Origin of the sequence: Fibrobacter sp., assembly GCA_012523595.1 — a bacterium.
Taxonomy (GTDB): domain Bacteria; phylum Fibrobacterota; class Chitinivibrionia; order Chitinivibrionales; family Chitinispirillaceae; genus JAAYIG01.
The window spans coordinates 1-43,899 of the sequence record JAAYIG010000087.1 but is presented as its reverse complement, the minus strand read 5'-3'; the positions used below and the strand labels follow the sequence as shown (position 1 = coordinate 43,899).

Genomic DNA, 43,899 nt, shown 5'->3' with positions numbered 1-43,899 from the left:
TAATCCAATCGTTTTAATAAAATGAATTAAACATTGGTGAATCTACTCTTACATAAGTGTATATTCAACGTATCATAGTTTAAGGTTAGGCTGCAGGAGTTTATGAAATCTCCACAACACTTCCTTGATCTGTAATGTTCATCTTTTCTCAAGTTTTACCAAAATGAATACTCCCAACAAACCAACTCTTTTCATATTCTCCGGGCTCCCCGCTTCAGGAAAATCTACCCTTGCGAAGTTTCTGGCAAGAAAACTTAAAGCCGCATATTTACGAATTGACACAATAGAGCAGGGGTTAAGAGATTTGTGTAAAATCGATGTTCAAGGAGAGGGCTACAGGCTGTCATACAGGATTGTTGAAGATAATTTAAAACTTAATATTAATGTTATTGCGGACTCATGTAATCCTGTCAATTTAACAAGGGATGAATGGGAAGATGTTGCAAGATCGAGCAACAGTGATTTTGTGAACATTGAGGTAATCTGTTCCGACAAAGACGAACATAAAAAGCGTGCTGAACTCAGGAAACCAGAGATAACAAACCTTAAACTTCCCGGTTGGGAGGACATTGAAAACAGAGAGTACCATATCTGGCGAAAGGACAGAATAATTATTGACACCGCGGGAAAATCTATTCAAGAGTGCGAAATTGAATTAAAACAAAAAATCTGTGAGTATACTCTTAAAAAATCCGGGAAATAGCCTCAACCATCGTACTTCATGAATCTCCCTGTACTCAAGAGAGTCTGAATCATCAAGAAAATCATCTGACATACGATTCTTTTCCATTGTGAAGCACATTAATCGCCTTTTAATCGTTAATTCAGCATCCTGAACACTCCTGTAGTGTCAGTTTTAAAGCCACCTTGCACCTTCAACATGAGTTTTCAGGACTTTACATTGAGTATTACCGAAGTGTCCACCGCGTTACCAATCCCCGGCTCCATTCTGACTTTGTAAATAATATGAAATCATTTCTCATATACACACTATTTCCTTTCAGTTTACTTCGAGAGTAACTATTTTTGTGCTTCTACTGGCAATTACTCAATTTTCATTGAATTGCCACAATGTCTTTAGAACATTGTTTTTTTAATCTAAAGCATTTTTTCGATGAGGTAAAGTATGCCCAAAAAAAACAGGAACAACGGTTATAAATGGAGATTTTTCAGGGCCGGCGGCTTTGATCAGGTCAAGCTGGAATCCGGACAGGATCTCAAGGAACTTGGAAATCTCGATCAAAAGCTCTGGGTCGCCCTGGCCTGCCCAATAGATAACATTCATTTTGATCCCAAAACTCTGGCTCTTATCGATGCAGACAAAGACCGCAGAATCAGAGCCTCAGAGCTCATAACAGCGGTAAACTGGGTCGTTTCAATGCTTAACAATCCCGACGATCTGATCGGGGAGAACCGCACCCTGACCATCGATCAGATAAATAGAAATACCGAAGAGGGATGCAAGCTTTACGACTCCGCTAAAAACGCTCTTGTCACACTCGGGAAAAAAGAATCTGACCCTGTTTCAGTTGCGGATATTGAATCTCTTGGACAGGAACTCTCTAAGAATGCTTTCAATGGTGATGGAATAATCACAGTTGACGCATCAGAAGAGGAAGCTGTAAAAAAAATCATAAACCTCATCATTGATAATACTGGAGCAGTCGATGATCGATCGGGAAAGCCTGGAGTAGATGCCGATAAAGTTGAAACGTTTTTCAATCTGACCGAAAAGTATCTTGCCTGGGCAAGTGAACCGGAAAATGATAAATCTATCCTTGTGCTGGGTGAAGAGACATCCGGAGCCGCTGGTGCAGTCGCGGCTGTTAAGGATAAAATCGAGGATTATTTTGCCAGGTGCGCAGTAGCTGTATTTGATGAACGCGCAAAGGCCGCTCTTAATGGAGGTGAAAAGCCATTTGAGCAGATCAGCAGCAGGGATTCCCTTTCTGTCCATTGCGAAGATATCTCAAAGCTCCCGATTGCTCTTATTGAACCTGAAAAACCTCTCTCCCTTGTGGACAATATCAATCCGGCCTGGGCTGATGCCCTCAAAACATTTAAGACTCAGGCGGTGGATAAACTGCTGGGTATAAAAGAGGAATTAACAGAAACCGAATGGTTGCGGATTTTAGAACAACTTGCACCGTTTTTTTCCTGGCAGAGCCGTAAACCGACAGATGTTTTTGATTCTGGAAAAACAGCAGAGACAAAAGAAATCCCTGACAGCAGTCTAAAAGAAAAACTTCTTGCCTTAATTGAAAAAGATAAAGCTCTGGGATCGGTATTTGATTCCATGTCGAACCTTGAAAAACTTGTCCGTTTTCATCGTGACATTTATTCCCTCTGCAATAATTTCGTCAATTTCAGGGAGCTTTACAGCAGGAAAGGCTCCGCTATCTTCATGGCTGGAACTCTTTTTCTCGATCAGCGTACCTGCAGATTGTGCATAAAAATCGATGACATGAACAAACACAGCACCATGGCTGCCATGGCAGGAACATACCTTGTGTACTGCGAATGCATCAGACATGGTGGAGCGGAAAAGATGAACATTGTGGCTGCTTTTACCAATGGTGATTCTGAAAACCTGATGCCTGGAAGAAACGGTGTTTTTTACGACCGGAACGGAAATGACTGGGACGCGACAGTAGTAAAGATAATCGAGAACCCGATCAGCCTTAAGCAGGCATTCTGGCTCCCCTACAAAGGGTTTGTCAAGATGATCGAAACACAGGTTGCGAAACGTGCCATGGCTGCTGAAACACAATCATCTGATAAGATGGCAAAAAGCGCCGAGCTAACGGCTATGGCCGACAAAACAAAGATACCATCTCAGCCACCCAAAAAACTGGACATCGGGATTGTTGCTGCGATCGGTGTTGCAGCAGGAGCAATCGGTACCTTTCTCGTCACTGTTATGGGGTATGTAGCCGGAATCATCAAGATGGGTCCACTGGCTGTAATCGGCGCTTTTATAGGACTTCTTTTGCTTATTTCAGGGCCTTCTCTTGTACTTGCTTATATAAAGCTACGTAAGCGAAACCTGGGACCGATCCTCGATGCAAGCGGATGGGCAGTAAATGCAAAAGCTCTGATCAATGTTCCGTTTGGAACAGCCCTGACATCTGTTGCTTCACTTCCGCCTGGATCGCACCGTGATCTTTCCGATCCTTTTGCCCAGAAAAAGTCCCCCTGGCCAAATCTTCTTGTACTGGTCCTTCTGCTCTATCTCGCCTATGCAGCCCTGAATCATCTGGGCTTTATAAACGAGTGGTCTGGCGGCAGGATTGGAACGAAAAAGGGGGTACCCACAATCACTGAAACAGCAAGCGAGAAGAACTGAATTGATGAAAATCAAAGCTTTTATTTTCTAATCCAAAGGAGGAATGATGTTTTTAAAGAGAGCTATTATAAGCTTATGGGCAGTTTTCACTCTTTTCTCAGTAACGGTCGCTGAGGAGTGGAAATTAAATATCAACACTAACCTGACCACTGCTTTCAATTCCTACAGTGATAGCTGGTCAGGAGGAGAGGCGGGTTCCTTTAACTGGGCTGCTCAGTTTCTCGGGATAGCCGAAAAGCCGTTTTCCGAACAGATTAACAGCAGAACAACCCTGAAGCTTCAGTTCGGTCAGACCAAGGTTCAGAACAAAACTACAAAAAGGTGGTCAGCACCCGAAAAATCAAGCGATCTGATCGATCTTGAAGAACTTCTTCGTTTCACTCTTGGAGGATGGGTTGATCCTTTTGTCAGTGTCCGCGGTATCAGTCAGTTCGTCGATGGTAGTGACAGTCTGCTGACCAGATATTTCAACCCTGCTGATATCACAGAATCAGCCGGTGTGAGCAGATCTCTGTTAAAGAACGAGGTTATCAACTGGTCAACACGTCTTGGTGCTGCTGCACGTCAATTCGTTGACCGCCACAAGCTCGATCCTGGTACCGGAAAAAGATCCCGCAACGTAACAAATGATGGCGGCGTGGAGTTCAATATGGATTTTACAGCGGCAAACAAGGGCAAATGGCTCAACTACATAGGCTCACTACGTATCTACGAGGCCTTAATAAGCTCCAAAGCCGATGAATTCGAAGGAACCGATCAGGAGAATGACTGGAGATACCCGCATGTTAAATTCGAAAACACTTTGTCATTGACCGTGGCAAAATATCTTCTGTTCAGTCTGTCCGCTTCTGCATTTTATGACCGTGACATTCACAAAAACTTCCGTCTAAAAGAGACTCTTTCAGCCGGTTTGACCTACGTTTATACCAACAGCAAATAAACCGGAATCAGTAAACCCGGCTGCTTCCCGCAGCCGCCATTCTTTAAAGTGAAATTTTCCCTCTTTTTTTTGCCAATTCCGCCTGTATTATTCGCCCTCGTTAATTTACTTGCCACATTTTTCCCATTATTGTACTATATTTCCATAAGCTCAAAAAACGCTTCGATTCTTCATCATCATTTCTCATATCACCAGGGGTCATGTCATGGAAAAAAAAGGTCCCTTCAAACACCTCACCTTTCTGTTGGTTTTCCTCTTTATCCCTTTTATGTTCTCTTTGCCGGAAGGTGCAGAAAGCCGCACTGTCCGGGTAGGGATATATAAAAACCCACCCAAAGTGGAAATGGGAAAAGACAACAAGCCACAAGGCATTTTCATCGACATAATAGAACACATTGCGAAAATTGAAGGATGGAAGCTCATCTATATCGAAGGCAACTGGGATGATGGATTGAGGAGATTGCTGAACGACAGCATCGATATTATGCCCGATATGGGATATTCAGACCCAAGAAGCTTGCTCTTTGATTTTAACAAAATCACAGTTCTTCCCTCATGGGTACAGGTTTACACAAAAAAAGGTCTTGAAATCGAGAGGGTATCGGATCTTGACGGTAAAACTGTTTCTGTTCTGGAAAACTCCATCCAGCAGGAATTGCTTTTACAAATCAGTAAACGATTCGACATATCAATAAACCAGATTCTCTCTTCTGATTACAAAATGTGCATCGAGAAAGTAAAATCCGGTGATGCGGATGCTGTGATTGTCGACAGGTTTTATGGTTATCTTAAGGAAAAAGAACACTCTATTGTGCCTTCTCCTGTTGTCCTGAACCCTAACTCTCTCCTTTTCGCCTCAACTAAAGGCCGGAACAATGATCTTCTGTGCACCATTGACAAACACCTCGCAGACCTTTTGAACGATCCTCACTCCATCTATTATCGCAGCCTGGCAAACTGGCTCAGTGAAAAACCCCAGACATTCATTCCCGCCTTTTTACTCTGGAGTTTCATAATCATCTCCGGTTTGCTTGTTGTCACCTTTACCATGAGCCTTCTGCTTAAATGGCAGGTCAGGAAACGAACTGAACTGCTCGATAATAAAAACAGAGAACTGTCAATTGCATTGCAGGAACTTCGAAAAGCCCGTGATTCCGCAATTAAAAGAGAGAGACTTCATGTACTTGGTCAATTAGCAAGCGGCATTGCTCATGATTTCAATAATGTACTGGTCCCGATTGTCGGCTATTCAGAAATCCTGCTCTCGAACACCAGGGATACTGAAGAGGATAATGACCTCAGGGAAAAACTAACCCTGATCAATAAAGCGGCTATGAGCGGTGCTGAAATAGTGAAAAGGATGCAGGAATTTTATCATACCGCAAGGAACTCGGATATAAAAACCCGTATCAATTTAAACGAGATCATCCATGATGTTGTAAAGCTTGCTGAACCGAAACTCAAAGGACCCGGTGTCAACACACAAATAAAAGTCTCTCTCTCTCTTGAAGATGACATCGAGACATTCGGAATCAAGTCCGATATTCATGAAATGATTCTCAATCTCGTGCTTAATGCCGCAGACGCAATGCCAAAAGGCGGACACCTTGAGATTATCGCCGGAAAAGATGGTGAAAAGGTTTTTCTCATTGTGAAAGACAATGGTACAGGAATGAACAAAGAGGTAAAAGAAAACTGTCTCCAGCCTTTTTTCACCACAAAGGGAGCCAAAGGAACAGGAATTGGACTGGCTATGGTCAGCAGTACAGTGGAAAATCACAACGGATCTATAGAAATAGAGAGTTCCCCCGGAACAGGAACCAGTTTCAGAATCACCTTTCCGTCTTCAAACGGAATAATAACGGAAGATACTAACCCAAAGGAAACCGATACGGTTAGTTCAGATTCGACCTGTTAATTACAGTCCTGAATATCTGATCTGGTTTGACAAAAGACAACCCGTCCCTCTCTGTTTGAAAGAGAGGGCGTGTCCCTTACCCCATCACCACTTCTACTTTGACCTCTTCACCCTCTTTAAACAGCGGGATGACATTACCCTCGATGGGTTCTCCGTTAACTTTGACGGATGCCACACCTTTTTTCACATGTTTCGGGTTATGAATGTGGATCCTGTAACGTGTTCCCCTGAACAGTCTCTCAATCGTAAACTCTTCCCAGGAGCCGGGGATACAGGGATCTATTTTCAGGCCGTTGTACTGAGGTTGAACTCCCATAATGTATTTGGTTGCCGCCTGATAAACCCACGATGCAGTGCCGGAGAGCCAACTGTTACGTCCCAGCCCGAACTGCGGATGCTCATCGCCAAGGATATTCTGCGGGTATACATAGGGCTCACATTCGTATTCGTCAATAATGTCGTTCTTCTTTGCAGGGTTGATCTGGTTGTAATACTCAAATGCCCTGTCGCCATCTCCCAGTATTGTCTCAGCTATCATCACCCAGGGATTAGTGTGCAGGAAAATCCCGCCGTTTTCTTTTGCTCCCGGAGGATAAGTAGTGATCCCTCCCTTACTGGGATCATATCCGTTAAAACCAGGGGTGCTTAGTTTCAAGCCGTTTTTGGTGTTAAGCATTTTACGGGCCGAATCCATCGCTATTCGCCCCTTCTCAGGTGCAGCAAACCCTGAAATTACTGGCCAGGACTGCCCGTTAAGATAAATTTTCCCGTGTTCGTTTTTGCTTGAACCCAGAGGTGTCCCATCATGATCAAAATACCTGACAAACCACTCTCCGTCCCACGCTGATTCATTAAACCTGGTTTTCATCATCTCATAATCGGTCTTGTACTCATTGACCAATTTCTCTTCTCCCAGAAAATCAGCCAGTTCAATCATTTCCTGAAGAGCTTTACCGTAAAGGCAGGCATTAAAGATCGACTCTGCCCCTTTGGGAAGATTTACGCAGTCGTTCCAGTCCGCAAATCCCAGAAGCGGCAGTCCATGCTTTCCTGTGTTGTTTTTAGTGAAACTGAGCGCACGACGCAGATGTTCCATAACTGTCGCGCTTTCAATGGCTTTTCCTTTTTCTTTATCATAAAAAGGTATCTGTTCAGAAAGAAAATCCCTGTTTCCGGTTTCTTTGATATAAGCTGTAACAGCAAGCACTATCCACAGGTGATCATCACCATAGTACTGTGGGCGGTCGGGCATCTCGGTAAGATCCCCCATCGAGCCCTCCATACTGAGCGGATTGAACTGGTGCATTGCCGAACCATCCCGTTTCTGAACCGAAAGGAGCTTCACGATAAGCTTCTTTCCCTCTTCGGGTATTCTATCGACCACCCCCATGACATCCTGCGAACTGTCCCGGAATCCCAATCCGCGCGTTCCAAGGCCCAGTTGGTAATAGGAAAGGTATCTTGACCAGTTGTAGGTAATGAAACACTGCCTTGGATTATGAACATTAAGCATGCTGTTTAAACAGGAATCCGGTGTCTTTACATGCATGAAAGAGAGATAGCGGCTCCAGAATTCCGACAGCTCTTTAAAAGCTTTGTCTACTTCCTCACTCTTTCTGAAACGCTCTATCTGCGGAGTAGCTTTCTGCAGGCTCTCCTCCTGTCCAAGCTGAGTTATTATCCTCTTTACTCCACCGGGAGCGATTACTCCAAGATGATGCAACAGAGCTGCAATGTTGTCACCCCTGTTTGCCTCATAATTGCCCAGTTCATCTTTGTCAAGTGCAAGAGGATGAGCCCAGGTTCCGTACTCGTTTTCACCCAGAAAGCGCTTCCTGTCGGATTCAAAGGAGGATACCGGATAATTGGAAGTGAAATAGTTGACTTTGAAATCCCTGCACATGAAAGGATACTGGATAAGAACCCTGGTATTCTGCTGATCTGTGTGGCATCTGGAAACCATGGTCTGTGGAACCCAGTCAGCATTGGTAAACTGCTTCACAGCATCGAAATGAGTATATTCAATAACCGGAATAACATCTATCTCCTGGGGTTCAGAAGAGATATTTGTAATTACTATATCCCTGATCTCGACCTGTTCATTGACAGGAACAAATATGGTGCACTCTGTTCTTACACCATAGAACACCGAGATAATCCTTGAGTATCCCATCCCCACATGGCATTCATACCTGTCGTATTTATCCAGTGTAGGAACAAAAAACGGAGAAAAAACCTTATATTTACCATTACGCTTGACTCGTACATACAGAGTTTCACCCTTGAATTCCGACGAGGGCATCTGCTGGATATATTTCACAATTCGGTTCAGTGACGGATCGCCTTTGCAGATCAAAGCGCCTCCGGTATGATCCACAAATCCACCGAAGCTCAATGTACCGATATAGTTAATCCATTTTACCGGAGTTTTGGGATTTGTGATTACATATTCCCTGGCAGAATCATCAAAGTAACCGTATTGCATAGCCATCCTTTCAAACTCAACAAATGGAATTCATTAGGGTTTAATTACTGTTTGCATTAACACCTGTCAGAAAACCTTACCCCATCACCGCTTCCACTTTATGTTCACCACCATCAGTGAAAGCTTTGACAAGATTTCCTTCCACAGCCGCACCATCAACAACAAGAGACTTTATTCCTTTATTCACATGTGATGGATTCTTGACGGTAATCCTGTAAGTTGCACCCCGGAACTTCCTTGTAACCGTAAATCCATTCCAGTCTGATGGGATACAGGGATCAATTATAAGCCCATCGTAATCCGGACGTATCCCAAGGATCCACTGGGAAACAGCCACGAAATTCCAGGCTGCTGTACCTGTAAGCCAGGAATTCTTTGCTTCCCCGTGCCTCCCGGCATCCTTTCCTGCTATCATCTGTGAATACACATAGGGCTCCATCCTGTGCACATCACTGATCTCTTCCCTGTACGCAGGAGCAATCTTCCGGTAGTGGTCAAAAGCATAATCACCCTCACCCATTATCGCTTCCGCAATTATTATCCAGGGATTGTTGTGACAGAATATTCCTGCATTTTCCTTGTACCCGGGAGGGTACGATGAAATCTCTCCGAGATTTAAATAATACCTTGAGAATGGAGGATTGACAAGCACCAGCCCGTGACGGGTATCGAGATATTTGCGTGAGGATTCCAGCGCTTTTTTAGCCTTACCGTCCTCAAGCCCGATACCGCCCATAATACAATACCCTTGAGGCTCGATGAAGATCTTTCCTTCAGGGTTATCTTTGCTTCCCACTTTATTTCCGGAATCATCGTATGCCCGCAAAAACCACTCACCATCCCATCCCTGCTCTTCCACAACACCTTTCATCTCGGCTATATATTTTTCAGCCTGTATAGCCTCTTCCTCTTTTCCCAGGTGCCTTAGAATCTTAGCATACTCTTTTCCGATCCCTGTAAACATTCCGGCTATAAATACCGACTCAGCCCTTTTACCATCCTTGTTTGTACAGGTCTGAAACGATTCATCCGGTGTGCTTGAAAAACAGTTCAGGTTGAGACAGTCGTTCCAGTCTGCTCTCCCGATCAGCGGCAGCCCGTGAGGTCCCCTGTTATTGACCACATGATAGAAAGACTTTGTGAGGTGGTCAAGAAGAGTACCTGTTTTTTCGGGATTGTTGTCATAAGGAACCTTCGTCTCGAGAATCTTCCAGTCCCCGGTCTCCTTCAAATAAGCTGCAGTCGCATAGATCAGCCACAGCGGATCATCATTGAAGTTACCGCCTATTTCGTTGTTTCCTTTTTTAGTAAGAGGCTGATACTGATGATATGCACCGCCATCCTCAAACTGAGTCGATGCAAGGTCGATTATTCTCTGACGGGCACCGTCGGGTAATTGATGCACGAAACCGGCGATATCCTGGTTGGAATCACGGAACCCCATTCCTCTTCCGATACCGGATTCAAAATACGATGCACTTCTTGACATATTAAAAGTGATTATGCACTGATACTGATTCCAGATATTGACCATTCTATTGAGCTTTTCATCCTTGCTCTCCAATGTGTATCTTGATAAGAGATTATCCCAGTAAACCCTGAGATCATCAAAGGCTTTATTTACTTCGGCACTGGTTGAAAATCTCTCCATCAAGCTCTTCGCATTTTTCTTGTTGATAATGCCCGGAGCTTCCCATTTCTCATCTTCCTTGTTCTCAACATATCCGAGCAGAAAAACCAGCTCAGCACTCTCTTGAGGATTGAGTGTTATGTTTATGCTGTGAGATGCTACAGGCGACCATCCGTCAGCCACAGAGTTTTTTGACTTTCCCTCAATAACCACATCCGGATTTTCCAGTCCATTGTACCTGCCCAGGAAAACCTCACGATCAGTATCGAAACCTGATATCTGTCTGTTTACAGTATAGAAAGCGAAATGGTTCCTGCGCTCCCGGTATTCCGTCTTATGATAGATTACTGAGCCATCGATTTCCACCTCGCCTGTGCTGAAATTCCGCTGGAAGTTTGTCATGTCATCGAGAGCATTCCAGAGGCAGAATTCCACAAAAGAAAACAGTGTAAACTTCTTTGCCTTTTTTGTGGTATTTGTAAGAGTTACCTTGTGAATCTCACAATTGGCATCCACCGGCACCATGTAAAGGACTTCTGCCGACAACCCGTTTCTCATGCCTTTTATTATGGTATAACCCATTCCGTGACGGCACTGATAATCTGTCAACCCCTTCTTTACGGGTTTCCATCCCGGAGACCAGAAATCATCGTTCTCCCGGATATAAAAATATCTCCCTCCATTGTCAATGGGGATATTGTTGTACCTGTAACGGAGTATTCTCCTCAGTCTTGCATCCTTATAGAAGCAATATCCTCCGGCGGTATTGGAAATAAGAGAGAAGAAATCTGAAACTCCCAGGTAATTGATCCAGGGGTAAGGTGTCTGGGGTGTAGTGATTACATACTCCCGCTTCTCGTCATCAAAAAATCCGAATTTCATTTATCCTCCAATAATCACCAGTTTTCGAACAATATTACAAAATAGGTTACGCCATATATATATATATATGAATTTGAAGTTACAGCTTCGATGAATTTGTACCCAATCCAGTACAGCTTTTTCCTCCTCCAGAGGTCAATTATTATACCCATACACCTGCAAAAGGTTAGAGTGTCCTTTCGCTTCTTTATCTGTCAAAAAGAAAAGCTCCCGATCTACAGGACCGGAAGCTTTTCTTTCGATACTTTTCAAGATTACTGGATTGTAATCGTCGTCACAGACCATGCAGGCAGGGTAATCTCACCACCCTCAGCGACATCGATGGTTTCTGAACTGTAACCATTTTTCATGTTATCTGAACGCAACTGCTTCAATGTGGCTTTTCCACTGAAACCGGGTATATTCAGATCGATCACAGCTTTCGTCTTAGGCATCTTATTGATAACCATCAGGGCTTTCTTTCCATTGTTTTCGGTCAGATAAGTCGACACATTATCATTTTCGGATTCTGTCTCCAGTAACTTTCCGCGAAGAGCTTCGCTTGCCATTTTAAAAGCAAAGTATGAAGGACGCGGCACATTGTCCCCATCCGGCGCACCGGTTCTGGATAGATATCCGTAGTCACCACCCTGCTCTGTAATGTCGTTATGGATATCCCAGTAAGATGCCTGCTCTATATTCTGAACAGCCAGTTCTCCAAGGTAATCCGCGACAAACATAGCGTTTACAATACCCAGTGTCTGAGGTCCTGGTTTGAAATCAACAGAGTTCCACTCTGTGAGCCAGATCTCATACTTCTTTCCCGGAACCCCATATTCCTCCGTCTGCTTCCGTACACCAGGAAGAATTGATTTGAGAGTCTGCGGGGCTGCCAGCAACGCAGCATCATTTTCTTCACCAGCATGCTGAGGATAATGGTGTACATTCACTCCGTCAGCCAGATCTTTGGTGTTCTCGAATACCACTTTATTCCATTCACCTTCAAGGACCCAGACCACAGTCACCAGAATCGAAGGATCCACTTCTTTCATCTTCTTTATGAATTCAGCAGCCCTCTTACCATACTCTTCAGCAGTACAGTGGTTAGCGTGCCAGTCTCCATAAAGCTCGTTACCTACCTCCCAGTATTTTACATTTGCCTTTTTGGTCACATTTACATGTTTTACCCATTCGGCAGCTTCTTCTGCAGTACCTGTACCGAAGTTAACGGTAATCATGGGAGTTGTATTTGTCTGCTTACAGAATTCCAGGAATTCATCGGTGTCAACCATCCAGTCTTTCTTTGCAAGGACCTCTTTCCAGTGGTCCTCATCAGCTCTCAGACCACCCGGGTAACGAAGTACCGCATGGTTGACAGCTTTAACATAATCCACCGTCTGGGGCTTGAGAAGATCGCCATCCCACAGAGCCGCGTTTATGCCGAAAATACCGTCATTTATTGCAGGTGTAACAACTTTACCCATGTCACCGGTAATCTTGACAGTTATCTTTTCGGCCACAGGCGCTTCGTAGGCAGTCCTCTCATTTGTCAGCCTCACATTATCGATCAGAAAAGTTCCGGATGTACCTTCACCGGAAGGTTTGAAATCGATAGTTCTTATTGCCTGCATATCAAATTTCCCGTTCTGCTCAGCATCTTCCGGCTGCCAGTAGGGAAATTTGTAGAAAGCCTTGAAAGGTACAAGCACCTCATGCCATCCTTTTCCGCATCCGGCACTCGCGATCCACACCTCATTACCGGCATCATTAACCTGAACATTGATACCCTGATAGGGTTTGGATGTGTACATTTCAAATTTAAGACCCCAGTGCTTGCTCCAGTCCCTGAGTTCAGGTGCACTGTTGTTTGTTTCATAGTTGAATACAGCATCACACCAGTCATTCATCTTGAAGGTAATAGCCAGAGCATTTTCTCCGCCATTTCTAGCCTCACTCTTCACAAGCTTATAACTGATTTCCGATTTGGGGCCATTAGCGGTTTCCCAGTTGGGACTTTCTGAACCCTCGAAATCATGCAGTATTATATCCTTAGCATCAGACTCGAAATTAGCCCAATACTCTTCAGGATCAATATAGCCCGGAATTTCTTCAATAAAAGTGATCTGATCCACATACAAGGCTACCGGTTCCCCTTCAGGTACCTTGTTTTCGGCTTTGTTGTTGGAAAATCTGATTTCATTTACCTGATTCCATTTGACATCTCCAACAACTTCAGCCTTTTTATTATCATCCCAGTACTTTCCAACATCCTGGAATCTGCGCAGAGGGATCATGAAATATTTCCATGTAGTATCCAATGAGCCAAAATCCCCCAGGGCTACTTTTGTCTGCACTTTCGCCCCATCAGATTCATCATCGAGAATACCAACATAGATTTTATCAACCCCCGGGGCTCCTTTTGCCCAGAAAGCAAGACCTGCGGCTTTTGCTTTTTTCAGAGGCTCTACATTGATACTTGCTCCATTACCCAAAGCAAGAGTAACTCCGGAATAATCTCCATTATCAAGATAACAGGCCAGAATTCCCTTATTGTCTTTTGATGCCCCCGAAATAACCTTATAAGCGGTTTTTCCTCCGTAAACATAAACGAATCCGCCCCCGGGTGTTTCATCTATAAATACCTTATGTACATCTTTTACTTCGGGTCTTGAGGCAAGCGGAGGAGAATCGATCATATCCTCCCGCTCATCCCAATACTGCTCTTCTTTTTCCTCAACCGGTTCGTATACATCCCTGAGAATAAAGATGTCATCAACCCAGGCCCGGAAATCAGGATTTTCATTTTTCTTTATTTCAATGCGGAATTCACAAACAGCATCCCACTGAAATCTTTCAGGCACTTCCACCCTCTTCTTTGCGTCCCAGAACACTCCCCTTTTTCCGAAAGCGGAAAGTGGAATGGAGATAAGTTTCCATTCTTTAGAGATGCCTCCATAATTCTGAAGAGGCAAGCGGACCACAGTTTTCTTCCCGTCTGCATTTTCATCATCAACAAGAGCAGCCCAGGCGATCTCTCCACCCATATTCCCTTTGATCCAGAACTGGAGCGCTCCTGTAGCATACAACGGACGCAAGTCGTAAAGAAGATTATACAGGCAGACAGAACCACCGGAATAATCCTTCTCATCCAGATCAAATTCGATTGCCACTTCACCGTTTTTTCCCGACTCCTCTGGAATAAAAACCTTGGAGTTTTCAGGATACCAGTAGGCATACCCACCGGAAACAAAGTCTTCATCGAAGAAGCGATACATGATACGAGGATCTACGGAAGACTCGCTTTTCTTTTCTTCGGCTTTTTTCAGAGGCTTGAACTTAAGCCAGCCGGGGAATACTGCACTTGCGCTAAACATCATGCATGCAACTGCAGCAATTGTAAGGCGAAGATTTCGATTCATAATTTTCCCGTTTCCCGCTTTATTGTCAAACTGTTAAGATTCTTTTTCTGAATCATCTATGTTGTCACACAGATAATTTTTATACAGATAAGAACAATAATTTCTATTTTCTCTTTTCAAAATCAAGCAGACCATCTCTTGATCAGATGATCAAGGTTAAAATTTTACTCTTAAAAATACATCCATAAGCGTCTGCGTGAAATCATCCCTCCCGGAGCCAGTACCGATCAGCCATCTGTTGTCATCATTATCGGCGATTATCTGCCCGATAGAGGTTACAACCGATGCACCGTCGGCAACTTTCCATTCGATACCGGCAGACCAGTGGGTCAGGTCCTGTTTTGTTGTATTCCCCAGAAGAACTGCTTCGTTCTGGATAAGCTGCATACCAAGAAGCAGAGCGCCTCTTTTCCAGAATTGATAATTAAGACCGAGATTGATAAGATTCGAAGTGATTTCGAAGTTTTCAATTCCTGTATTTTCAGCAGCAGATGAAACATAGCTGCCGGAAATCTCGGTAGTATACTTGAAGACAGTGAGGAACTTGCTGAAGTCAATTTTCAGTCCGCCACCTATTTGAGTAAATTTCGTCTTTTCAAATCCTGGCATATCAACTGATACTTCCTTCTCTTTGAGCAATGCCAGTAATCCACTCAATTCAATCCCGTTGTTTAAAAGAGAAGCTTTAATATTACCGTTTATACCGGAGCGATTGGGTGTTGCAGGTCCCAGAGGAAGCACCAACTGCACTGTGGGATCACAGTAACCATCGACAAAAGCGTCAAGCTCCTGCTTATTCATTATCCCGCGGTAATAAGAGGTTTTCATGTATGGGGACTTTGACCACAAAATGTTATCTTTGGTAGTAAATTTGAATACAGTATTGTATAGCGCATCGAAAGTGGAGTAATTACGTACTGTATCCTTTGCACCGGTGGTGTCCACCCTGATTCTTGTGACCTCATTGTTCATTATGCTCTGACCGATAAAGGAAGGTGTCTGAGCCAGAGGATTCCTGAAAGCATCATCGTTAGACATGTAAGAGACATTTGCACGTAATCCAAAAATGTCACTGGCGGAAAAACTGAAGTCCAGACCTGCATTCAATGCTACACCAGTTGTAACTGTGTCTATGAAATCATTGACAGCTTTTCCGAGTGTGTCCACACCTACAGAGTCAAACATCGTCGAATCATCAACAGAAAAAGCTATTTCCGCCTTTACACCAAGCCCCAGGGACTCTGAGCCGATAAATTTTCCAATATCCACACCGGGACGGACAGAAATAACATGAAGTTTTTCCTGTTTAAACCTCGCAACAGTATCATAATGAGCAATGTAAGAAGGTTTGTTAAAAGCCAGGCTTCCCTTATGATCGAAAGTGAAAAGGTAAGTTCCACCTAAGTTAATTCCCTTAAGGAAAGTCATATCCAGATTACTTCCAACCATGTACTTTGTCATGGCAGTGTCTTCATTGTAAACCTGTTCATAAATGTCAGTGACCTTACTTCCATTCTGAATATCTGTTTCAGCACTTCTAAGGCGCGCACCAATCAATCCCAGATGAAACTCATTGAAAAGGGGCTCTACTTCTGCATCAAATCCAAAATTTATACCCTGAAGAATACGATAGTTATTACCTATAAAAAGTTCGTCCATAGCAACTTCCCGCTGCCTGGCAAAAATATAGGGTTCGTAAAGAATATCAATATCCGGTGAATAAAGTGTCAGGGGGGAATACTTTTCTTTGAAATCACCAATATTGAAACGAAACATATCCATCGGGTTTCCGTCTATACTGATCCATCTTGAAAAGATGGGGTTGGAGATATCAGAGAAGAAGTTTTGCCAGTTCTGATGCATCCTGAAAACGATCCGCCCGGAAATATATTCGTTCGGGCGGGCTTTGATATCAAAGTCCACTGATGTGAACTCATTTGTCTCTCTTGTCCTCTTGGATTGATCCAAGCTGTCTCCACTGATCTTGGCTCCCAGGTATTGAGACCTGAACTCGCCGCCAATCGAGATACCTGCCTTAGCCATTATGCTCTCGAGGGTTTTCTGTATCTGATCCAGTTTCCCCTGATCAGCATAGACTCCGGAAATAAGTCCCACGCTTATTAGTGCAACGATTCTTCTGAGCATTGATACTCCTTTTATGAACAGTGACTGTTATTTGTCAGAACCACATCTTTATTTCAGTTGAAATAACTGGCGTTTTGTAATCGTTTTCAGGAATATTAACATCCTTATGCTGCATATACTTTACTCTTCCGTGCAACCCGACTCTGGCGAGCATATCCCAGTCAAAACCGAGCCCCACAGCGAAATCCCTGTAATCGATGGGCTTGTGTTCAACGGACGATACATTAACCACATTGGCAGTATACGCTTTCTGTGATCTCCAGTTTTCATAACCTAATAAACCAAGAATGTAAAACTTGGAAGTAATTGCTATGGCCGGCTCCATCCTCAGATAGGTTCCCCAAAGCAACATATCTTTGGGCTTGTCGGAAAAAGCCAGGGGCATAAATGAGGTGGAGACACCGTTTAACGCATAGTAAATGCCGAAAAAGATCTCCCGCGGGTAACCAAGCAGTGGTCCAAAGTCATAGGCCCAGTCTATATCAAAATTAAAGGTGAACTTTTGATGTTGAGGCACAAATGCATTAGCACTGTATACAGTATCGCCACCCGCCGGGGCATAAATATAGGCACTATCACCTTTGTTGCTGTTTTTGTTGTTACCTTCATAAAAAACATTACTCTTTCCACTCAAACTGAGGTTTGCTTTAGCCTGATCGATGTTTTCATAAGGCACAAACCCTTCGTACATCCCAAGATAGTCAGAACGCAGTCCTCCACCCTCAAAACCAACCGGTAATCTATCACGATTTGACTTGAAAGATTCATCTCCCAACCTTCTCTTATATCTATATTTGGAGTCATTAAACAGAGAAATATCTATAGGATCATTTCCCCAGCGGTTATAAGAGGAATGGAAGAGACTGAACAGATCCTGCCCGTTCAGACGGTACGGGAAATAGATCAGATCACGTGAAGATTCCAATTGGAAATGCTGTCCCCAGGTAATCTTCAAATGCCCGTAACCTTTTAATGATGGAGCCACCTGAAGGTTAAACCCAGCCATATTTTTAGTATAGGGAGAAGCTTCTCCACGTCCGATAAATTTACCCGGCCCAAACAGGTTTGCTCCAAAGGGAAAGAACGCATCCACAGGTGTCGCAAAAGAGAGCGGTGAGTAAAAATCTTTGCCGATCACAGCCAGGTCAAGATTGATGGGAAGCAGATATTTGCTTTCCAGCCTGGTGTAAAAGGCAGGATTGAAAAGACCCCATTTGTGCGTTTCATTCACAACGACCTTTGAACCAGCAGAATCCGCTGTACGCCACAACGTGTCGATAAAACTCATCGCCACATCTGCATGAATACTGAGATTGTCCGTAATGGGGCCCTTCAGGTCTATTGATCCAATAATGGGCTCTTTGATAAAGGCTTTTCTCCCTGCAACAGTTTCGCTGTAGCCAAACACACCCCGGAAGAGATTGTTCTTGAATATTTCATCATCATAGAGATATGCCATGAAATTAAGCCCGGGAGTCAACCTTCCAAGAGCTTCAATCGCTGCCAGACGGCTATGGAAAAGATGCCTGTAGGTGTCTCCGATTCCTTTACCCTTAACAAGACCGTTAACATCTGCCAATGCAAGGTCATTTGTAAAATCGACATATTCACGCTCGAAATTATCATATCGCTCATAGGTACTATATAAGAGGTTGAAATAAAGATTCCCCGGAAGATTGATGCTCTCCAGATTTATCCCCTGGAAAGCCTTTTTATTCCAGGCGGCACGCCCTATCCTCTCACCTTTAGCAATGTTGTACTCATAGTAACGGGCGATAGGCTGCTCTATCTCGTAAGGCAGATACTCCCACGCAAACATTCTGGGCTGTGCTTTCCAGATTGTAAGAGGAGATGCCTCGACCCAGTGAACCGCTCCCAGTTTCAACCAGAAAGAAACCGGCACCGTGCGGATTGCTAATCCCGCACTCATATCTTCATGTATAATGGCTGCTTCACCAGTCTTATCATGCCTGGTCGGCGGGATTGTGTCTCCAACTTCCTTTTTATTTATATGATTTCCGGGAAGTGTATGCTGAAAGCCGATTTTTGACCACAGCACTGTATTGCGGCCTGCCCTGGCAACCATCCCAAAACGCAAAAACGACTCATTACCTTCCCAGTTAGACTGAACATAGGACCGGTCCTGTTCCATAAACAGGGGATTTTCGAGCAACTGATGGTACTGGAACTTAATTCTTCCCTCACCGGAAAAAGAAACCGGCATGGAACCTCCAAACATCAGCGTAGATCTTACCTTCGCTTCAAGATCATTTTCAGACAATCCTAGCGAATCCAACATCTCTTTTAATGCCGATGAATCGGGCTCTGTAGAACCCTGGGCATTGGTAGACATCACAAATCCTGCTGCAGAGAGCAGAAGAATAAAGCTGCGAATTTTTCTGGTACTTATCAACCAACCCTCCTTGAGAGTCGTGTGTAGTATGTGCAATTGTTTGTTCCCTTTAATAGTGGAAAATATATTCACATTAGTTCATGCAGGTGAAATTTCACACCTCATTAGTGCCACAAGTCTTTTAATGCTATTTATGGCAGATTCCTGGTTATGGCAGATTCCTGGAAATAAATTTCAGGTAAACAGAGTTCTTTAATATTGCCTAATATAATTAACGTTATATCCTGTATCCATGAATTTTTTTCTCCATCAGGCATCCTTTATCTTCCTTGCCAGACACCGGGAGTATACCTATTTTTAGTATTCAGATATATAAGTCCTGTTAATTCAGCACCAACAAAATGTTTTGCTAAATATCAATCGATTAAATATATTCATGCTACAAAGTTTCGACAAGTATCAGCCGAGAAGTCCTTTTATTACCTGAAACAACAGAAAGGGTGGAGAATGAATCTGAAGAGCTTACTGCCATTTAAAGTTTTGCTCGCCAGCGCAGTTTTCTGCGGTCTTTTGTCCTGCCAATCCGGCCAGAAAAATGAAGGAGAAACCGGTTTCCCCCGCAGTAAGACCCTTTATATAGCCGGGTTCCAGTGGGGAGATCCAAACACATTCAACCCCCTTAACGACTGGCCTGCATTTCCTGTTGGCGGCAACTACAATCTGATGTATGAACCACTGATGAATTTCAATTCTCTGACTGGTGACATAGAACCTCTCCTGGCACGCTCTTATGAGAAAACCCCGGATGTGATCTCTGCGGTTCTGGATTCACGCGCTCGCTGGAGCGATGGGAAACCTCTTACAGCCGAAGATGTAGTATTCACCTATGAAGTAGGAAAGAAGTATCCAGGAGCTCCTACCGCCTATGTATGGAATCATATCTCAAACATCACAGTGGATAATGTGGAAATTGAGGGTGGAAAAGCGGAGAGGATCAATTTCACTATTAATAAGGAAAGAAACAATCCTCTTGTAGTTCTGGACTTTTTCCAGGCTGTCCGCATTATACCCAAACACGTTCTTCAGCCGATGCTCGATTCGCTTGGAGACCTCTCAGCAGTTCAGAAAGACAAAATGGATAAAAACCCGGTTGTCTCAGGACCATATACGCTGGACAGCTATTCCGCTGAGAAGATCGTTTTAAAGCGGCGCGATGATTACTGGGGAACTGTTCTTCATGATGGTAAGCTCCCAAAACCTCAGTACATCATTCACCCGATTTATAAAAGCAATGATCATTTCAGCATCTCTCTGCAGCAGGGGAATCTTGATATCTCCTCTACATTTATCCCCCGTATCTGGCAGAAAGAGAAAAACGGTGTTCGTACCTGGTACTCAAAGGAACCCTATTTTGTTCCTGCTGCGATGGTTATGCTGATGGTTAACCACACCAAGGCTCCTCTTTCAGACAAGAATTTCCGCAAGGCCATGGCACATGCCATAAACTATGCTGATGTCAAAGATCTTGCTTTTTCTCAGTACAGTCTTGATCTCAAACCCGGTCTTATTCTCCCATTTGGAACCGAGGAACCCTATTTCTCAAAAGATGATACAGAAAAGTACGGATGCAAATATGACCCTGAGACGGCAAAGAAGATCCTTGTGGATGCAGGATACAAATCGGTTTTCAAGGCTGATGGGCAGTTGGATTACATGCTCGATCCCAAGGGTAAGAAAATTCCTACTCTGCTTATCAGGTCACCTGCAGGATGGACCGACTGGGAATCTATGGTTCAGATCGCTGTCAAGGGGATGAGGGCTGCCGGAATTGATGTCCGGGAAGGTTTTGTGGATGCATCTGTTTACTTCAACAGCATGCCGACAGCCGAATGGGATCTTCTGCTCCACGCCCCGTCAGTAAATGTCACTCCCTCTCAGCCCTGGGCTCGCTTTGAATCTGTGATGTCATCGAGAAACTGGAAGCCCGCCGGAGAAAAGATGAATGAGAACCAGGGTCGCTACAATCAGCCTGGTACCAAGGAATATAATCCGAAAGTGGACAGCTTGCTGAGAGTGATTCCTACACTGACTGAACAGGAACAGAAAGTTGCCGCATATCAGGAACTGAATGTTATTTTCATGCAGGATCAACCAAGCCTTCCGCTGGTTTACAGACCTGAACAGTTCTATGAATTCAGTGTAAAAAGCTGGACAAATTTCCCGAATGAACAGAATCCTTACACACCCCCGCAGATTCCCTGCTTCGGTGTCGGGACCAAGGCACTCTGGGAAATTGAACCCACTGCGAAATAGGAGTATTCATGCTGAAGCGATATCCAACTCTTAAATACATTTCAAGCAGGGCGGTATGGTATTTCATTACCTTCCTTGCTGCAGTAACCATCAACTTCTTTCTCCCCAGGCTCGGCACCAGTAACCCGGTGGATATTATTATGGCCAAGGTGGGAGCGGGTTTGGATACCGAAGCAGCAAAGGAAAAAGAAGAGTCATACCTTAAAGAATTCGGACTTGTTGAAGTTGATAAAAGCGGAAGCATCATTCGTGATGCTTCCGGTAAACCTGTACGTACCTCAAAACTTAAGCAGTTCATAAACTATATCAGCATGAGCATGAGGGGAGATCTTGGGACTTCATTTCTGAATTATCCCAAGAAGGTTACTGAAATCATCAGTGATGCACTTCCCTGGACTCTCGCTCTTCAGATCCCTACCATTATATTTGGATGGATAATCGGTAATGTTCTGGGAGCTCTGGCAGCTTATCGCAGGGGAATTTTCGACAAAGCGCTTTTCCCTGCTGCTCTGCTTTCCAGTGCGATACCATTTTTTGCCTTTGGAATGATCCTGGTTTATCTCTTCGGAATCGTCTGGCCCATTTTTCCTGCAATCGGGGGCTATGCCGGAGACATAATACCAAGCTTCAGCTGGAAATTTTTCTCCAGTGCGGCATATCACTACGTTCTTCCGTTCCTCTCCATTTTCCTGATCTCAGCTGGAGGCCAGGCAATCGGGATGCGCTCGATGTCAATTTACGAATTAGGAACCGATTACATAAAATACGCAAAATGGCTGGGCATGAAAGAGAATAAGATTCTCTTCTACATGTTCCGCAATGCCATGCTGCCGCAGCTTACCGGGCTGGCTTTGACTCTGGGAACGATGGTTGGCGGTGCACTCATAACTGAAATGATCTTTTCCTACCCCGGTTTAGGAATGGCTGTGCTTACAGCGATTCAGGGAAATGACTACCCACTTATTCAGGGATGTACACTGCTGATTACGATTTGTGTGTTGATTGCCAATTTTACTGTGGATATTCTGATCGGTTTCCTTGATCCACGTGTCAAAGCAGGATTGGGGGGAAAATAAGATTATGAAGTTATTGATGAATCTATTGAAAACACCTGCCTTCTTAATAGGCACAGGTTTATTTCTTGTCACTATCTTTATTGCGTTGTTTTTTCCCATGATATTCGACATCAATACCAACATCAGAGTTGGTGGACCTTATATGCCACCATCCGGTGAACGTATTTTCGGCACAGATCATATGGGCATCGACATGCTGTCTCTTCTTGTCAAGGGACTCCAGTCATCTCTGTACGTTGGATTTCTTGCAGGAATTATCGCTACAATTACAGGTACATTTCTTGGGGTTTATGCCGGGTTTAAAGGCGGTCTGGTTGATGATATTATAAACATGGTCACAAACCTTTTCATTGTTATTCCTCAGTTTGTGGTTTTAATTCTTGTCAGCAGCAGTATGGAAGAGGGGCGTTCGTTGTCTCTGATAGCATTGCTTATCGGACTGACTACCTGGACCTGGAGTGCTCGTGCGGTCCGCGCACAGGCATCGAGCCTTAAGAGCCGTGACCACATCTCTCTGGCAAAGGTAAATGGCGCCGGAACATTTAAAATCGTCTCCATGCATATTCTTCCCTATCTTCTGTCCTATGTTTTCATGGTTTTTATCATGCAGACCGCTTCCGGAATTCTTTCCGAGGCAGCAATCAGCATGATCGGCCTGGGTCCGTTTGACACCGTATCACTGGGCACCATTTTAAATCAGGCCATGCGCAATGAAGCTCTTACTGATGGAGCGTGGTGGGCTTTTATACCGGCGATGGTTCTGGTAACGATTATTGCCTTCGCTTTGTATGTAATCAATACATCGATGGAAGGTGTCTTCAACCCCCGCCTGCGCAAATAGGAGATTAGTAATATGTTAGATGTTCAAAGCAGGACCAGCGAATCGCAAATAGCACAGGAAAGTAAGTCTACGCCCATTTTCGAGGTTGAGGATCTTCATTTGCATTATCTCACCCGCTTTGGAGATAAGATACCGGCTGTGTCCGGAGTTTCTTTTTCCATGCAAAAAGGTGAGATTCTGGGTGTGGCTGGTGAATCAGGATGCGGAAAATCGACTCTGGTAAACGGATGCATGGGTCTTTTTATCCCTCCCCTCAATCCCACCAGCGGTGATGTAAGGGTAGCAGGCGAATCACTGATGGGACGTACTCCCAGTGATATCAGAAGAAACGTACTGGGAAGAAAAATCACCATGATCCCTCAGGGTGCATTTAACTCTCTCAATCCTACCCGCAAAATAAAAGACTTTGCCGCAGACATGATCGAAAGCCATGAGATGGGTTCCAATAAAAAGGAGATCTATGATCGCCTCAAGGAGCGCTTTCGCCTGATCGGGATGGATGAATCGATTCTTAATTCTTATCCGATTCAGATCACTGCAGGAATGCGTCAGAGATCTGTCATCGCGATTTCAACCCTTCTGAATCCACAGATGGTTATTGCTGATGAACCGACATCGGCACTTGATGTGACCACTCAGAAAGCAGTGATCAAAATGATATTTGACCTGCTTGATAAAGAGATCTTCTCCAGCATGATCTTTATCACTCACGAATTGCCCCTTCTGCGTCATGTTTCTGACAGAATCGCGATCATGTATGCGGGTGAGTTTGTTGAGGTCGGTACGACAGAGCAGATTATCTTTGATCCGCGCCATCCTTACACCAGGGCACTGATGGGCGCGATGCTCAGTGCTGAGCCTGGTCAAAAACAGAAAAAACCGGTCGCAATAGAAGGAGCGCCACCGAATCTGGCTAAACCGATTGCCGGTTGCCGCTTTGCAGAGCGCTGTCCTGTCGCCCGGAAAGAGTGTCATGTCAACAAGCAGGAAATACGCATCGTGGGTGATAGACAGGTGAGGTGCGACTATGCAGAATAAGGATATTTTTACGGCGAAAAACATTACCTGTACTTTTGGCCATGGAAAAAAGATGGTCAAAGCTGTGGATGATGTCAGTTTTACAATTGCGGATGAGGAGATAGTTTCTCTTGTTGGCAGTTCTGGCTGCGGAAAAAGTGTTCTGGCCAAAATTATGCTCGGACTTATACATCCTGCCTCAGGTGAATTCCTCTACAATGGTCAGCAGATTGTGAATCAGCGGAAGCACTGGAGGGAAGTGCAGCCTGTATTTCAGGATCCTTTCAGTTGTTTCAATCAATTCTTTACAATCCGCTCTCAACTGAAGGCATCTTTCGGAATTCTGGAAAAGAAGCCATCCGACAAGGAGATGGAGGACAGAGTCGATCAGGCCCTTCTGGCTGTGAATATCAAACCACCTGAGATCGAAGGAAAATATCCGTTTGAGCTTTCAGGTGGACAGATGCAGCGTATGCTTCTGGCAAGGATTTTCATACTCAAACCGAAGGTTCTTATTGCTGATGAACCTACAAGTATGGTGGATGCCTGTGTGAGAGCAAATATCCTTGATTATCTGATGAAACTCAAGGAGGAACTCCGGATGACCATCGTCTTTATCACACATGACATAGGTCTGGCCTATTATGTAAGTGACCGTCTTTTCATCATGTACAAAGGAAAGATAGTTGAGCAGGGTCCGCCGGACGATGTAACTCTGTCACCTAAGAGTGAACACACTGTTCAGCTCCTGGATGATATCCCTGATATACACAAGGAGTGGATCAAGAGGTAATATCAGAAAAAAATCGGTGTTGGGAAGAACCGCTCAGGAGAGGGTTTAATTGCTCCTGGGCGGTTTTTTTATTGAATTTCAATGTCCCGGAGGTGGAGGTGGTTCGGGAATTCCCCAGTCGCTTTTTACATTTCTCAGGGAATTCACTATTATTGCTGTGATGACACCTCCAGCGACAGCCGATGATGCTGCGGTAAACAGGAAGACTTTTTCGGATCTTTTCAGTTTCGAGAATTCAAAAGTCTTTTTTCCATATACTTTTTGCGGAACAGGTTTTACCATATCGTCAGTTTTAGCTGCCTGCTTTGTTAAAGCAGTCCTCACAGAATCGGCTGAAAGTTCTTTTCTGGCAGCAGCATTCTCCACATCAACCGTAACAGTCCTTCTCTGCATGCTCTGAGCCCTGTATGCTTCACCACCGTAATACGATCCACTCTGCTGCCCGGATTGATTATCCTCTTTCTCCGGTTCAGCCTTTACCTGTGAAGCAGAAGTATCATTATTTTCCGGTTCAACAGAGGCTGCATCGGTTTGGGAATCATTTGCCTCCAGGGATGCTCCTGCTTCCGCATCTGACCCATCAAGTGATGAATCCCGGGAAGCATCCTGCTCACCGGAAGCGATAACTGTGTCGGCTTCAGATGATCCGGCTGATAAATTCATGGAATCCTTTACTGCAGTTGTATCAACTGTCTCCTGAGCAGCAATGCCTGAGGTCAGAAAAAAAACAGAGATCATCACCTGGACAACAAATTTCGATATACTGTAACCTGTCACTTTACTTCTCCTCAAATTACCTGATAACATTTACAATTCTTGTTTTAGAATATGACGGAGTCTTAAATCGGGCGATATACATTCCTCTGGAAACTTCTGATCCCATCCTGCCGGTTCCCTCCCAGGTTACAGTATACTTTCCCGCCCTCCTGCGCTCATTTACAAGCTCATAAACAGAGCGACCGCTGATATCGTAAATTCCAATGAATACAGGGCAATCTCCTTTTACCGAGGAAGGAACAGTGTACTGGATTTTCAATGCTGTACCAGCTCCGGTTTTTGCTGTAGTAAATGACCAGCTGTTAAGTTCCTTTACTGCAGGAAACTCACAATTCTGATTCCAGCTTACTTCCAGTTCCCTTTCTTCTTCACCACTATTCAGAGAGAAGGTGTAAGTGGCTGATCTGTTCATATCTATAATGGTTCCACTTACCGGGTCTCTCAGGATCAGGCTTCCACTGTTGTTCCCATCTTTCTCCCAGGAAAGGGTAACCGGCTTTCCGGTCGTACTTTTTATTTTCAGCATCCAGGAATGAGATCCCTTTTTCAAACCAACTATATCTGACATATAAAGGTCATTTCCCCAGTCAGGATGAGAAAAACCGATTTTAAACTGTGAATGAATCGATGGCGGTCTTGGGGAGTCATAAGTATCATAGCCATCAGAGGCGGCTTCGGATGCGCCAAAAACAGAAATATCAGAAAACGCTCCTGTGGAAGCTTTGAAAAGACAGGTCCAGAACTCGGTTTCTTTACTTTTCTTTTTACCCAGAGCTTTTACTCTTTCAGAAGCAGGGTTTATAAAACATGTAACAGAATCCGTTTCAACATAAACCCAGCAGGCCTGCCATGGGTAAAGACGTGCTGTGTCGTTATAAACATGTTTCACAAGATCACGGTTGGAAAAGTACTCACCATTGTTCCAGGTGTCAGGATATTTGTCCTCATACGTAAAATACTGGCGCCGCATAAATCGTGAGGCCGAAACATCAGTAATCCGAATCAGTAAGTTTCCTTTTTTTACAAGTGAATTATCCCAGAATACCGGAAAGGGAAAAGGATTTCCCACACAGTTCCATCCCTTTTTAAGGGAGACAGGAAAAAGCGTATCCGGTTTTATCCCATTCGCCTCATGGGTAAACGAGCGGCTTTCAGTGTGATACAGCCAGCCCCCTTCTCCGCTTCTGATTTCATCAAACCTGATGTATTCTCCGCTTATCGATTCATAACCGTAATAACGCCATTTCGAGGTATCTCCCAAAGCGGTTTTAAATACTGAATAGGAAGATACAGGGGAATAAATCAGAGGAATAGAAACCATGCGGTAAGTTTTCGGAGATGTAAAACTCTGTACAGTAAGAGAAACGGATTCCGGTGCTATAGATCTCCTGGCAGTAAGAAGCGTATCACTTTCCTTTATGAGAAGAATTGAATAAATAATTCCCGAAACTGTGACTTTTTCTCCCGGGATCTGTACATTGTACAGATTTCCATCATATTTAAAACCAAGCGTATCCACCCCCGGTTTACCTCCCTCGCTGAAGAGTAGACTGGCAGTAATACCTTCAGAACCACTAAAAGATATCCGGAGGTCTTCGCCGATCCTGTACTTTGAAATTTCCGGTGAATAAATGGAAGAGAAGTAAAGTGGACTTGGTATAGTACTTAAAGAGTCGATTTTTGCAGAGAAATTTCCACTAACATCTATAAAAGTACACCGGACATAATAAACCTGTGATGGAATCAGACCATTAATGGTTACATCGGTACTGTCAGCACATGGAATAATGATACTACCAGTGGTGGAAAAAGAGGGATCTGTACTGTATTCAATTGCCACCACTGTACTCTCTGTTGTTGTCAGTGTGATTAGTGCTTCGTCAGGTCCACATCTCGAAACCCGGAAAAGCGATGACTGCGGGGCAATGGTATCTGGTACTCTCTTTTCATAGAGGTCTTTAAGATCAAATTCTGAAGTGTTGAAAATTGCCTCGAGTCCGCCAGCCAGGAAGGCGGCAGGAGCATTCCAGTTAATAGCCACCTCATTTGTTGTAAAACTGCAATTATTATCCAGCCATGCTTTCGCGGGAAATATAGGATAGGAATTCGCCGGACAGTACTCCCCGCTTCTTGACTGATTATTGGGTCCACCTACCAGAAAACCCGGAATAGGATCAGGGATACCATCTGCAGTTGAAGGACGATGGTGCGGATTCCTTGCTGATCTTGAACCAAATCCTGTAACGAAACTATACCCTGTAGCATTTCTCCCCAGAAGGTAATCAAGAGAGTGAATGGATGATTCCAAATAGGAGGGATCTTTTGACAAAAGGTATGCAACCAGTGTAGCCATCCCGTAATTTGCCACTACACCATTACTACCCCAGTAAAAATCACCATTTCCGACAGTGGTTTGATATTGGGAGGATTTGATTCTGCTGCGGAATGAATTTGCTAATGATAGAACCCTGCTTTTTGAAAGCGAATCATCAACAGTCACGGCCATCGAATAAAACCCAAGCATCCCCACATCAGGCCATGCAGGGGAACCGTAACTCTTTTGATAAATTTTGCTGTCGTGAGAATAGGCAGAGTCACCAGTAGCCAGGAACAGTTCAACCGCTGCCCAGAAATGCTCGTCTGAGCAGTTCCGATCACCATATTCACCCGTGACTATATCGGGAGGATTTGTAAAAGTGCTGTCAGGATGCTCCAATCCCCAGGAAAAGGCATACTTTGCCGCCTCCAGACAGGAATCTGCAAAGGAGGGTATAAAGTCTCTGTAAATTCTGTAAGCAAGCGCACAAACAGCGGCGAAATCAAATGTAGCTGCTGAACCTTTGCCGATAAAATACCTGGTTTCACTTGCCGATGCAGGCATCAAATCCCCTAAAAAATTTGGCCCGGTAAGTTTGTGATACACTCCCCCATCTGCCGGATCCTGCATTTTTAAAAGCCAGTCCATCTCCCACTTAATCTCATCAAGCAAGTCAGGAAGCAGTCCGCCCGATTCGGGAATGTTAAGGTTAAGAGTGTCAAAATAGGTAGAAAACTGCTGATAGAGCAGAAGGAGAGAATAGGTAGTTATTCCTGCATTAACAACATACTTTCCATAATCACCAGCATCATACCACCCCCTGGGAGCAGAAAAAACCTCCCCCGCCTTCCTTGCACCCTCTTTTCGGGGGTCAGATGCTGCTGAGTTGTGTACAATGACATAGTCATCAAAATGACCTCCATCCCTTTGCCAGATCCCGGCATATTTGGCAGGTAAAGGTGCAGATGCCCTCTGATAATAGAAAGCTCTGATAAGTCCCCTTGACAGAGCACTATGGATATCATTTCTAATGCTGAAAGGGTAGGAAGCGCCAATCCCATTAACATAAACCACATATGTTCCCTCTCTGGTAAAACCGGAAAAATCAGCGATCTTTAAATTTTCACCTGATGAAGTCCAGTATTTCTGGGATGATAGTTCCCCTGAGTAGTATGTGGTTTGAAGATCAGGACTTTTAATAGAAAAATACCAGGTTTCAGGTGAGACCACGACGGCGATTTTTGGACCTGCCGGATAGAAACCAAGCTGATTAAGTCTGATGTTTTCCACACTCGCAGCCCCGGCATGAGAAAGCAGGGCAAAGAAGACGATGATCGGCAAAGACAGCATAAAAAAACGCTTAAGTTGATGACAAATCATCATGACAAATCCATAATTAAAGTGATTAATAATCCCATTTTTCAAAAAGATACTCCATAAAAGACAATCTCCGAATGATTATACAATTAAAACAAGAAACAAGTCTTATAATTGATTTTGTAAAAAAAAGCATTAAGCACAAGTACGGTTTTCATTTATAGTGGCAAAACTCTGTTCTGGATAAAAAGGCGCAGTTTAATATACTCCGATCAACAGACGTAATCTTTATACATATAATGAAGCAGAACATAAAGGTAAGAGATGAAATTATTCAATCCGAAACCACATAAAAGAATTCAGAGAGCAAGATCTAATCTTCTCTCACGGGCACGGGAGCGCCATGGGAATATCCGGCCGTGCGGAAGCTGGGATAAGTGTTTTACAATCGAGGGCAATACACTTCTTTTCTGGTATATTACTCCCGGTGACCAGAGCACACACCTGGTTACTGAAGTGCTGGATAAGGTGGATTGACAAGCGTTTGCAGGAATCCTGACAGTCAGATCACTTTCTTTATTTCACTTAATTCTTCTGGAGACAGATGAGTAAGGTTTTCTTCTGACGGAAAGATCCTCTTTTCTACTTCTTCCCGGTAATTTCTTATTGCTTGCAAAGCCAGATTTCTGAAATCCATGTATTTTTTCGCATGGCGGAACGCATGATGACCTGTTCCAAGTATATCGTTTAAAACCAGTACCTGCCCGTCACAGGACACTCCACTCCCTATTCCGATCACTGGAATTTTGAGCTTCGATGTAATGATCGCAGAAATCTCATCGGGAATCTTCTCAGCAATCAGAAGCACTGCTCCTGCTGCTTCCAGTACTGAGGCGCTCTCTACCAGTTCAAGGGCCTGAGCTTTGTCCCTGCCAAATGTTTTCGCTTTACTGCCATGGATCTGAGGATTGTAACCGATATGTGCACATACATCGATTCCCTTTTCAGCAAGGCAGGAGATCACATTTTTCTTCTCACTCCACCCTTCGACCTTAACACAATCAGCACCTTTATCGATCAGTAGCTCTGCATTTCTGTACGCAGTAAAGGGATCATCAGCAGACCCGAAAGGCATATCCACTATCAGGTAGGCATCCTTAACCCCCCGTCTTACGGCAGCGAGGTGATGCAGCATGTCATCCATGGTCACTTCTTTTTCACTTTCGTAACCCAGGATATTGGTGCCCACACTGTCTCCTACAAGCACACAATCTACCCCGGCTTCATCCTCAAGCTGCGCGGACGGGAAATCGTAGGCAGTCAACATGGTGATCGGTGTTTTGTTTTTTTTGCTATGTAGAAACTCAATTGTCTTTTTCATTCCGTTATCCTCCATCTGTACTTAAAATAATAATAGGGGTATCGGTTTTGATTCCTTATTTCCCTAATTAAAAGTATTCTTAAAGCAGCGCCACCATAATTTATTCTCAATCATCGTAACTTTACTACCCTTGTGCCGGAAATATTTTATTTTAAGCTGATTTGACCATTTCATTTTCAAAATTCAGAGTAATTGATCATTCTGGAAGGGATTTAATGATGAATAACGAGACACTGCTTCAGAAAGCAAGGGAATATATCTCATCAGAGCAGGATTCCTTTTTCAGCTCACAAGTGGCTGAACTGATTGAAAAACAAGACTTTACAGAGCTTAGCGACCGTTTCTACACTGATCTTGAATTCGGTACCGGTGGACTCAGAGGAGTGATTGGCGGAGGATACAACCGGATGAACCCGCTGGTTGTCAGAAGGTCCACACAGGGATTGGCCAACTATATCCGGAAAGCCTTTCCAGACAAAGAAAACTCCGCTGTTATCGCCTACGATTCAAGAAATTTTTCCGATGTATTCGCTCTGGAAGCTGCGCTTGTGTTATGTGCCAACGGAATCAAAACCTATCTCTTTACCGGCATCCGCCCTACTCCTGAGTTGTCCTTTGCAGTAAGAAAACTGGGAGCATCAACCGGAATAGTGGTGACAGCCAGCCATAATCCTCCGGAATACAACGGTTATAAAGTTTACTGGAGCGACGGCGCCCAGGTGGTTTCTCCTCATGACAAGGGGATAATAAGTGAGGTGCGGTCGGTATCGGGCCCCATTCCCATTATAACAAAAGAGCAAGCCATAAAAACTGGCATTCTGGTGATGATTGACAGGGAGACCGATGAGCCTTTTATCAGCATGGTCAAGGAGTGCTCCCTCAGGCCGGAATTGATCAGAGAAAAAGGGAAAGATCTCAAAGTAGTTTTCACTCCGCTTAATGGAACAGGTGCTGTCCCGGTCGAGAGAGCGCTGAGCGAGATGGGGATACAGGTCACTTTTGTACCTGAGCAGAAAGATCCCGACGGAAATTTTCCCACGGTGAAATATCCAAATCCTGAAGAAGCCTCGGCGATGAAACTGGCACTTGATCTGGGTAAAAAAGAAGGTGCGGATCTGGTGATGGGTACCGATCCCGATGCCGACCGCCTTGGAATAGCTGCTCCTGACAATGGGGTTTTCCGCCTTATCAGCGGCAACCAGCTTGGAGTTCTCCTTGCTGACTACATCTTCAGCTCCCGTAAGGAGCTGGGAAAGATGCCCCCCAGACCGGCTTTCATAAAATCAATTGTAACATCTGAACTGCAGTCTCTCATCGCAAAGAGCTACGGCGCTGTTTCCTTTGATACGCTCACCGGGTTTAAATGGATCGCTGGAAAGATACGGGATTTTGAGACCGGGCCGGAAAAGTATGACTTCGTCTTTGGTGATGAGGAGAGTTACGGATTTCTGGTAAACAAAGACGTTCGGGATAAGGATGCAGTCTCGGCAGCCACCATGACAGCAGAGATGGCCCTTTATCACAAGAGTCAGGGAAGGAGCCTCTGGGATCAATTGAGAAGGATCTGGGAAAAGTACGGTTACTTTCAGGAAACACTCATCTCCAGGGTATTCAAGGGTGAGGCCGGGCTTCGTACGATGAACAGCATGATGGAAAAAATCCGCAGCAATCCCCCCTCGACCTTTGCCGGTCAGAAAGTTACTGTCATGAAAGATTACCTGGACGGGACCAGTTTCTATCCCGATGAGAACAGCAAACGTAGGGATATCAACCTGCCCTCGTCAAATGTAATCCAGTTTATTCTCACCGATAACAGTATTGTCACTGCCCGACCCTCCGGAACCGAACCCAAGATAAAATTCTACGCCTCCTGCAGAGCTAACCCTGGGGAGCATATTGATAGGGCAATGGAGTCGGTAAAGGGCAAAATCGAGGCAATCAGCGAGGCGCTCAACAATTTGTTTGAATGATCTTCTGAATCGGCTGTGAATTGGGACCCGATCTTGCAAGAGAGGGTCCTTTTTTTTTATGCAGATGCGTGTAAAAAATCGAGGGACGGACTATTTTTTTGCTTTTAAGCTTTAGCGCTTCACTGCCCCTGTCTATCTGGAATGACTTTTGCCCTCCTACCAGATGCTATGGCTAACAGGTTTCCCGCCTCATTTTCACAGAAAAGGAGTTTTCCTGGAATAGTCTTCTCCTCACTGATACACCTTCTGACAAATCCTGTCACCATTGCGGGGCTTGTGCTTTACCCCTCCACCTGGGTGCTGATCTCCATGCAGGTAATCCTGATTGTAAAATCTGTCCTGCTTAAAAATACTGAACCTGATCTTTTTCCCTCTGGCCTGCTTCTTTCCCTCCTCCTTCCACTCCTGCTGATACAGGCAGTAAAAAATCTTCTGTATTCTATCTCTAGTGCTGGAAAGGCTTTGACTGCTATTCTCTGCCTTATCTACTTTCTCCTCACACTCTTCTTTGTAACAGAGGATGCTCCTTTTGATTATTCACTGCTGCATCTTAATGCCGATCTTCTCTCTTATAAACAATCCTGGATACTTCTTTTCGAACGGTTGAATCTCTCCTCTTACATGCTTTTCCTCTTCTATTCCTCGCTTTTTGTATTGATGAGAATACATCAAAGAAAAAAAAGGCGCAGGTTCAGGCCAAAATATCCCCTGTTAAGAGGTATGATCTCTCTTGTACTCTATACTCTGCTGATAAACGCTCCTTTCCGGAACATGGATCAGTTTTACACCCTGTATCATTCTTACAAAGATTACTCGATTCAACAGAGAGCAATCAAACAGGCCGAAAGCCTTCTCGATAAACCCTTCCCTTACGTACACATGCCGGATTCCGCTTCAATCGCAGACAATACATGCAAAAATCTGCCTCATATTTTTCTTGTCTGTCTCGAATCATGTAATGGCAGTTTGATAGAGAAGAGAACCGGGAGAGGAGACGAGATTACCCCTTTTTTCAACAGTTTAATACCTCAAGGGGTTTACGCAGAGCATTTTTACGGGAATTCAGTGCAGACAGCACGTGGATTTTTTGCCCTTCTTACTGGAAATCTTCCCGGATTCCGTAAAAAAGAGTTCACATCGATGACTGACCTTAACATCAGGTGTCTGCCTGCGATTCTGTCCGAGTATGGCTACCGCTCATATTTTATCAAGGCTTATCATGATCTTAACTATGATAATACCGGTGAATTCATGAAAAAGGCGGGATACCACAACGTGTGGTCTATGACAGAAGACATTCTTGACAGTGAAGAGAGGAAAAACCGCTGGGGGTGGGGACTTCAGGATGATTATTTCTACCGGAAAGTGTTCAGGATGCTTGATGAGGAATGGGAGAAAACCGATTCAAAACAAAAGAGAATACCATTTTTTGTGACTACTCTTAATGTGTCAAACCACATGATGTTCAACAGCATGCCTGATAATCAGAAATACCTCTACCCTGATGCCGGTCCTGAGGATTATGCGCTCAATTTCCGCAATTCCATGTTTCTGTCCGATTCCTGCTTAAGGGAGTTTTTCGTGCAGCTTGACAGAAGAGAGTGGCTCAGGAATTCAATAGTTGTGATTGTCGGTGATCACGGATTCCCATCGGGTGAGCACACGATGAAAAATGAAAAAGGCGCCTGGGAGGAAAATTTCCGGACCCCGATTCTTCTTCTCTGGAGAGGACGTCTCAAACCGCTGCGCCTCTCAGGCCGCGCCTATTCCCAGATAGATCTTTTGCCTACTCTTTTTGATCTGCTCAATCTTAACCCTGCACATCACTCTGCCGGAAAATCGATTCTTGATCCAGGAGAGCGTGAACCGGTGCTGCTGACACAGCCCTATGATGGAATCTACCTGGTAAGTGTGGATTATCCCTTCAAGATGGTCAAGAGGCTCAGGGGTGATTTTCGTGCAGTTTACAATCTGGCAATTGACCCCGGAGAAAAGCGCAATCTCATAGATCAGGATTCTCTCAGGCCGGTAGTGCTGAAACTGGAGAAGAGCCTTATGAAGATAATGATGAATCAGGTGCTGCTTGAGAGCAACCGGATATGGCCTGGAACCTGCAACTGACTATCTCCAGGAGCCGGGAAAGAAGGTGTCAAGGATAAGAATGGCTTTTTCCAGTTCACTTTTGTTTACTTTTATGCGGATTTCCTTTACATCACGCATATCGAGAAGATCGCTGCTGTTTCCGACAACAAAGCTGTTTATGTTGTTGGATTCCAGAATTTCCTGAGCCAGGTCCGCCTGACGCAGGTCTTTGAAATTTCCCAGTTCGACTAGCTCCTGTTGATCCATAATTATCATCTTTCTTTTACCTGGTTGGAGGTCCCGGAGAGACAGTTGTGATATCTGAGGCGAGAAATCTCTCCATAATCAGGATAACATCTCCGGATTTATTCTCATCGGTTCTGCTCCAGAAAAGAAGAGCTCCCTCGGAGAGACCATCAATATATTTTCGGGCAATCTCTGCAGGCAGGCCAAATTCCTTTAAAACTGACTCCAGACCCTTTTCCGGTTGCTCTACTGCCGCACCCACCATCGTAGTGGCCACTACCCCTGCTACATATATCCTTCCGGTGTCACTGACATTTATTGGCTGCTGACCCCCGAAAAGCCTCTTAAGTCCCCCTAGCTTTTCCTGTTCGGTTCCTTTCTGATAGGAGAGTTCATTACTCTGGATTTTCAGATATTCCTTTGCCATCGCCTCCTGCACTATGCAGTTCATCTCCTCTTCTTTCAGACCTGCCTGAAGGAGGGTTTCGATAGCCTTTTTGGCGTAATCGATTTCCGGGAACAAACAGAATATGATTCTCATGGGGAACCTCTTTTTGTGTGATTCTTTATTAAGAGAGAGCTAAGGATGTGCCAGTTGGGAGGGGGGAAATTCACCTTGGGTGAAATAGCAAAAAGCGCTTAAGTTTTTTTACCCCAGAGGTGACATAGTGACCCAGGCGCCAGGTGCTTAAAAGAAAAAGCATAGTCCGTCCCCAACTCATCCATTATGATAAATCTTTGATTTTTCCTGAGATAAGGCACCTGATGAAACGTGATCAACTAATAAATAGTCCACCTGCAACTAGGGTATTCTTTGGTGGTTAAGGGTGAATCTGTGACTTAAGCGGTTAAGTCTTTTCGTTACCCCAGAGGTGACACAGTGACCCCGGGCACCTAATGCTTAAAAGCAAAAACATAGTCCGTCCCCTGCCCATTGAGAGACATAACACCTTGAAATTGCTTGAGTTAAGACTTAATTCATGCTTTCATCTTCCTAGAAGAGATTAGCCTTACAGCCTAAAAAGGCAGTGTCCTTAAGTTATCTCCGGAGCGAAACTGTTATCGATCAATTTGAGTCTTAAATTGCTATTCTATCCCCGTCATCACCGATCCAACAACATAAACCCTTGATTTCACATGAATTAAGACCATATATCACAATTTTATCTACAAGGTGAATCTGTGAACAGAATCCTTAAAAGCAAAAACATAGTCCGTCCCCTGCCCCCGTCCGTGGCACCTCCTTTGCTTTCTATCATTATAGTAAACAGGCTTCAGGGCGGAATGCCTTTCTCTATGCTCAAGGAGGGCACATGTTTGGAACCCGATTCACTCTATTTAAACTTCTCGGTTTTGAAGTCCGTATCGATACAAGCTGGATTATCATCGCCCTGCTTATCGTCTGGTCCCTGGCCCAGGGGGTCTTTCCCCTCTACGACCGCACTCTCTCACCATCAACCTACTGGGTTTTAGGGGTTCTGGGGGCAATTGGACTCTTCGGGTCTATAATTTTCCACGAGCTTTGCCACTCCCTTGTGGCCCGTCGTTTCGGCCTCCCCATGAAAGGAATCACCCTCTTTATTTTCGGCGGAGTGGCTGAGATGGATGATGAGCCTGCGAGCCCCAGGGCGGAATTTCTGATGGCCATTGCCGGACCCCTGGCAAGTATCGGCGTAGGGGCTCTCTGTTTTGCACTCCTCTCTTTCACCCGGGGAATCCTGGCAAGGCCTCCAAGTCTGGTGCTAAGCTACCTGGGAACCATCAACCTTATTTTAGCCGGTTTTAATCTGCTTCCGGCTTTTCCTCTTGATGGTGGGAGAGTATTTCGCTCTGTGCTCTGGAGATGGAAAGGAAATCTTCGCTGGGCAACAAAAGTGGCCTCCGGAGTCGGTTCCGCTTTCGGCCTCTTCCTGATTTTCCTGGGGGTGTTTTCTGTACTGGGCGGAGGACTCATAGGGGGAATCTGGTGGGCTCTTATCGGGCTTTTTCTCAGAAGTGCCTCTAAAATGTCCTACCAGAATGTGCTTGTCAGGGATGCCCTGGAGGGAGAGTCGGTGAGACGATTCATGAAAGAGGAGCCCGTTACAGTTGCTGCCGACACCACTGTGGATCATCTGGTCGAGGACTTTATCTACAAGTACCACTACAAGATGTTCCCGGTTGTTAAAGATTCCAAACCTCTTTCATGCGTAAATATCAACGATGTCAGGAATATTCCCAGGGAGGAATGGAATCATCACACAGTTGATGAACTGGCTAAACCATGCTCCACTGACAATACTATCTCAATCGATGAAGATGCTCTGAAGGCACTTTCTCTTATGAACAGAACAGGCAGCTCAAGGCTTATGGTGGTTGACCATGGAGGAAGACTGGTAGGGATGGTCGCCATGAGAGATCTGATGCGCTTTCTGGCTCTGAAACTCGACCTCGAGGAGGAAAGTGTTTCCAAAGATAATAGAAACGAATAATAGATTTGCTCAGTGAGTCCGGTTCGAATATCGGTATCGGCATCGGCATCGATATCGATTGTTCCTACTCAGATTTCCTCTAGAGAATAATCCAGAATCGTTTGTTCCAGATCCATAGGTGAACTGGGTACTTACTCTCGTGTTGTCGCGTTGTCGTTCTATCGTATTGTCGTTCTGTGGTACACAGTCTTAAAAAAAGAACCGCCGGGTACGAGACCCGGCGCTTCCGCTTCACCCAAAATACTGCAAGAGGGCCTTGCAGGTAGGAAAAATAAGAGGTACTTATAATATAACCCGTTTAGGAAAAAGACGCAAGCGGATTTTTTTCTCCCCGATACTGTATACATGTAACTCCTTGTCACTTCAAAAGATACAACTTGTTGAGAAATAAAAGAATCCTGTCATATTCAAGAATAACCATTTGACCCTTCCGCCGGAAAATACGATTTTTAAAGCTTATCATTGCAAGATGGAGATGTTATGGCAACAGTTTTTATCGATGGTCAGGAAGGGACAACCGGGCTTAGAATTCTGGAAAGACTCAGGCCCAGAAAAGACATTGAGCTGCTTGAGATTCCCTCAGAAAAAAGAAAAGATATTGCCACTAAAACTGAGTTTCTTAATAATGCAGATGCTGTAATTTTCTGTCTTCCAGACCAGGCCGCAAGAGAATCTTCATCGCTTATAACCAATCCGAAGACTAAAGTTATCGATGCCAGCACTGCTTTCAGGACTGCTCCTGATTGGGTGTATGGAATGCCTGAATTGAGCAGAGAGCAAAGAGAAGTGCTTCGGACAGCAAAACGGATTTCCAACCCGGGGTGCCATGCAACAGGTTTTGTTATTTCCATGGTTCCGTTAAGGGCTGCTGGGATAGTTGGTGAAGATTATCCAGCCGTTTGCTATTCTCTGACCGGGTATAGTGGCGGGGGGAAAAAGATGATAGCCCGGTATCAGGACCCTCAAAATGCCGAAGAAATCAGACCACCTATGCACTATGCCCTTACACTCAGGCATAAGCATATTCCGGAGATGCAGAAATACACCGCTTTGCAGGATCCCCCGCTTTTCCTTCCGGTTGTGGGAAGTTTTTATAATGGCATGGTAGTAAGCATTCCTCTTAATACAAAACTGCTAAAGAAGAATGTGTCGGTAGAGGATGTGCATGGGGTACTTTCCTCTTATTTCGATTCAGAGCCTTTTATCAGGGTGTTGCCTTTAGACCAGGAACAGATCCTCGATAATGGGTTTTTGTCTCCCGTTAAGTGCAATGAAACCAACATGCTGGATCTTTTTGTGTTCGGCAGTGACATGCATATCGTAGTGATGGCCAGATTCGACAACCTTGGCAAAGGCGCATCAGGTGCTGCTGTCCAGAACATGAATATCGCATTAGGCCTGGAGGAAACTGCCGGCCTTTTAAGTTGATAATTTCAGGCTATCTGGCTTTGTTTTTATCCGAACTGTCTATTGCATTGATTCTTCATATACGATTAAGAAAATTTCTTTCACTGGTTAAATCAGGAATTTCTTTTCGTGCGAATCAGGCTAGTTTCTTTACACTCCGCATATCTACCTTTACCAGTGCCTTTCCAAGTCCCTCCACTTCAAGCATCAAATAACGGGAATTTCTGATCTCCGCAATCTTTCCCTTTATGCCTCTTAAAAGTCCGGACACTACCTCCACATCCTCCTCAACCTCAAAGCCCTCCTCCAGAGGCATAACCGCCATCCCGCCCTCCAGGGCTGAGTAAATTGCCGAGATCTCTTTTATAAACCGGCTCTGATTACGCACCTCGATCAACTGCGCCACTCTTCCGGTGCGGTATATATTCTGAGGGGTGTCCTGAGCAAAAACAATATATCCGGGAAACAGGGGAAGTGTAAAGATACGCTTGCGGGTGGTTTCTCCCGGGCGGGTGTATACTTTCTTATAGAGGGGAAGATAGTACTCGACTCCTGCAGCGACAAAATCGAATGCAAGCTTCTTTTCCTGGCGAGCCTTAACCTTTGCTATCCACCACTTTCCTTCAGCCTGTTCGATTGGACGATCGGGAAACCTTGATGGGGGGAGGGGTTCCTTGTTGCTCATACTTTGGAAAAATACATCCGGAAGAAAGTTGATGTTATTCGGGGATTTGGAACATATGAAAGATTCTCCTGCAGCAATTCAGGTTATTACTGAAACCAGAGCGATGTTTGATTATGATTAATGGCAACTCAATATAATATGCTTGTCTAAATAGCATAATATTACTTATAATTAAGACAGCCTATAGCTTTGCTCAAAAATACTCACCCTGGAAGACGTAAACAGCACTTTGGGCTGCGGGAAGCGGTATGAACAGGGCACTAATCGTTACATCAATTCTTACAGTGCTGATTGTTAACAAAAATTCTCATTGTCAAAATCCTTATCCGTGACAAACTTGGAAATTTTGCGGGTGCATCATCCGATATTGTTCTGCATAACAGCAATCCTGACATTATCGGTGTTGAAAAAGGAACAGAAGGAGAGATAATCATCAATAAAACCGGAACCGGAGAGAGTAAATTAACAATTAGCCATCCTTTATATTCCAGCAGCAAATTCAGTTATACACTGGTGGTTATTACAGATGATATTTCTGTTTCTGCCGGGCACCTGACGAGCTTACCTGTTATTTATCGCAAGCCAAATGCTGAATACAATGTTTATGATATTGCAGGAAGAAAGTACAGTACAAAAAATCCTGCAGGCAGAAACATATCTGGTTTGTTTATTAGAGATATAGATGCTGGAAAGAGGTATAAAACCGAGCTTTAATTGACAAGGTAGTTTCAGGAACGACGAGCCGGAAGGTGATGCCTGCCCAACAGGAAGGACAGAAAGCATCCCGGTGCCGTCTGCGGCAGCCGCCCAAAATCATATTCCTATTCTGAGACAGTCTGCACGGCCCCTACCATTTTCTTATGTTTTAATATATGATTTCCTGCTTTTACAGGAATGACAAGGGATATTACTTCTTCACATAATAAATCTTTCCATTAACAACTTTCGCCACAGAAGTAAACGGATGCCGTACAACCTTGCTCTTGTTAAAAATATGAATCACCTCAAATCCATTCACTTTCAGATAATCTGCTATCATCGACCGGTGACATCTCCACCACAGAAGCTCAGAACACATAACCACAGTTCTCTTTTCGTAAGCTGCTTCCATCAGATCATTTATACCCTTCAAAAACACCTCACTCTCCATGTAATCAGCATATCCCCGAAACATGGGATTTCTCCAGGCCAGGTTCTTTGAATCTGCCCTGCTCTTGCGCCTTCCACCCAGATCTTTTGAATGCCTGTATTCAATACCTTTTTGCGGCAAACTTTTACTCAGGATCTCTTTATTGAACTGAGGATTCTTTCTTGATCCAGGGTACGACCGCACATCATCCAGCAAAACTATCTTAAAATGCCAGAGCACATCGATAAAATCATCCAACGTACGTGTTGAGTGCCCGATAGTCCAGATTTTTACGGTCTTTTCACCTTCGGTCATTATTGTTCGCCCCGGGTTTAATCCCACTGAGAGCAAATACAATTCCTGCTCAAGTATATCTATTGTCACACGCAATCGCCTTGCCTGCGCCATAAATACTATTTTTTAATTTTTACTCTATACTTTTACCGGTAAAGGATCCGGATGACTCTCCAGTCAAGCCATATTGCAGGTATCTGCGTCATTTTCACTGTATTCTTCAGTACAGTATCCTCACCGATAGCCTCTTCATGGGGAGATCAGGGTGACGGAACCTACAAAAATCCCATTCTCAATGCCGATTACTCCGATCCTGATCTGATCCGTGTTGGATCTGACTTTTACATGGTTTGCTCTGAATTCCATTTCATGGGTATCCCGGTCCTCCACTCAAAGGATCTTGTCAACTGGAAAATCATCTCCCGGATATATCGCCGTCTTGATATATCCCCGGAGTACTCAACCTTTGACAGGTACGGAAAAGGTTCCTGGGCACCATCGATACGTTACTATAACGGTCGTTTTTACGTTTATTTCTGTACACCCGATGAGGGTCTGTTCATGAGCAGTGCTGCGGATCCGGCAGGACCTTGGGATACAATTCACACAGTCAAGGCTGTTAAGGGATGGGAAGATCCATGCCCCTTTTGGGATGATGATGGTAGTGCATATCTGGGCCATGCCTTCGTGGGTTGCAACCAGGGAATCTGGATTCACAGGATGAGCCCTGATGGAAGGATGTTACTCGATGAAGGGCAGAAAGTTTATGACGGGCCCTGTGCTGAGGGCACTAAAATTTTTAAACGAAATGGATGGTATTACCTGTTTATCCCGGAGGGTGGAGTCGAGAATGGATGGCAGACGGCGTGCCGGTCTCGAAGTATTTATGGCCCTTATGAGTCAAGGAAAGTACTGCAACAGGGGACAACCAGCATTAACGGACCACACCAGGGTGGTCTGGTGGACCTGGAAAACGGGGAATCCTGGTTTATCCATTTTCAGTCGACAGGAGCGATCGGTCGCATCTGCCACCTTCAGCCGGTCAAGTGGATTGATGACTGGCCGCAGATCGGGATAAATGGCGAGCCTGTACTTTCGTACACAAAACCCAATGTGAATGGAACTTATCCGATCTCTGTCCCGCAGACAAGTGATGAATTTACCGATCCGGAACCGGGTTTACAGTGGCAGACAAATCATAACCCCGTGGAATCGATGTTTTCTTTAACTGAAAGACCTGGTTTTCTCAGGATTAAAGCATCGATGGCATCCGATGTCTACCGTGCATCCAACACCATGACACAAAAAATCATGGGGCGTAAAGGAGAAGCAACCATCAGTCTTCATATAAATGGAATGGAAGATGGGCAAATAGCCGGCTTGACAATAATGAATGACAGATTCTCCTGGATAGGTGTGGAAAAAAGCTCCGGTTCATTCTATGTCAGGACATCGATAGACGGTGAAGTTACAACCGGACCCGTGTTTTCAGACAGTGTTATCCTGCTTAAGGCAATCATAGATCTGGACAATATTACTGCACTTTACTATAGTCTCGATGGTACAACGTTTCAAAGACTCGGCGGAAACTGCATACTTAAATTCGGATTCTGGAAAGGATCACGGATCGCAATATTTACCTATAATACCACCGGCACGGCAGGTTTTGCGGATTTCGATTATTTCCGTTACACTTTTGATGGACCACAGGTAACGGATGTCAGTTCCCGGAAAGAAATACACCGTACAATCTCTGAAAACAGCGGAAATTTTTCTTTTCATCTTAACAGAGGATATCTGCGGATTCTTCCTGATCCCTCTACAAAAATCTCAAATATCGAGATTTACAACCTCAAGGGGTGTCTTCTGCACAGGAAACCGGTAACAGGTCACAATCAGTCAGTTATAAACATCAGAGGCCTTTCCAGACCTTTCATAATCCGGCTGGTCAGCCCGCAGGTGGTTTTGGGGAGGGTTTTTGTGGGATTATAGCAAAAGGTCCGATACTGCATCTTACTTGAACAATCCTTTTTTAGTGGCTGGTGCAAATATTATTTTATAGATCTGTTTGAAATCTGCACCATTAGCTCAGTTGGTAGAGCAGCTGACTCTTAATCAGCGGGTCCCAGGTTCGAGTCCTGGATGGTGTACTTACTTTAAGGCTTCTAAAAACTTGAATAATAAGGATTTAGAGGCCTTTTTTATTTCTGGCCGCTAAAATTATCCATTTCTAATCTACCCCTTAATTACCCTCAAAACCCCTGTTTTGGTGGACAGGTGTCCACCGAGTGGACACTTTGGTGGACACTTTATACCTCAAAACCGAATACTATAACTATACAACCTGGGGGTTTAATTAAGCTGAAAAAGGGCTGATTTTATGCTGTGAGATTACGCCTGAATTTGAGGTTCATACTTTTATCAGGTTATGGATTCTTAAAAGAACTGCTGTGACAAAACGTGACTTGGATGGACTTGCCTGAATTTCCTTTTACCTCGGAGTTAATTTTTTTGAGAATTTTATAGTTGAATTGATGACAGGTTACGGATTCGTAAGAGAGGTGCTTTGACAGGAAGGTGACTCAATTGCTCTTTTCCCACCCAAAATGGTATAATCTGTAGTTGTTAATATATCTTATTAATAAAGTGGATTTTTTAAAGTAGAGCATGATGCAATTCGACATGC

At 44.4% G+C, this 43,899-nt stretch carries 28 protein-coding genes and 1 tRNA gene; 17 read left to right on the top strand and 12 right to left on the bottom strand.

What is annotated here, in order from left to right:
- Positions 1-163: 163 nt before the first annotated feature.
- The 4 genes from GX089_05465 to GX089_05450 all read left to right on the top strand — a co-directional run bounded on the left by GX089_05465 (position 164) and on the right by GX089_05450 (position 6,204).
- Positions 164-703, top strand: coding sequence for an AAA family ATPase (locus tag GX089_05465; GenBank protein NLP01922.1), 540 nt, complete (start codon positions 164-166; stop codon positions 701-703).
- A 423-nt stretch (positions 704-1,126) separates the two neighbouring features.
- On the top strand, positions 1,127-3,346 hold the full coding sequence (locus tag GX089_05460; protein ID NLP01921.1) for a hypothetical protein: 2,220 nt from the start codon (positions 1,127-1,129) through the stop codon (positions 3,344-3,346).
- A gap of 43 nt (positions 3,347-3,389) precedes the next feature.
- A complete protein-coding gene (locus GX089_05455) occupies positions 3,390-4,286 on the top strand; it encodes a hypothetical protein (GenBank protein ID NLP01920.1) in 897 nt (298 codons plus the stop codon).
- 205 nt (positions 4,287-4,491) lie between these two features.
- On the top strand, positions 4,492-6,204 hold the full coding sequence (locus GX089_05450; protein NLP01919.1) for a transporter substrate-binding domain-containing protein: 1,713 nt from the start codon (positions 4,492-4,494) through the stop codon (positions 6,202-6,204).
- Positions 6,205-6,280: 76 nt separating this feature from the next.
- On the opposite strand, the gene GX089_05445 is transcribed toward GX089_05450, so the two are convergent.
- The 5 genes from GX089_05445 to GX089_05425 all read right to left on the bottom strand — a co-directional run bounded on the left by GX089_05445 (position 6,281) and on the right by GX089_05425 (position 19,157).
- Complete coding sequence (locus GX089_05445; GenBank protein NLP01918.1) at positions 6,281-8,689, bottom strand: glycosyl transferase; 2,409 nt, start codon at positions 8,687-8,689, stop codon at positions 6,281-6,283.
- Positions 8,690-8,765: 76 nt separating this feature from the next.
- Entirely contained in the window at positions 8,766-11,201 is a 2,436-nt protein-coding gene (locus GX089_05440) for a glycosyl transferase (GenBank protein ID NLP01917.1), read from the bottom strand.
- Between the two features lie 254 nt (positions 11,202-11,455).
- A complete protein-coding gene (locus GX089_05435) occupies positions 11,456-14,599 on the bottom strand; it encodes a carbohydrate-binding protein (protein NLP01916.1) in 3,144 nt (1,047 codons plus the stop codon).
- A 156-nt stretch (positions 14,600-14,755) separates the two neighbouring features.
- Complete coding sequence (locus GX089_05430) at positions 14,756-16,744, bottom strand: hypothetical protein (protein ID NLP01915.1); 1,989 nt, start codon at positions 16,742-16,744, stop codon at positions 14,756-14,758.
- 34 nt (positions 16,745-16,778) lie between these two features.
- On the bottom strand, positions 16,779-19,157 hold the full coding sequence (locus tag GX089_05425; protein ID NLP01914.1) for a hypothetical protein: 2,379 nt from the start codon (positions 19,155-19,157) through the stop codon (positions 16,779-16,781).
- A gap of 447 nt (positions 19,158-19,604) precedes the next feature.
- On the opposite strand from GX089_05425, the gene GX089_05420 reads away from it, so the two are divergent.
- The 5 genes from GX089_05420 to GX089_05400 are packed head-to-tail and all read left to right on the top strand — an operon-like array spanning position 19,605 to position 25,137.
- The gene (locus GX089_05420; protein NLP01913.1) at positions 19,605-21,410 is read left to right on the top strand and encodes an ABC transporter substrate-binding protein; all 1,806 of its coding nucleotides are present in this window, start codon (positions 19,605-19,607) and stop codon (positions 21,408-21,410) included.
- Between the two features lie 8 nt (positions 21,411-21,418).
- Complete coding sequence (locus GX089_05415; GenBank protein ID NLP01912.1) at positions 21,419-22,486, top strand: ABC transporter permease; 1,068 nt, start codon at positions 21,419-21,421, stop codon at positions 22,484-22,486.
- 1 nt (position 22,487) lies between these two features.
- On the top strand, positions 22,488-23,327 hold the full coding sequence (locus tag GX089_05410) for an ABC transporter permease (protein ID NLP01911.1): 840 nt from the start codon (positions 22,488-22,490) through the stop codon (positions 23,325-23,327).
- 12 nt (positions 23,328-23,339) lie between these two features.
- Entirely contained in the window at positions 23,340-24,365 is a 1,026-nt protein-coding gene (locus GX089_05405) for an ABC transporter ATP-binding protein (protein ID NLP01910.1), read from the top strand.
- A complete protein-coding gene (locus GX089_05400) occupies positions 24,355-25,137 on the top strand; it encodes an ABC transporter ATP-binding protein (GenBank protein ID NLP01909.1) in 783 nt (260 codons plus the stop codon). The genes GX089_05405 and GX089_05400 overlap by 11 nt, the downstream gene beginning before the upstream one ends.
- A gap of 78 nt (positions 25,138-25,215) precedes the next feature.
- Here GX089_05400 and GX089_05395 read toward each other — a convergent pair whose 3' ends face one another.
- The gene (locus GX089_05395) at positions 25,216-25,914 is read right to left on the bottom strand and encodes a hypothetical protein (protein ID NLP01908.1); all 699 of its coding nucleotides are present in this window, start codon (positions 25,912-25,914) and stop codon (positions 25,216-25,218) included.
- A gap of 16 nt (positions 25,915-25,930) precedes the next feature.
- Complete coding sequence (locus tag GX089_05390; GenBank protein ID NLP01907.1) at positions 25,931-29,581, bottom strand: hypothetical protein; 3,651 nt, start codon at positions 29,579-29,581, stop codon at positions 25,931-25,933.
- 291 nt (positions 29,582-29,872) lie between these two features.
- Between GX089_05390 and GX089_05385 the strand changes: the two genes are divergently transcribed.
- The gene (locus GX089_05385; GenBank protein NLP01906.1) at positions 29,873-30,085 is read left to right on the top strand and encodes a hypothetical protein; all 213 of its coding nucleotides are present in this window, start codon (positions 29,873-29,875) and stop codon (positions 30,083-30,085) included.
- A 25-nt stretch (positions 30,086-30,110) separates the two neighbouring features.
- Here the strand turns inward: GX089_05385 and panB are convergent, their stop codons facing one another.
- Positions 30,111-30,929, bottom strand: coding sequence for a 3-methyl-2-oxobutanoate hydroxymethyltransferase (gene panB, locus GX089_05380; GenBank protein NLP01905.1), 819 nt, complete (start codon positions 30,927-30,929; stop codon positions 30,111-30,113).
- A gap of 218 nt (positions 30,930-31,147) precedes the next feature.
- Here panB and GX089_05375 point away from each other — a divergent pair, with 218 nt between their 5' ends.
- Together GX089_05375 and GX089_05370 are read left to right on the top strand one after the other, a co-directional pair.
- Positions 31,148-32,899 carry a phospho-sugar mutase gene (locus tag GX089_05375; GenBank protein NLP01904.1) on the top strand — a complete coding sequence of 584 codons (1,752 nt, stop codon included), beginning with the start codon at positions 31,148-31,150 and terminating at the stop codon, positions 32,897-32,899.
- 168 nt (positions 32,900-33,067) lie between these two features.
- Positions 33,068-35,020, top strand: coding sequence for a sulfatase-like hydrolase/transferase (locus GX089_05370; protein NLP01903.1), 1,953 nt, complete (start codon positions 33,068-33,070; stop codon positions 35,018-35,020).
- Here GX089_05370 and GX089_05365 read toward each other — a convergent pair whose 3' ends face one another.
- Positions 35,021-35,248 (bottom strand): hypothetical protein, encoded by a 228-nt coding sequence (locus tag GX089_05365; protein ID NLP01902.1) that lies wholly within the window; start codon positions 35,246-35,248, stop codon positions 35,021-35,023.
- A gap of 16 nt (positions 35,249-35,264) precedes the next feature.
- Positions 35,265-35,768 carry a hypothetical protein gene (locus GX089_05360; GenBank protein ID NLP01901.1) on the bottom strand — a complete coding sequence of 168 codons (504 nt, stop codon included), beginning with the start codon at positions 35,766-35,768 and terminating at the stop codon, positions 35,265-35,267.
- Between the two features lie 772 nt (positions 35,769-36,540).
- On the opposite strand from GX089_05360, the gene GX089_05355 reads away from it, so the two are divergent.
- Together GX089_05355 and argC are read left to right on the top strand one after the other, a co-directional pair.
- Complete coding sequence (locus GX089_05355; GenBank protein ID NLP01900.1) at positions 36,541-37,698, top strand: CBS domain-containing protein; 1,158 nt, start codon at positions 36,541-36,543, stop codon at positions 37,696-37,698.
- Positions 37,699-38,178: 480 nt separating this feature from the next.
- On the top strand, positions 38,179-39,126 hold the full coding sequence (gene argC, locus GX089_05350; GenBank protein ID NLP01899.1) for an N-acetyl-gamma-glutamyl-phosphate reductase: 948 nt from the start codon (positions 38,179-38,181) through the stop codon (positions 39,124-39,126).
- 115 nt (positions 39,127-39,241) lie between these two features.
- Here the strand turns inward: argC and GX089_05345 are convergent, their stop codons facing one another.
- Positions 39,242-39,790 carry a hypothetical protein gene (locus tag GX089_05345; protein NLP01898.1) on the bottom strand — a complete coding sequence of 183 codons (549 nt, stop codon included), beginning with the start codon at positions 39,788-39,790 and terminating at the stop codon, positions 39,242-39,244.
- Between the two features lie 291 nt (positions 39,791-40,081).
- Between GX089_05345 and GX089_05340 the strand changes: the two genes are divergently transcribed.
- Positions 40,082-40,504: a hypothetical protein gene (locus GX089_05340; GenBank protein NLP01897.1), complete on the top strand. Its 423-nt coding sequence runs from the start codon at positions 40,082-40,084 to the stop codon at positions 40,502-40,504.
- A 193-nt stretch (positions 40,505-40,697) separates the two neighbouring features.
- Here GX089_05340 and GX089_05335 read toward each other — a convergent pair whose 3' ends face one another.
- Complete coding sequence (locus tag GX089_05335) at positions 40,698-41,234, bottom strand: DUF488 domain-containing protein (GenBank protein ID NLP01896.1); 537 nt, start codon at positions 41,232-41,234, stop codon at positions 40,698-40,700.
- A gap of 144 nt (positions 41,235-41,378) precedes the next feature.
- Here GX089_05335 and GX089_05330 point away from each other — a divergent pair, with 144 nt between their 5' ends.
- Entirely contained in the window at positions 41,379-43,205 is a 1,827-nt protein-coding gene (locus tag GX089_05330) for a glycosyl hydrolase 43 family protein (protein NLP01895.1), read from the top strand.
- A gap of 85 nt (positions 43,206-43,290) precedes the next feature.
- A tRNA-Lys gene (locus GX089_05325) sits at positions 43,291-43,363 on the top strand.
- The last annotated feature ends 536 nt before the right edge of the window (positions 43,364-43,899 follow it).

Bases quoted from the DNA above. Each gene is read 5' to 3' on its own strand.
- GX089_05375 (NLP01904.1), top strand. From the start codon at position 31,148: ATGAATAACGAGACACTGCTTCAGAAAGCAAGGGAATATATCTCATCA.
- GX089_05330 (NLP01895.1), top strand. From the start codon at position 41,379: ATGACTCTCCAGTCAAGCCATATTGCAGGTATCTGCGTCATTTTCACT.
- GX089_05415 (NLP01912.1), top strand. From the start codon at position 21,419: ATGCTGAAGCGATATCCAACTCTTAAATACATTTCAAGCAGGGCGGTA.
- GX089_05450 (NLP01919.1), top strand. From the start codon at position 4,492: ATGGAAAAAAAAGGTCCCTTCAAACACCTCACCTTTCTGTTGGTTTTC.
- GX089_05440 (NLP01917.1), bottom strand. From the start codon at position 11,201: ATGAAATTCGGATTTTTTGATGACGAGAAGCGGGAGTATGTAATCACT.
- GX089_05345 (NLP01898.1), bottom strand. From the start codon at position 39,790: ATGAGCAACAAGGAACCCCTCCCCCCATCAAGGTTTCCCGATCGTCCA.
- argC (NLP01899.1), top strand. From the start codon at position 38,179: ATGGCAACAGTTTTTATCGATGGTCAGGAAGGGACAACCGGGCTTAGA.
- GX089_05405 (NLP01910.1), top strand. From the start codon at position 23,340: ATGTTAGATGTTCAAAGCAGGACCAGCGAATCGCAAATAGCACAGGAA.
- GX089_05435 (NLP01916.1), bottom strand. From the start codon at position 14,599: ATGAATCGAAATCTTCGCCTTACAATTGCTGCAGTTGCATGCATGATG.
- panB (NLP01905.1), bottom strand. From the start codon at position 30,929: ATGAAAAAGACAATTGAGTTTCTACATAGCAAAAAAAACAAAACACCG.
- GX089_05390 (NLP01907.1), bottom strand. From the start codon at position 29,581: ATGCTGTCTTTGCCGATCATCGTCTTCTTTGCCCTGCTTTCTCATGCC.
- GX089_05385 (NLP01906.1), top strand. From the start codon at position 29,873: ATGAAATTATTCAATCCGAAACCACATAAAAGAATTCAGAGAGCAAGA.
- GX089_05460 (NLP01921.1), top strand. From the start codon at position 1,127: ATGCCCAAAAAAAACAGGAACAACGGTTATAAATGGAGATTTTTCAGG.
- GX089_05455 (NLP01920.1), top strand. From the start codon at position 3,390: ATGATGTTTTTAAAGAGAGCTATTATAAGCTTATGGGCAGTTTTCACT.
- GX089_05360 (NLP01901.1), bottom strand. From the start codon at position 35,768: ATGAGAATCATATTCTGTTTGTTCCCGGAAATCGATTACGCCAAAAAG.
- GX089_05400 (NLP01909.1), top strand. From the start codon at position 24,355: ATGCAGAATAAGGATATTTTTACGGCGAAAAACATTACCTGTACTTTT.
- GX089_05430 (NLP01915.1), bottom strand. From the start codon at position 16,744: ATGCTCAGAAGAATCGTTGCACTAATAAGCGTGGGACTTATTTCCGGA.
- GX089_05335 (NLP01896.1), bottom strand. From the start codon at position 41,234: ATGACCGAAGGTGAAAAGACCGTAAAAATCTGGACTATCGGGCACTCA.
- GX089_05365 (NLP01902.1), bottom strand. From the start codon at position 35,248: ATGGATCAACAGGAGCTAGTCGAACTGGGAAATTTCAAAGACCTGCGT.
- GX089_05370 (NLP01903.1), top strand. From the start codon at position 33,068: ATGGCTAACAGGTTTCCCGCCTCATTTTCACAGAAAAGGAGTTTTCCT.
- GX089_05465 (NLP01922.1), top strand. From the start codon at position 164: ATGAATACTCCCAACAAACCAACTCTTTTCATATTCTCCGGGCTCCCC.
- GX089_05420 (NLP01913.1), top strand. From the start codon at position 19,605: ATGAATCTGAAGAGCTTACTGCCATTTAAAGTTTTGCTCGCCAGCGCA.
- GX089_05445 (NLP01918.1), bottom strand. From the start codon at position 8,689: ATGCAATACGGTTACTTTGATGATTCTGCCAGGGAATATGTAATCACA.
- GX089_05355 (NLP01900.1), top strand. From the start codon at position 36,541: ATGTTTGGAACCCGATTCACTCTATTTAAACTTCTCGGTTTTGAAGTC.